Here is a 57,671-nt window from a genome sequence, read left to right as displayed (position 1 = left end):
GCTGTATTACTTAAATTCATAAGGTGTAAAAACACTACTGGTTCATCATCTTTATGTAACCAAATAGGTGAACTAAAAGATGGTCTTTCTTTAGTAGCTTTATATCTTACTTGATGTAAGCCTATAATTAAATCTTTACTTTTATCTATTATATTTGTTTTAAATGCAAACTCAGTATCGAAATGCACGATATTTTGAATTAAAGGATTACACAAAAAGCTATCATTTATGCTATTGAACTGTCTAACTTTCCCGCCATCATCATAGTTATATTCTTTAGATTGGAAGTAATCATTACTATTATCTAAAATATAATCTGGTGAATCAACATACTTTATATACCTTGAATAAGATCTAGCACGGCATTCACCGTACGCATCATCTTCCAAATTATAATAATCTAACTGTGCTTGTGTTAATAAACTATGATTCTCTTCCTCTTGTAAAAAGATTTCATTTGAGATTTCAAGAAACCCTTTAGATTCAAATTCATGTACCTTTTCTTCTATGCTAAAGCCACTCATTTTACTAAGAACAAACGTCATTATAAAAACCTCCACACTATTGTATTTTTCTTTCTCACCCTATGTTAGAAATGCAATAAGTAACCGAGATTCTTGCTTAATAAAATTAAAAATTATGATATTCAATTAATACACCAAATGAAATATATGTAATCCATTAAAACTATTTCTTAAGCAATATTATATATCCTTTTGGACATTATTTCTAATTATCTGAAGATTTATCAACATTAGTCTTAATATTCGGAACTAAAGAAATAACTTTTTCAGGAAGATAAAACTGCGAGTATTGCAATTATTTATGTATATAACTTTTTTTAAAATTATATTTTAAATATAGCTAGTTTTTTATAATTTTTTTGATATAATTACATACGGGAAACGGGAAGAATTTTGTCTTCCCATGTGTTTTTATTTGCATCTAGTTCTTTTGCTAGATGCTTTTTTTATGCTAAAAAAGGTATCCTCAAATACTTTGAGGATACCTTTTCACTTTTATTATCTCTGCTGTTTTCTACCTAATACGAATAATCCAAAACTCATCATTACAAGAAGTGCTCCCATATATGGTTCCACAGGCATTTTCTGCCCTGTCTTCGGTAATTCTTTTTCCGATTTTTCTGGATTCGGTGTTCCAGGTTTCTCTGGATTCGGTGTTCCAGGTTTTTCTGGATCTGGTGTTCCAGGTTTTTCTGGATTCGGTGTTCCAGGTTTTTCTGGATCTGGTGTTCCAGGTTTTTCTGGATTCGGTGTTCCAGGTTTTTCTGGATCTGGTGTTCCAGGTTTTTCTGGATTCGGTGTTCCAGGTTTTTCTGGATCTGGTGTTCCAGGCTTTTCTGGATCTGGTGTTCCAGGTTTTTCTGGATCTGGTGTTTCTGGACCTGGTGGTGCTAAATGATTCAATTTGTTTAATACTTCTAATTGAACTGCATTTATCATTCCATTTGTAATTTCAAATGGAATTGGATTAGTTAATTTTTCATATCCTTTTGGTGCTTCTACTTCTACTAGTGTGTAGTTACCTACAGATAGATCTGCGATTTTTGCCTTCCCACCTTTATCTGTTGTTACTTTCACTACTACTTTTCCCTTTTCATCATGAACTTCAAACACAGCTCCTGATAAGACTTCCTTGCTTTCAGCAGCCATTTTTGTAATCTCCACTGAACCTTTGTCTAACTGTTCATTCTCTACTTTCAATGATAAGACTTTCGTCATACCTTTTTTAATTTCGAATGATACTGGTTCCGTTAACTTCTTATAACCTGGTAAGCTCTTCGTCTCTACTAATTTGTATTTTCCTACTGATAGATCTGAAACGTTTGCTTTTCCTTCTTTATCTGTCGTTACTTCTGTTACTACTTTGCCTTGCTCATCTTGTACTTCGAAGACTACGCCTTCTAATACTTTTTGACTATCTTTATCTACTTTTGTTACTTCCACATTTCCCTTGTCTAACATTTCGTTTTCTACTGTTAAAGCAAGAGATTTTGTCATGCCTTTTTCAATTTGGAAAGTAATCGGATCTACTAATTGTTTATACCCTTTTGGTGCCTTTACTTCTACTAACTTGTATGTGCTGACGGATAAATTAGTAACTTGTGCTTGTCCTTTTTTATCTGTCGTTATTTTAGCGACTACTTGTCCTGCTTCATCTTGAATCTCAAATACTGCATCAGCTAAAGCATCTTTATTTTCTTTATCTACTTTTGTAATTTCTACATTTCCTGTATCCACTAATTCATTTTCTACTGTTAGCTTTAGCGCTGTTACTCTACCCTTTTCAATTTCGAATGAAATTGGCTTTTCTAGCGGTTTGTATCCTGCCGGTGTTTCTACTTCCACCAACTCATACTTCCCAATAGGTAAATCTGAAACGTTTGCTTTTCCTTCTTTATCCGTCGTTACTTTCGCAACTACTTTTCCTTTTAAATCACGTACTTCAAATACAACATTTTCTAATGGAGCTTTACTATCTTTATCTATTTTTGTTATCTCTACATTCCCTGTATCCACCATTTCATTTTCTACTTTTAATGATAGAACCTCGGTCATGCCTTTTTTGATTTCAAATGATACTGGTTTTTCTAGTTTTTTATAACCAGGCAAACTTTCTACCTCTACTAATTCATACTTTCCTACAGGTAAATCTGAAACATTTGCTTTTCCATCTTTATCTGTCGTTACTTTTGTAACTTCATTACCCTTTTCATCTTGGACGATGAATGTTACTCCCGCTAACGGTGCTTTATTATCTTTATCTATCTTTGTTATCTCTACATTTCCCGTATCTACCATTTCATTTTCTATTTTTAATGATAGAACTTTAGTCATGCCTTTTTTGATTTCAAATAATACTGGATCTGTTAGTTTCTTATAGCCTGGTAAACTTTCTTTCTCTACTAATTTGTACTTTCCTACTAATAGATCTGAGATTTTTGCTTTACCATCTTTATCTGTTTTTACTTCTTTTACTACTGTTCCAGCTTCATCTTGCACTTCAAAGACTACGCCTTTTAATGCTTTTTTGCTGTCTTTATCTACTTTTGTAATTTCTACTGAACCTTTATCTAACTGTTCATTTTCTACTTTCAATGATAGGACTGTTGTCATACCTTTTGTAATTTCGAATGATACTGGTTCTGTTAGCTTTTTGTAGCCAGGTAAGCTTTTCGTCTCTACTAATTTGTACTTTCCTACTGATAAATCTGAGATTTTTGCTTTACCATCTTTATCTGTTTTTACTTCTGTTACTACTTTTCCTTGCTCATCTTGCACTTCGAAGACTACGCCTTCTAATACTTTTTGACTATCTTTATCTATTTTTGTAATTTCTACTGAGCCTTTGTCTAACTGCTCATTTTCTACTTTTATTACTAAAGCTTTTGTCATACCTTTTGTAATTTCAAATAGTACTGGTTCTGCTAGATTTTTGTAACCTGGTAAGCTTTTCGTCTCTACTAATTTGTACTTTCCTACTGATAGATCTGAAACGTTTGCTTTTCCTTCTTTATCTGTTACTACTTTTCTTACTACGCCATCTTTCTCATCTTGGACTTCAAATTCGACACCGGCTAATACTGCCCCGTTTTCTTTGTCCACTTTTGTAATTTCTATATTACCTTTGTCTACCATTGCATTTTCCACTTGTATTGGGAATATGCCGTCCCCTGTTACATTTACTTCGAACTCTGTTTCTTTTAATTGGTAGCCTTCAGGTGCTTTTGTTTCTTTTAAAATATATTTTCCTGGTGCTAACGGTTTAGAGATTGCCTTACCATCTTTATCTGTAACAATATGTTCGACTACTACACCGTCTTTTACTATATCAAACTCTGCATTTGCTAATGGTTTCTCACCATTTTCCGAATCAATTTTCTTTACTTCAATTTGACCCTTTTGCATAGTATTTTTAATTTCAATTGTTTTTGTTTCTCCAGCTTGAAGTGTAACCTCTACTGGACTTGTTAATTTTTGATATCCTTCTGGTGCTACTGTTTCATATACTTTATACGTCCCAGGAGCTAAAGTTTGAGGTACTGAAAAACCTTTTTCGTCCGTTTTCAGTTTTGCAACAACTTCATTTGCACTATTTCGGACTTCAAATTCGGCAGCTTTTAACCCTTTGTTCGGATTCTCAGAATCTATTTTATGAAGCGATACTGTACCATCTTTTGGAGCTTCAGGCGGCGTAATAGTTACTTCTTTTGATGTTAAAGTTTTATCATCAAAATGTAATTCCGCTTTATTAGGAATCTTCTTATCTACGTAAGAAGATAAGTCTGCATTATTTTTGATTTTCGCCTTAATACTAAGGTTAATTATCTGGTCTTCATATGACTTATAGTCAAAACTCTCACCAAACGTAAATGTTACTTCACTTCTTTGTTTATCTATATTTAACGTTCCTTTAGAAGTAATATCTTGGCCATTTTGATCATACACTTTTGCCTCTAATACTTCTAAAACATCTTCTAAATCATCACTAATTACCATAGAAGTGTATTTAGGAGGATCGTTCGGTATATGTGTACCAACTTGGTATTGAATAACTTGATCCATTTGTGTTAACTGCTCATTCTCTACAAGCTTGCCATTCTCATCAACTATATTTTTTTCAATGCTAGGTGGATTATTGTCACCTGAACCGGATCCTCCCCCACCACTTACAAATACTTGTCCTACTTTTTCTTCAGTTTTAATATTTTTACCTTCTAATTTCACAGTATTTTTATGAGGCTTCGCAGCAGGATTTGTAACCTTTGTTTTATATCTTAAAATATAGCCTTTTGAACTGTCTGGAAACTCAATTGTAAATCCAGTCTTCGTTGCATTTATTTTAATGTTAGATAAATCTGCTGGCTTAATATTTGTTGGTGCATAACCATCTTCAAATACAGCCTCTTCTAATACTACGCTGTCTGTAATTAACTCATGCCCAGGTCCTAATGTATCTGTTAATTTAAGATCTTGCATTTCTGTTCCAGTTGCATTTACATATACAAGCCAATCAGCAATCGAAGGATCTTCTTGATTATAAGAACCCCATTTCAATAGATTATCTGTATTGGGCTGTGGCTTCGGTCTCTCTGTCGTATTACTTACATTTACTTCTTTATTAACGATTTGACCATCAACGTTAAATTCTAATGGAATTTCTTTAACACCATCATATGCTTCTAAACCAAAGTAGAATTCTACGAATAAAGAACCTTTAATGTTATTCTTTCCTTCTACGTAATTACCCATAGTACACGTTAATAGACCCTTTTTCATCTCACATGTACCAACTGTTTTTCCTTCAGCATCTTTTAAAGGAAAACTCATATTCATAAGGTCTTTTCGAAACTCTTTTGGCATATCAATTGTGAATTGATCTCCACTTTTTATTTTTTCTTTAGCTGACCACTTCACTTCTACTTTCATACCATCTGAGGCTTGATACGGTTCAGATGTCGTGCCATCAGTACGGGAAATATTAATTTCGTCCACTGGACTTTTCATCACAGCAGCTTGAATAACTGGAGCCCACACATTCAGCACTGAAAATAATACTAGAAAAACTAATGAAACCATTGAAATATGTCTTTTAGTACTTTTCATTTGCATAGTTCCCTCCTATTTTTTATATTTATATAACAAAAAAAGACCGTCCGGTTGCATCAAAAATGTGCAACCAGACGATCTTAGTAACCAATATGTATTACCGTAGACTCTAAGCTTTGCGGCCTATCCTTTCGAATAGTGTGCTAAAAATATCTTTTATTCTTTTTTTTGTTTCATTTTCCTCTTAAACCAAATATTACTATACCGTCTGGACGGTTATAATTCAATACTCTATAAAATTGTTCTATTTTTCTAATAAAAAAAATAATTCACGACTGCATTAAAGAAGCAATGGTGAATTATTTTCGCATTATATAGTTCGTATATTCTATTTATATGAATTACCAATAAGAGCTTGAATCACTTTTTCTCTTAACTCGGGGCTTAGTCTTCCAACCCCTAAATATTCCGAATACCATAATCCATCTGCTGCTAATCTAATAATTGTTGCACAAACTGAATCTATCTCATCATTTTCTATATTCTTTTGCAGTTGCTGAAATGATTGTTGTAATGGCTCAAGTAATTCAGGTTTTAACATGAATGCTGCCATCATACTACTAGATAACTCTTCTGTTCTTCTCTCATTATTTAATCTTTCCTCTACAAAAGAGCGAACCCATCTCCCTTTCTTCTCTGCGTCTTCCACTACTTTATTGTAAATGGCTCCCTCATAATCCTCTACCCCTCTGACTATCATACCTTCTATTAAAGCTTCTTTATTTGAAAAGTGATACAATAATCCACCTTTACTTACACCCGCCTCTTTTGCCACTGCTTCTAAGGTTAATTTAGCAACCCCTTTACATTGCACAATTTGAGAAGCGGCCGCCAAAATCTTTTGCCGCGTTATGCTTATACTCATTCCTTTTTAAAACCCCATTTCTACTAAATTTATATAAATACGAATCTTATTTTTAATATTGTTGATTACTACTAAGTATTTTCTTTATACAACAAAAGCTTCATTACCTTTGAATTTTTAGTTACTTATTCTATTAAAAATTTCCATATCATTCAATATGATAACATTAAACACACAAAGCTGACTATACATCTATACTTTTGTATTTATTGAAAATATATCCATAAACACGAAATGTATAAAAATTGATTATCCTTATACATCTAATCTATAATTTAAAGAGGTTTATATTTTCATAAAAATAAAGTGAAATTTTATAAGGATGATTCCATTGAAAAAATTTTCTATTAGTTATTTAATATGCTTACTGTTTTTTTCTATCATTGTGAATGTTTTACAGTATACAAGCGTTCCAAATTATGCGGATTCATGGGGGCCGATTTGGGTATCTATTATTATGCTTTCAATTCTTGGAAGTATTCCTGTTCTTATCGGTTGTTTAATAGGCGAATTTTGTTATAGAAAAATAAAAGGAAGTCACGAATTAAAAATCGGTATTCCTTTATTTATAGTGTTAGGTATTTCCTACAATCATTTCTTCTTTATGTTGTTTAACGACCGATATTTTCTATCCTTTAATTTAGAAGCCTTTTTGGAAACAGGCCTACCTATTACGTTATCATCTTTATTATTTTACCTTATAAGACGCCGTTAATTCTTTCATCATTACATAAAAAAATGTTATTACTCTTGTTACATCGAGTAATAACATTTTTATTTAAATCTATTTAACTAATTTGCTTCCAACTAGTATCCTTCACATCTTCGCTAGTCGGCTTTCTAACTGATTTCACAAAACATTCCTCGCAAGCACCAAATGCAATGAAGTTTTTCTGTGCTTGTCTTAACGAGACTTCATTTGCCCCGCCTTCAAAGTCAGGATCGTTAAACTGTACCTCATCATCTTCCCAGTAACATATATTACAAATTTCATATGTACCTGGTGGTTCTTCTTCTATTGTTCTATACCCGCAGCACGGACATGTATATTTCATTCTGTTACTCCATTATTCATTTCTTTTTTCTCCCATATATTCCGGCCCATAAAGAATGTAACAGCGCAAATCATAGTTATTATCATGAAAGTAGTATTAGAATCCTCATATGTAGTTGGAATTCCAACCGTTACAGAAACAATACTAAAAGCTAAAAGTAAATATAATAATAAAGATAGAATATAGCTTCGTTTAAATCGTAAAATGATACCTCTAAACAATAGCTCACCAAGTAGACAACCACCTAAAATGATAGGTACTCCGAAATATAATGTAAGGACTCCCATTTGCGCAGTAGATTGAATTATCTTACCGATTATGTTCGGCGAAACCAGCTCACTATTGTTTCCCATCCTATCATATAAATCAAGTGCCGTTGCTGAAATAAAGAAACTTAATATAGAAAACGAATACGGTATTAAAAATTTGCTCACTCTCATTCACCTCACTTTTTTTGTTTCACATATATTATTCATTACTTTCACAAAAAAAAAATAGCCCTCTATGCTAAAACATAGAGGGCATAATTTTTATATAAAAACCTATACCTTATCCTGAATCCCCCCTAAACAGAACATCTAAACTATCTGTGCCCTATATTCTTTAGGGGATAGGTGGTTATTAGAAAGTAGTGCCTTCTTTTTTATAATATTCTTTTGAAATCTCTTCATAAAATGCGGCTGATGTCGCGTAGAAATAAGGTGCTAACCATAAGAAACCGATTCCTACAGTAAGAATACTTAAAATGAACCAACCTAAGAAACTTAAGCATAGTAAAAAGTAATCCATTTTATGTCCATTCATCATATGACGACTCTCAGTAATCGCTTGATTCGCTGTATATTCTGGATGATCATTCAAAATAAAATATGTCATAGAATAAGAAAATGATTTAATAATACCTGGAATAATAAGAAGTAATGTCCATAGAGTCAAGTATACATACATTAGTAAATATGTTAAAAACGACTTCATCAACTTACTTCCATCGCTAAACCATCTAAATATATGACCAATGCGAGCATCAGTCCCACGAATTGCATTTAAAACAAGATAATAGGCACCTATTGTTAATGGACCAATAACAAGCATTACTATAATACTTACTGTAAGTGAATCACTTGCCTCTTCCCAACCCCAAAATATCGAGAAAATACCTGTTGTTAGCATTTCAACAGCTCCAATAAGGATTCCAATTAATAAAGTTGCCCCTACCGCTAATCCCCATCTTCCTTTTAATGCATCAAGTGCTTCTCTTTTCAATTGACTTATCATATATAACCTCCTAATACTATTTATATTTTAGTATACCATTTATATCAAAAATTCCACAGATTTCCCTGAAATAGAAGCATACTCCTTTTTGCATACGTATTGATACATGTGTTCTGTAGTTGTACTAATATATGGATTAAACGACTCTTTTCCCTATAACAAAAAAGCTTGCCCTTCAGAATAGGCAAGCTTTCTCAAATTATTCCTCACTCATTCTCTTCTTATACCAATCCTGCATTCTCTCCGCATCTTCTACTCTCGTATGCTCTAATTTGTAACTAGATGATGCACTAGAAAACTTATACGTACATAAATCCGCTCGGCGCTGGAAATATGATTGTGTCTTCTCCATTGATTGGACATGTCTTCTTCTAATAAGTCCTGTATATTTTCCGACGCTACGATAGACAAGTGTAATTTGTTCTCCGTTAACACTGTAACCATTTGTTTTAAAAGTTGCGTATCCAAGTGTAAAGATGAGGATCGCGAGCGGAATTAATGCCCACATGATGAAGTGCTTTTCAGAGTATATACTTATTCCAGTAAGCGGGATTGCTAGCATTGCGAAGAAAATGAAACTATCAATGAGATAGCGGCGTAATGCTGCTTTTGGTAATGCAATAATGTTTGCATTCAGTTCATATGGTAATTGTAAATGGGCGAGTAACTGTTGTACTCGATCTTTTTGAATGATTGGGTGCAGTGTAACCTTTTCTTTTTCGTCACCCATTCCTTTACTTTGAATGACTTCTACTTGCACAGCACAATAACCGAATGGTTGGCGTAAAATACTTTCCTTTATCGTAATACCTTGAATACGATGCAATTTTAGTACGAGCTCTTTTTTCTCAAGTAATCCTTGCGAAATGCGGACTTCGTCATTTCTTCGATTCACTGTGAAATCGCCATGTTTTAACGCGTAACCGATTGTAGATATAATCCAAGAAAGAACGAGTAACATGGCTACCATGAAAATCCAGCCATATATATCATGTTCCATTACATACGACTTTACGCCATTCTCTATCCATTTCGGAATGTACTCATCTACTTGGTGAAAGACGAAAAAGATTAAAGAGAATAATAGTCCAAATTGACCAGATGTAACAGATGCTAATAAAATCTCTTTCCAAGTTAATTTATATTCTGTCGTTTGTTTTTCCTCTGTAACAATTGCTTTTTCTACTGTATTTTCTGCTGCTTCGTCTAACGTTTTTTCTGCTTTCACTTCTGGAGTTGGCTCATTTAGCAAAGCAATAAGCTCCGCCGCTTCTTCTGCCGTAATACCAGCTAAGCTAACTTCTGCTTCATCGCCCCCACCAGCTGTTTCAATCTGAATTTTTTTCAAACCGAGCATTTGATATAGTACGTTAGAACTTGTATTAATCGTTTGAACACGTTCTTTATTTAAGTAGCTCTCCTTTTTCACGAAGAGACCTTTTTTCACATGTAATACGTTATTTTCAACCCAATATGTTGTGTAATACCATTTTTCAAATGCTGAAAAAACGGTGAGTAAACCAAATGCTGCGGGAATTAAATACCAAAACGGGAATTTTCCGTTTAAGCTAAACATGAAAATAATGAGTGGTATAAAATCTGTTATTTTTAATTCTAATAACATCGTGATTGGATGCTGCCTCTTATACATCCTCATCACTCACTTTCGCTAATTCTGCGATTTTCGTTTTCAACATTTCTGCTTCATACATCGTTAAGCCTGGGATGCTATGAGAAGTTGCTGCTGTTGAAATGTGTAATTCTGCTAAGCCATATTTTCTCATAATTGGTCCTTGTTCAATCGTTACGTGCTGTACACGAATCATCGGTACTAATACGCGCTTTACGACAAAAAGGCCATGCTGAATTTCAAGCTCTTCTTCATTTAGTTGGTAGCTGTAATAACGTTGACGTAGTTTCGGGAATAAGAAGTACGAAAATGGTGCGAACACAACTGTCAGCCCAATCATTACATACAAAATCCACGCCCACCAATCAAACTTTATCATGAGGAAAAGGTAAGCTAAAATGACGAGTATACCGATCCCTTCTTCAATTACAGCACGAACTTTCCACACCTTGACCATGTCAGGGTGAATTTCATTTTTCAATGGATCCATGTAACCACTCCAAATCTAGTAATCTAATATATGAATACTCTTAATCTACATTTTACATAACTTTACAGAAAATTGAAATTTAATCTTCTTTCTTCTCAGGAATAAAATATCCGAACCAAAGTAACCAAATGAAACCGATTAACTTCATCCAACTTCCATCCGCTTGAAAAGCTTCAATCATACCTGGTATTTTATAAATCCCAATAAATCCAAGAAAACCGAGCCACCAGTTTTTTTGCATTTTCATCTTTACTCCTCCTTCATGACGTTTTTCACATTTCGAATCCAAATTTCTTTATACTTTAAATGGAATCCCATGAGCATATAGTTGCTCATATTATCGATCACGAGTGCTAGCGTATGAGCATTTTCTTCCGTTTCATGCTGTGACACGACGCCCAGTCTCGCGCCTTTCTTCAATAAATCGTGGAAACCATGTAAGAAATCCTCTTGTATTTCAAATAAACGTTTCTGGTACTTTTCATTTCGCGATGCAGTTACGATAAATTCATTGATAACGCGTAGTATTCCTTCTTGCCCTTCATACTCAGAGAGCATATGTAAACCATCTGCGATTAACTTTCCTGCAAAGTTTTCTTTCGTATACTGCTCTTTATCGAAGTAATTTGCAAAATGATAATCAGAAAAAACCTCTTCAAATAAAAAATCAACTAACGCTTCTTTAGAAGAAAAATGATAGTAAATAGCCGGTTTTGAAATACCTACCTCTTTCGCAATCATGGAAAGACTCATCTTCTCAATGCCGTGTTCTGCCATAAGTTTAAATGATGCCTCTACAATGTTCTGCGATGTTTGTAAATTCTTCGTCATATTGTACCTCACTTATTTTTACTTACCGGTCGGTAAGTAAATTGTAAAATAAAAAATTATCGTTTGCAAGTTTGATTCAAAACTATATATTACTTTTTCAATCTATATTATGAATCTGGATCATATTCCTTAATAATTACTACAATAATCTTTAATCCAGTTAAATCACAAAAAGCACCGTTGTGAGTGCTTCTTGTAATCTAATATTTAGGCCCCATGTAATCATAACTTTGATCTAGCGCTTTTAATAAATCAATCGCACCCTTTAACTCTCTTTTATCAGACTCTAATTCTTCCATCCTTCTTTCGATATCTTTTTTAAAAGATTCTAAATCGCTAATGGCTTTTTTCCCTACTCCAAGTTGCGACCAGCTTGATAAGAGTAAATTATGTACATTACTTACAACTCTTTTATTATGATTTAAGTCTTGAATCATATGGTCAAATTGTTGTAAAGCTTGGTTCAATGCTTCTTCATTTAAGTAAATTCTCGGCATCTTAATCTTCTCCCTTAATATTGTTGATCAGTCTTCTTATAATCATCGGCTTTCTTCTCAATAAAATCTGAAATTTCCGTTGCTGTTCGTATGTACCAAAAACTTAAATGCTCTACATGTGCACGTATATTATTTACTTTAGCTTCTACCCGTCTACTTTCAGCCGTTTCTAATAATGTCATCATATTAGAAATTAACCTCGGTACTCTATCTTGAAATTCTTGCGCGTTTCGCTTCATATCTCTTACAGCTTGTTCTAAATTCTCTACCACTACACGAATCTCTCCCCCGCCTAATAACGCGCCTGGTGAATCATAAACTCTTTCATTCGTGTCTACATTTAACAAGTATTTATTTGATAAAGACCCATTCTCTCCAAATTGGAAGTTTTGATCTGTTTGATAATGATAACCAGGGCCACTTATCGAATTTAAAAATCGAGTAACATCCATCCCAAGCTTTTGCTGTAATGATAGCTTTGACATTTCTTCTTTCGAAATTGGTGGGGTTACCGCATAAGTAGATCCTATATGACTTTCATATGCACCAAATGGTCCATAGCCAATTGAATCATTTCCGTGAACAACACTTACAATTCTATTATTAAACTCACCATTATTTGCTCTTTCTTGTAAATCAGGCGGTAACAAATGTTTTGCACTCGGCGCATTCCATGACATACATCTTACATTGTCATTAGATGCCGCTGCATATTCCGCTAAAGCTCCCCCTAACGAATGACCCGTCGTATATATCTCCACATCATCCCTGCCCTTATATGTATCCGTTACTTGTTTCATGACCCTTTCAGCTTGTTCAAATTGATTATGTGTTTCCCAGCGCTCATTCTCTTCATTCCAATATTTCTTTGAACCTGCATTCTCAGTTCCTGCTACAGGAGGTGCTGCTGGTTCATGAACACCTTCTCGTAATACAAAATGATTAGTATCTGTTTTTAAATCCTTCATACCTTCCCCTGGCTTCATCGGAATGCCTAAAGAGTTTTTCTCTATAATTTTATCCCCTTCTGTTCCTCGGAAAGCTACCATAACTTGCTTTTTCCCATCGACATCTCGTTCAAAGGCTACTGCATCCATTCCGGTTTGTTTGTCGTGGAATGTTTCACGGACCTTCCATGTTTGTAAAGTATCATCATTCGCATTATTCACTGTAATTTCATTTCTTAACTCTTTATCTGATTTATACGCATCTTTAGCCATTCGATAAAAGCTTAAATCTAACACTTCTTGTGTATTTTTGCTATCCAAAGTATTCCCTCCTCGGGATATTTAGTATATTCTAAATTATAGAACAACATTAACGGAGGGTAAACATGAGAATTAAAATCCGAAAATTTACCTTTTTTGTCTTTTTTATCTTTGTAAGTACAATAATTGGGGGATGTAATATGCAGGAAAATAATAAAGAAAAACAAATAGTAGATAAAGCAACAGAAAAAACAATTAATTACTTTAAAGAGAAACAAAATTTAGATGTAACTATTACTGATTACAGGTTCCCTTCTAATGATCTAGAATCAGTCTTCATAACTGGGCATATCAAAGATGATGAAAGCAAGGAATTCACTGCTACAATAGATTACAATAATAATTATAATGTTGGTTCTGTTTCAACGAATTTTTCTCTAAAAAAATAATACAATATGGATAAAAAAATGAGGAAATAGCATTAAAAGAAAAAGCAAAAAAAATCGCAATCCAACATTTTAAAGAAGATAAAAAGCTAGGTGTCACAGTGACAAGAGTGGAATTCGTCCCCTCAGATTTTTGGGTGATTTTTGTATCAGGTCATGTAACAAATAATCCAAACCGTAAAATAACTGCAGATATAAATTATAAAAATAAGGTTGAAAGTATTAGTTATGATGACTGAAATTAATATGAAAATAAAGTATATTTTTGTTGGCCCTTTATATTAATTCCAATTATTTCATATGTATATAAAGGATGATATCAATATTCAATAAGCTCAACTTCTAACGTTAAAAATTTAGAAGCAATGTATCAAACTTTTGGGCACCTAACAATAAGGTGTCTATTTTTATTTTCAAAAGGAGCCCCTCAAATAATTCTTAAAAACCTAGATTGATTTGAACCTATTAAAACATTTTAAAGTTTCTCTTCTACAACATTTGATATATCCCTAATTTAGGAACCAATGATTGGAGGAGAATTATGTTACATAAAAGATTGTTTTTTTATTTAGTTTTCATTATTACTACCTTAGGAGGCTGTAATAATGAAAATAATACCGAGGAAGAAATCATTAATAAAGCAAAAGAAGAAACCATTCAATATTTCAAAAAAACAGAGGGCTTAGATGTAACAATTACTGATCATGAATTTGGACCAAAAGACTTTCAAACTATCTCTATATCAGGCTATGTGACTAATGATAAAACGAAAGAATTTACCGCTTCAGTTGAATACGCAAATAATTATCATATCGGCGCTATTTCAACCACCCAAAATTTAGAGCTTAAAAACTAATAATCGGGGCACTTTAGAGTGCCTTTTCTTTATGCTTCACCACACAATGTTCAGTGAATATAAAATTTATTGCAGAGGAATATAACGCACTATTAACGGAGTGATTATTCGTGAAAAAATATAGTATAAGGTTATTCATTATTTTTACACTTATCCTTTTAGGAGGATGTACTATAGATCAAAAGAATGAGGAACAACAAATTGTTAATAAAGCAAAAGAAACAACCATTCAATATTTTAAAGAAAAACATAATTTAGATGTAGTAATTACAGGGCATAGCTTTCCTCCAAATGATTTTCAAACTGTATTTATAGATGGTTATGTTAAAGATGATAAAAGTAAAGAATTCTCAGTAGATGTAGAATTTGGTAATGGGGACTATAGGGTAAGTTCTATATCTCGTTCTGAAAACTTTAAATTAAATTATTAATAATAAATCTAAAAAAATTTAATAATATTTAAGATTAATATAATATATAGGGCTTGGTTACCAAGTCTATCAAAGACACTTTATGGTGTCTTTTTTACGTAAAATATTTTAGCGTATAAATTTTTTTATTAACAAAATGATTTGTATCCGTTTTTAAATCCTTCATACCTTCCTTGGCTTCATTGGGACGCCTAAAGAGATTTTTTCAATAATTTTGTTCTCTTCTGTTCCTCGGAAAGCTACCATAACTTGCTTTTACCCATTTATATCTCGTTCAAAGACCGCTGCGTCCATTACGATTTATCGTGGAATGTTCCTCCTTTTTCCTATACTTGTAAACTTCGACCATCTTTATTGGTAATAACAACTTCTTCAATATATTTATCAGATTCCTACGTAGTTTCTGCTAATTGATAAAAAGTAGAATCTAAAACTTCATTTTTATTACTCAAAACATTTTTCTCCTACAACATTTGATATATTCTTATAATTAAGATAACATCTTCGGAGGATACATATGGATATTATTATTAAAAAATTTAGTTTTTGTTTATTATTTATACTTATTTTAAGTACTTTAGAGGGATGTACCATGGATCAAAAAAACAATGAAGAACAAGTAGTAAAAGAAGCAAAAGCGACAACCATTACATACTTTAAGGAAAAGCAAAATTTGGATGTAGTAATTACTGGGCATGAGTTTGGTCCTAAAGACTTACAATCCATTTATATTTCTGGACATGTCAAAGATGATAAAGACAAAACATTTAATATAACTATTAAATATAGCGGAGAGAAATACACGATAGGTTCAATTTCTAAAAGTAAAAGTTTAAAATTAAAATACTAACACTTCCCATAATTTTTATCTAAGGCATTCCTATATGCTCCCAATGATGTTCAAATAGTTTTTATAAACGGACATGTTAAAGATAACAAAAATAAGGTTTTTTCTATGGACGAAGAATATGATGTAGGAGATTAGCATATAAGCTGTATGTCTCATTCAAAAAATTTAGAGCTTAAAAACTAATAATCCGGGCACTTTAGATTGCCTTTCCTTTATGCTTCACCACACAATGTCCAGTGAATATAAAATTTATTGAAGAGGAATATAACGCACTATTAACGGAGTGATTATTCGTGAAAAAATACGCTATAAGATTATTCTTTATTTTTACACTTATCCTTTTAGGAGGTTGTACTATAGATCAAAAGAATGAGGAACAACAAATTGTTAATAAAGCAACAGAAGAAACCATTCAGTATTTCAAAGAAAAAGAGAATTTAGAAGTGACTATTACGAATCATCGATTTCCTTCTAATGATATCGAAACTATTTTTATAACTGGTCATATCAAAGATGATACAAATAAGAAATTTACTACTTCAATTGATTATAAGGATGATTATAATATCGGTTCTATCTCTACTACTAATTTCAGCCTAAAACACTGAAAAGACAATCTGAATTATACCTTCTTCTTTTGAAGTATTAATCATTAAAACAAAAAAGCATCCTAAATCACAAATTTAGGATGCTTTCTTTTTAATCCCTATTCAGCAACCGCATACGATAACAATTCATCGTTACTTCCCCAAGTCTTTGCAGTAATTGATAATTCGCATATGCGCCGACCGGGGCACCGATTATTGGTACGAGCTGAAGCATTTTTGCTAAATCGATATAGTCTCGGTACTCTGTTTGGAACTTTTCCCAGTCCATATGGTTTTCTTCTTCTGTATCCCACGTTTCGATGGCTTTCCATATTTCTTTTCGGTGGTCGTCACTTGAAAAGGCAAGCTGAAAAACATGAAGGATAAAAAGGCGCTCTTCTTTGTTGCTCGTATCAAATCCGTACAATGTCGCTGCATCGAATAAAAATTTAATTTTAATGCCGAGTAAAAGCGGAAAGTCAGCAAGACCGAGGAGAATACCGCCAGCCCCCGTCCCTGCCCCTTCTGCCGCTGCTATTTTTTTATACTCATCCATTTTTTTGCATACTTCATCGTCACGTCTTTGCAGTGACCATGTCGTCTCTTTTAGCTTCGGCTTTATAAAGTTTGACCCGGCGCTGATCGTTTGCACCATCATACGAATCGTCTCTGTTAATACTTTTTGCACTTTCGCCGGAATGAGCTGTTGCACTTTCGTCTGCACTTTTTTGGAGAACCGTGTCATCATAGAAGAATCTTTCATGAATGTAGCTTTCCACTGCTCCAGCTCTTTTATAACCTTTTCTTCATATGTAATCATAGGTTCATTCCCTTCAATTTAAACGCTCAATACGTTTTGCCCCGTATTGATAAACGAAACCGATACTAAATACTATGCTCACGACTAGTAAAATTCCCGTCATCATGAAATCTTTCGTCGCAAATGCAAATATAATTGTAAATATAACACTGCCGGTAATAAGGATCGCATTTAGTAAAGTAAGAAAATCTTTCTTCTTCTCTTCTCCCCCTATCGGATACAAATCAAGCCAAATCTTCATGCGGTGATGCTTCCATAAAGTTAATAGCTGATAACCGATTAAGTATAAGAAAATAAGGCTTACGATAAATCGTCCATATAAAAATGGAATGAAGTAAAGAATTACTCCGCCAAGAGCGAGCAGACGCACATATAATCCAAAATAGTTACCTGATCTTAAAAATGTTCTCGTATATAAGTATAAATATGTACGCTTTTCGCCGATTATCGACAGAATAAAATCCAGCCATTTTCGGCGAGATACTCTTTCTTTTAATGCTGGTACATCAACGAACATGTTCGCAATTCGATACAGCAGCATCATTTTCTTACCTTCTTCAGAAATTAAATACTCCCAGTTTAGCGACTTTCCTTTTACCATTTGATGCATGATAGCAAGATATAACACCATGAGCAGAACGATTCCGCCAATAACAAGAACCGAAGTACGTTCTACAAGGAAATATACAAATAAACCGTTTAAGATAAAACGAATAAACCAATCAGCCCTTTGTATATTTTGATCTGTTAAAAATGACTTTTCCCACGCGACGAATAAATTCCACGCTTTTACAATGACAAATGCGAGGACAATCCATATGTAGCCAGCACCTGTTTGCTTCATTTGTTGGAAGTATAACGGAGCAAGCGCAGCTGCTACGATTGCGGTTATGTATAACTGAATCATAAATGTAAAAAGAAATGCCTTGGTGAAGTAAGGTTTTAACTTTTCTTCAACTGGCAGTAAGTAAACGAGATCCGCTTCTTTTAATAACGTTTGAATGGATCCAGCTGTTAACACGAGCCCAATTAATACTGCCATTACGAGCGCAGTTGGAAACGAAGATGTTAGCGTTTGTAACCACTGCTGGTAATAATACGCTCCTGCGCCGATGATAAATACAAAAATAAATTTCAAATGATCATTAAATACGTATTTACTATATGTACGAACTTCTTTTAGAAAGTGACGAAATCGTTCTTTCCATAATGCTGTGCTATTCATAATCTTCTTCCTTCGTTAATGCAATATAAATATCATCTAACGTTGCACCCGGCATATTAAACTGTGATTGTAGTTCAGCTAATGTTCCCTTCGCTCTTACTTCACCTTGATGCAGAATAATGAACGAATCACAATAACGCTCTGCTGTCGCTAAAATGTGTGTACTCATTAAGATTCCTGCACCGCTCTTTTTCATGTGATCCATCATTTGAAGAAGTGATTGAATCGCTAACGGATCAAGCCCTACGAAAGGTTCGTCCACAATGTAAAGAGATGGTTCCACTAAAAATGCACTCATAATCATTACTTTTTGTTTCATCCCTTTTGAGAAATGAGACGGAAACCATTTCAAACGATTTTTCATGCGAAATTCATGTAATAGTTGTCCTACACGTTCTTCATATTGTTTTTCATCAACGCCGTACGCCATCGCTGTTAATTTCAAATGCTCTTCTAACGTTAATTCATCATATAATACCGGCGTTTCTGGAATGAATGAAAAGCTAGAACGGTACGCTGTCATATCATCACGAATTGTTTTCCCATTAATTGTGACAGTTCCTTTTTTCGGTTCCATTAAACCGATAATATGTTTAATCGTCGTACTTTTACCAGCTCCATTTAAACCGATTAAGCCGACAAGTTCGCCTTTATTAACAGAGAACGAAACATCTTTTAATACAGGTCGTTTCGTATATCCTCCTGTAACATTTTCTACACGCAATAACTCGCTCATACGACACCACTTTCTTCATTAGTATTCATTCTATATTCATCTTACCAAAAATTATGCTGTACTACATAGTATCCATGTACTCAAAAAAAAAATTTAAATTTATTAGCATATATTTTCCCGAAAGCGGACATCATAATTAGTGAAGAAGGAACACATTGAAAAAGCGACCACCAATTGATGAGTACAACAACATAGTTAAGTCATCATGAAATGGGGTGTCCATGTTGGACAAAGAAATTTACACATAACCAGATCATTTGTTTCATTTTAGAAACGGGGTGTCTCCGAAAGAGCATATACTGTTTTAAAAAATAAACAATTTCCTTTTATGAAAGATTGCAATTCATTTCACTTGAAAATGGGGTGTCTACGGCAGAAACTTTAGCCGATTTACCGTGCATTTCTTAAATAAATGAGGTGTCTGCGAAACGTAAATTACGATAATGCTTTTTCAATCCCTCTTCAGAAAACAGGAAGCTGAGTCAGCTTCCTGTTTTTCGTGTTTGTTCTCTTATGTAATTATGGTAAAATACGGCTAAGGATATTTGAAAGGATGAGATCAATGAATCATACAGCAGACAATTGTATTTTTTGTAAAATCATTGACGGGCAAATCCCTTGCTCAAAAGTATACGAAGATGAACATGTGCTTGCATTTTTAGATATTAGTCAAGTAACAAAAGGACATACTCTTGTTATTCCGAAAGTTCACAAACAAGACATTTTTGCGTTAACGCCAGAAATCGCATCACACATTTTTTCTGTCGTTCCAAAAATCGCAAATGCGATTAAAGCAGAGTTTAATCCAGTTGGCTTTAACCTACTTAACAATAACGGTGAAAAAGCTGGACAAACTGTGTTCCACTTCCACCTTCATTTAATTCCACGCTACGGTGAAAAAGATGGTTTCGGTGCTGTTTGGAAATCACACCAAAATGAATACACTATGGAAAATTTACAAAACATCGCAAGTACAATTGCAAATAGTGTGAAATAATGACACTATAAGAAGGCGTAATACATAACAAGCCACTTCCCTGAAGTCATCAAATTCCGCATGGCTTGTTTCTTCACTTAAAATGCTCAGGGATGATTGTTTGTGCATAGCACACATAAGAAAGATATGCATATTGTTTTACATCATGAATACGAACAAAAAATAAGGAGGTCTCCTTTTATGTCAAAAGCTAAATCCTTTATTACAGGTGTTATTTGCGGGGGAGCAGTTGCTGGACTAGCCGTTCTTTTCTCAACTCCTTCTTCTGGTAAAGACATGCGCGGCAAGTTAAAAGAAAAAGGAAATGATATTAAAAAGACTTTAGCTGATATTACAGCTGATACGAAATTATTAAAGCGTCAAATTGTTGAAACTGCTTCAGAAGGTAAAGAAGTGTTTCAAGAACTAAAAGATGACATGCAAGACACGCTTTCTAACTGGAAACAAGATATTTCTCAAAACAAGCGCCATATTGAGAAAGAAATTTTGGACATCCAAAAGTCAATTGAGAAACTACAAGAAGCTGTTCCAGAAAAAGCGTAAACAAATTCCTGCTTAGTTTTTTGCATATAACAAATATTTTTTATATAAATTGACCTTGACACGGCATATCGTATAGATATGCCGTGTTTTTATGCATTTACAATATATGTTATCAATTAACATGTAAGGACAACGCATGTATTCATGACTCATAAAACGCTTCCATAGTTATGCATGATTTGTATAGAATGTCATTTTGTTAAAAAATTTTCACAATTCTTACAAAAAGACTTTATTAATTTTTATTTTACTGGCATAATAGATAGTAATGAAAAAGAATGTTAAAGTGGGTGAGTAAATGAAAAGTGGAGAAAAAGATTACTCGGTAAAAGAAGCGATGATTTTCAGCCAACGCATTGCTCAATTATCGAAAGCGTTATGGAAATGTGTAGAAAAAGATTGGCAGCAGTGGATTAAACCTTACGATTTAAATATTAATGAACATCATATTTTAACAATCGCTTATCATTTAAAAGGGGCTTCTATTTCTGAGATTGCTAAGTTTGGAGTTATGCACGTATCAACAGCGTTTAACTTCTCGAAAAAGCTGGAAGAACGCGGCTATCTTGTATTCTCAAAAAAGGAAGATGATAAACGAAATACGTACATTGAAATTACAGACAAAGGGGAAGAATTACTACTTCGCTTAATGGAGGAGTATGATCCTGAAAATAATTCAGTGTTTAATGGGGCTCTTGCACTTCGTAATTTTTATGGGAAGTTCCCAGAAAATATCGAACTGATTGCAATCCTGCGTAATATTTACGGACAAGACTTTATCGATATTTTTGAGAAATCATTAGAAGATATTGAAGAGAACTTTACAGAATCCGATCAAAAGTTAGTTAAGAAATAATCTATTTATTTTTTCGCAATCATGCTTAAGAATTCATTCATAAGCGGCTTAAATAAACCTTGTTTTGCTAGCGCTTCCGCAGTTTCGTGTACTTCGAGCTGATGTGGAAGCGCTTTTTCAAATTGATCTAACAGCGCATCGAACAAAAGAAGCCCTTCTGCTTTCTCCACTACATATTGCTCGTTCAGTTTTTCACAAAGATTTAGTATACGTTCAATATCTTTTTTACGAGCTTTTTTCTTTATGATCAAAGAATAAAATGGACACTTCTCTTCATCAATCATTTTAAATAGTAGGTCTACGTAGTATTCAGCTTGTTCTAATCTTCTAACAACGTCCATTTTCTCCCTCACTTTCTAACACAAAGTCTTCTATTTCTGAATTTTGTAACACGAACAAAATATCGTGTGATACAATATATGTATATGTATTTTAGCCAAAAGGAGGTCTCGCCTCATGACACTTATAACAGTTGTTTTTGTCGCATTCGCACTTCTTGTTATATTTTACACGAATTTCATGACACATACACTGTGTGAACGAAAACAAATAGCTGCGAGCCGCCAGCCCGGTGTCTTTCGGGTTATTAATGTATGTATAACCATTTTATTAATTTCTAGTTATATAGAAATTATATTTCATGGAAAGTGAGGAAGGAAAGCCCCTTCCTCACTTTTTTCCTCTATAAGCAAATTATACCTACAATAACCAATAAAATAAACAGTACAAGTAATAAAATAAGTTGAGAATTCATCCCCATCCCCTCCTCTATTCTGTATATGCGGCATACGCCCAATATGGCACACTTTCAAAATCTGACACGTACTGGTTAATTTTTCTTTATCAATATGAAAACGCGTCGAAATATGATATATTAAATTTTGTACATATTGCTTATACTATAGAACAAAACATTCATCAAAACTTTATCCTCAGCCACGGTAAGCCCTGTTAAGCGCGCTTTACCAATACAAAAAAGCAAAAGTATCAGTGAGACTTAATCGGGCTCTTATGAATTTAAAATTCATCGGTGTAGGATAAATTAAAAATACATAATAGTAGGAGTGTTTATCGAATGAAGAAAGCTATGCTTGCCTTAGCCGCAACAAGTGTAATCGCATTATCAGCATGTGGAACATCATCATCAGACAAAATCGTTACATCTAAAGCTGGTGACATTACAAAAGAAGAATTCTACGATCAAATGAAGACACAAGCTGGTAAACAAGTACTAAACAACATGGTTATGGAAAAAGTACTTATTAAAAACTACAAAGTTGAAGACAAAGATGTAGACAAAAAGTTCGATGAAATGAAAAAACAATACGGTGATCAATTCGATACCCTAATGAAACAACAAGGTATTAAAGAAGAAACTATAAAAAATAGTGTACGTGCTCAATTAGCTCAAGAAAAAGCGGTTGAACAATCGATTACTGATAAAGATGTAAAAGCAAAATTCGAGGATTATAAAAAGGAAATTAAAGCAAGTCATATCCTTGTAAAAGATGAAGAAACTGCTAAAAAAGTGAAAGATGAACTTGCTCAAGGTAAATCTTTCGAAGAATTAGCAAAACAATACTCTGAAGATACAGGTTCAAAAGAAAAAGGTGGCGACTTAGGATTCTTCGGACCAGGGAAAATGGTAAAAGAATTTGAAGAAGCAGCTCAAAAGTTGAAAAAAGGTGAAGTAAGCGAACCTGTAAAAACACAATTTGGTTACCATATTATTAAAGTAACTGATAATCACGCAGATGCTACTTTCGATAAAGCAAAAGCTGATATTAAAAAATCACTAGCTCAAGAAAAAACGCAAGATGCTCAATTCATGAACGATCTTATGATGAAAGAAATCAAAAAAGCTGACGTAAAAGTTGACGATAAAGATTTAAAAGATCTTTTCAAAGAGCCAAAAGCTGACGATAAAAAAGACGAAAAGAAATAATGAAAAGCTCGGGCTAAGCCCGAGCTTTTTTATGTCCCCTCTTCCAGGGGGAAATTGTATACAGATTGGGTAAATGAAATTACATGATTGACTCTTCGATTCTATAGAAAGGATAATGTCTTTTTCATTTTATGGATAGTGTAAAATCTTAGTTAGTTTTACACTATCTTCGTTACCGAAAGTTTATTTTGTCATTCGTTTAACTAAAACCATCTTTTATGCATTTCACTTAAAAACATTTCTGTGATTCTAAATCCTGAACTTTCCCCTATAATAGAGTCAATTCCACAATGCGGACAAACTGCTGTGTTATCATCATCCCACCACTCTGTAATTTTTTCTGGATGGAAAATTTCTAAACAATAGAAACAACCACATATAACATCCTTTTCTAAGTGCTTTCTATTACGAGAACAAAAACGATGTGCTTCCTCAAAATATTTTTCCATCAGTATCCCCCTATTCCTGATTGTTTCTATACTTTACTTAGATCATCCTCGATAAAATCGCAACTCTTTCTTACAGAAAAACAAAAAATCCCTTGATTCACAACGCGTGGAACCAAGGGTTTATCTCATCATTATTGATTAAATTAAGAAACTATGTTAAATTAGTACAGAAACACGTTTTCTAAAATGCACAGAACGTATTTATCCGTATCTTAATTGTACAACAAAACCTTTCTTCAGTCAACCTCTATTTTTCACTTTTAAAGGAGTGCTTACGTATGAACAAAAAACTTGATCTAGAGCAAAAACGATTGGATACCGTAATCGAAACGATTACGCAGCAAATTGATAAGCTGGAAAACGAAACTGGCAGACGCCGGGCAGAAGTAATCAACATCCGTAAACACTTCTGGGATGACGTTAAAGTGAATACAGATACTTTTGACGATTACCTTGAAACAGTTATCAACTTAAGACAACAAGCTCAGTCACTAGCTGTTACACAAATCACCCATAAACACACCTTTAATCGACTTGCCGCGCTGCGACGTATGCAAAAAGCACCTTACTTCGGACGCATCGATTTCACTGAAGAAGGCGAACCTGCCGCAGAACAAATCTATATCGGTGTTTCTACCCTTACTGATGCAAGCGGAGAAAACTTTCTTATTTATGACTGGCGCGCCCCAATTTCAAGTGTTTATTACGACTATCCACCAGGACCGGCTGAATACAACACACCAGGCGGCGTAATTCGCGGTAATGTGGAGAAAAAATTACAATACATTATTCAAAATGGCGAGATTGATTCCATGTTCGATACGAGCCTCACAATTGGTGATGAAATTCTGCAACAAGCGCTCGGAAAAGGTACAAACAAACATATGCAGAGCATCGTCGCTACAATTCAGCGTGAGCAAAATGAAATTATCCGTCACGATGAAGGCCGACTCCTTATCGTTCAAGGAGCTGCTGGTAGTGGTAAAACATCAGCTGCCCTGCAGCGAATCGCCTACTTACTATATAAATATCGCGAATGGCTAAAAGCGGATCAAATTATTCTCTTCTCCCCAAACTCTATGTTCAATAGCTACGTATCTAACGTACTACCTGAACTCGGTGAAGAAAATATGCAGCAAGTTACATTCCAAGAGTATTTAAATCATAGACTAAGTAAGTCATTTGATGTTGAAGACCCTTATGAGCAATTGGAATATATGTTAACTGAAACGAATAGCGCAAATTACAAAATTAGAAATATGAGCATCCGATTTAAAGCATCCACTCAATTTTTCGAAATGATTAGAGCGTACAGACAATCTCTTGAAACTTCAGGCATGCTATTTAGAGGAATGAAATTTAGAGGAAAACTGATTGCCTCTGCTAAAGAAATTACAGAGCAATTTTACAATACCGACTCCTCCCTCCGCTTCCATAGTCGAATTGAGAAGTTAACGGATTGGCTAAATAAGCAAATAGATGCACTTGAAAAAGCAGAACTGAAAAAGCCTTGGGTAGAAGAAGAAATTGAATTACTTAGTAAAGATGAATATCAAAAGGCTTATAAATACTTGCAGAAAAAAGGCGAGTTTGACGACAACTCTTTTAATGACTATGAGAAAGAAACGAAAGTCCTGGGACGTATGATTGTCCGCAAAAAATTGAAGCCGCTTCGTAAAGGCGTTCAAACACTGCGCTTCATCAATTTCACAGGAATCTATAAACAACTCTTCACAGACGCATCATGGGTTACTGGAGAAAAACCGAAAGAATGGGATGACATTTGCTCTCTAACGGTAAACATGCTCGATGAAGGAAAGCTATATTACGAGGATGCGACTCCATTTTTACTTTTAAAAGAATTAATTGAAGGCTTCCAAACAAATAGATCGATTAAACATGTACTGGTAGATGAAGCACAAGATTACTCTCCGTTCCAGTTCGAGTTTTTAAAACGTCTCTTCCCTGCCGCAAAAATGACGGTACTCGGGGACTTTAACCAAGCGATATTTGCCCATGCGAGTGAGGCAGTGAATTTCAATACACTTACTAGCTTATACGGACCAGATGAAACGAACGGTATTAACTTAACTCGTAGCTACCGCTCAACAAAACCGATTATTGAATTTACACGTGCTCTCGTACCGGAAGGGAAGAACATTCACGCCTTTGAACGCGACGGCGAGAAACCTACAGTAACGAAAGTAGCTGATTACAGCGAACTGCACGAGCATATTACTACAAAAGTTACCGAACTACAAAAACAAAATCACAATACAATCGCAATTATATGTAAATCCGCAACTGAAAGCGCCGCTGCATACGAAGCACTCCGTCATATCGAGAATATTAAACTCGTGAAGAGTAACTCAGCCGAGTATGAGCAAGGTATTGTCGTGATCCCTGCTTATTTAGCGAAGGGTATTGAATTTGACGCTGTTATTATTTATGATGCTTCTGAAGATGTATACAATGATGAGAGCGTACGTAGATTGTTCTACACTGCTTGTACGCGTGCGATGCATGAGTTGCAACTTTATAGTGTTGGCGAGGTTAGTCCTTTTGTGCTTGGGGCTGATTCGGATAGTTTTGAGCTTATAACAAAAACACCTTGATGATTATCAAGGTGTTTTTCTCATTCTAAAAGGAATATCTTTACGTCGATATACACTTAACACAATTCCCATTAAAAGCGCATGAAATACAGTCGGTGTTAATCCATAACTAATAAAAGGTAATGATATAGAAACACGTGGTAATATCCCGAGGGTCATGCCAACGTTACAAATAAAATGGATTACAAAAAGAGTCACTCCGCCAACGAGAAGCAATTTACCATAACCATCATTTATTTTATAAGCTATGTTCATTATTCTTACTGCAAAAAGAGAAAGAATCACGACAAGAACTAGCGCAAGTACATATCCATAATAGTAAGTCAAACTTGCAAATACAAAATCAGTATGGGCAGCACGGATAGACTTTATATTTCCATATGTACCAAACCAACCTGCTGAAGACATTGCCTCTTGTAAACGTAAATCCCATTGATCATGCGCTGGATTTATAAATCCTAAAATTCTAGCTATCCGGTATTCTTTTACCGCAGACCAGGAAAATAGATCCCTAACAATAAAGGGTAAAATTGGTAAAATTGTAATGAGCCATGCCGTGTTCTTTCCTAACTTACTCCACCAAAGCATAACGAATACCATCGTAATATAGATGAAAATTGGTAAAAGAATTGATGTAGTTGAAAATAGATATAAAGAAAATACGTACAACATGAGAAGATGCATAAACTTTAACCTACTATTATTGAAAAAAGAAGCCCAAGCTAGAAAGAAGAATGGCATCGTCATTAAACAGTCAATTTTGATGGGGCCAATTTTTATTATTGCTTCCCCAATCACGTAACCAGTCGGAAAATATTTTATCATTAACAAGATAAGTACACCGATTGTATAAAACAGCCACCCGAGCCTCTCTAACTTCCGATAATCAAGTAGCATGATCCCAACAGCTGTTGCAATGCCGAGAATAACAAAAATCACCTTATTCATTAGTAAATCATTTGTATGTCCAAAAGCTATAACCGGCAAGAATCCTAATCCCATAGCAGCCACTAATAAACCAATTAAGAACCAATCAACCTTTGGCTTATGCAGTTTGTTAAGTTCTTGCCCTAGTTTAATCGGACTTCCCATTTGTTCCACAGCTTTATTTTCAGCAACTTCCTCACTTAACCCTTTTTCTATCCACGTGTTTTTCGCCTGTTTTAAGTGAAACTCTAGTTCAGTTGCTACAAAGCTCTTTGCTTCTTTTGATTTAATATGATTCGTAACTTCGCTTACAAAACGCTCCCCTTTTTTATTCAATTTTTCCTCACTCCTGTACTAAGCCTTTTAATATAAATTGTACCTTCGTATTATGTTTTTCTGCCTTTCGTAGCATCTTGTTTCCTTTATCAGTTAATTGATAATATTTAGCTCCTGCGTGATCCCAGCTAGATTGGATAAAGCGATTCTGTTCTAGACGATGTAATAAAGTGTATAGAGACCCTTCATCACCTTCGAATTTTTGAATTCCCCTCCCCCGCAGTAACTGCATCAATTCATAACCTGTTTTTTCATTCATAAGAAGTTGCAACACTGCTAAAAGGATGTCTTCTTCCTTTTCGGACGATTGATTGATTTTTTCGCGCACCCGCTTTTGGTGCTGATCAGAAAAACTCAAATGTTTAAACGTTGTGTTCTCCATTGATTTTCGCAAACCTTTTAATCGATCTTCCATTTGATTATTCCTCCAATCCTTTCTTCAAAAGCTCCTTCGCTTTTTTCAGTCTCGTTTTTATCGTGTTTTCCTTCACTTCTATTACCGTAGCAACCTCTTTAATTGATAATTCCTCATAATAAAATAGATAAATCACTTCTCGATATTTTATCGGTAAATTCATTACTGCAGAAGCCAGTTCACGATCCTCCGCATTTTGAATGACAGTTTGTTCCACACTTTCTTTTTGACTCCCCATATACGTAAAGTCATCCTCTGTCACAATAACTTTTTTGTTATACCAACTTTTTAAATAGTCCTTACAATGATTGATTGCAATTCTCCATAACCATGTTTTTAAGTTCGAATTCCCTTTATATGTATGAAGAGATTTATAGCATTTTACAAATATATCTTGCGTTAAATCCTCCGCAACCTCTTTATTATTCACATATGAATACACAAGCTGCAGGACTTCTTGTCCATACTTGTTCATGATTTCGTCGATAAGGTCCTCCTTATCTTCTATTTCAAACGCTTCTATCGTTAATTCATCCACATCATTTCCTCCTTCCCATATATTAGACGACGCACTGTATGGAAAAGTTTTATAAATTCATAAAAAAATACGGATGGTAATGTCCATACCGTTTTTTTATGAATATTTATTTACTTCTTGTCCCCTGACACTAATGCTCTGCTTAAAAACAGGAATTTTCATCCATATATCTTGTTCCCTATTTTAAAACATAATACAATTAATATGTAACTTAATAAGCTATAACTAGTAGGTGTGGTAATCATCTCTTCCATTTTGAAAAAAGGGGGAGGTGATAATATGATCGCGATGTTTGTAATTAAATTAGTGTATGGTATCCTAACCGGAGCTGGCGTTGTCATCGGTAGAAGATACGTCGGTCCATGGCTAATTTCTGTATACAAAAAAGCGAGAACCACCCTGCTTCGTGGAAAAGGTAAGGGCGGTTCTCGGCTAAAACGTTAATGTAATTGTCTTATAACCGCACCTACTACCACCACAATAGCAAGTTAGGTTACAAAGGCAGAAGTTTCTCAGGCTTCTGTCTTTTTTATTTTATGCAAAATTCACACTAAATACTCTATCATCATTGTAACACATTTTATTTATTTTTAGTCAAGAGAAAAAATCACCTAAAAGGCTCCCCTTCAGGTGGTTCTCTATTTTATGCTAACGCAGCTGCCTGCTCTTGTTGATCTAGACTTTTTCTAGTTCAGCTGTGCCGCTCTCATCATTTATAGCACCAATAAAGACGGATTATGGACCCGCTTCATAACAGTAGGATTAAACAAGGAACAACACCTATTACGAATATAAAAAATCCTCTCACTACATAGTACCTATGTTTTCAGCGATACTCTATTACCATCAAATTAAATTTGTATAATTTAAACTACAGAATAGCGAGCTAAATTTCAAATATCTTCTTTCGCATAACCCTAAATTTATTATCCAGTTGCATTATGCTTATAAATAAAAGATATCCTACCGACGCACCGAGCATATTTATAGTAATCCGCCACACATCAAAAACATCAGACAAAGTTAGTAAATGTAATATCTCCCAAACAAGAAAGGTCATAACATACCACTTACGAGCTTTCTTATAGTTAGTCACTTTATTAATCAGCACTGGAACGAAAAATCCGAATGGAACTACTAATATTATATGTTGTAAAACGCTTAACCAATAAGTTGAGTTTCCCCAAGGACCTGGATGTGCAATAAAATCTTTAACTTGCCAAAGTGTTATTCCAAAAAGTTGTAATAACGTTTCTAAATCAGATATATGTAAAAATTGCTGCCAAAATTCAATGGGATGATAGACAGTCCCACCACCTGTCAAACTGCGAACAGAGTCAAATGTAGAAGTCGAAATAAACGTTCCTAAAAAGACAATAAAACAAATGATTATATAAGGAATACATAAAATTTTTGATAATACCTTTAATGGCCTAGGAACTTCGTATACCGATTTATTAATCTCTACGCCAATAACTTTTGATTCTCCAAAACTTTGAATCGCTTTATAAATCGCTTCTTTTTCATTCATACCTTGCTCCATATATTCTTCTTTCAAGCTGTTCAAGTGATCATACATTTCTAGAAATAACTCATCCTGTTCAATATCACTAAGTTCTGAATAGGCTAAAATAGACTTAATATACTCATCAAATTCACTCATAAATAACTCCTTTCTGACAAGCTTGAATTAATGCTGTTACACTCTCCCAAGAGTTCACTTTCTTCTGCAATTCTTTTTTCCCTTTATCTGTAATAGTATAGAATTTCCTTTTCATCCCATTCTCAGATTCATTCCAATAAGATTCAAGAAACTCCTTTTTCTCTAATCGCTTTAAAGCAGGATACAAAGTTCCCTGTCCCATACTATACAAATCTTCACTTGCATCCTTTAAACTTTGAGCTATTTCGTAGCCGTATGTATCACGTTTTGCAATGATAGAAAGTAATAAAATATCTATACTTCCCTTCAAGATTTCTTTGTCCAACAATACCACCACCTTATATACATAGTATAACAACATATGTCGTTATACAACATAGTTAGAAAAATAACCCATAAAAAAACCACCTAAAGGCTCCCCTTCAGGTGGTTCTCTATTTTATGCTAACGCAGCTGCCTGTTCTTGTTGATCTACAGGAATTACAGCGTCTGTTAGTGCTTTTTCTAGTTCAGCTGTATATTTCATTTGTTCTTCTTTGCTCCAGCCTAGTTTCGCAGCCATGTAGTTGATTACTGCTTCTTTCCACTCGTATACCCAGTGGATGTTGAAGAATACAGCGCCTCTGCGGCGTACGAAGAAGTCAACTGGTTTTGCTGTCATTTCGTAATCCATTGCGTATACAAGTGGGATTAGAACTTCAAGCGGCATGTTGTATTCTTTCGCTTCTTCTTTATGTTTTTTCGCTAAGTCGAACAGTACATCAACGTTAGAGCCGTAGAATTTCGCGAACTCTTCTGCTTGTACTTTCGTTAAACCAGATTTTGTACCTTCGTCTGCTTTTTTCGCAACAAATGCTGGGAATCCGTGTGAACCATCTACATGTCCACCAGAGATTGGCATATGTTTCGTATCGCTCTTCGGATATGCGCTATGACCTTCTTTTTGTAATAAGTTCGTTACGTAATCTACTACCATTTCAGCCATTTTACGGTATCCTGTTAATTTACCACCTGCGATTGTAATTAAACCAGATTCAGAAGTCCAAATTTCATCTTTACGAGAAATTTCAGATGCATTCTTACCTTCTTCATAAATTAACGGACGTACACCAGCCCAGCTTGATTCAATGTCTTTCTCTGTAATTTTCACGCTTGGGAACATGTAGTTAATCGCATTAATGATGTATGTGCGATCTTCTGTTGTCATTTGTGGTACAGCTGCGTCTTTATCATAGAACGTATCTGTTGTACCTACGTATGTTTTTCCTCCGCGAGGAATCGCGAACACCATACGTTTATCTGGTGTATCGAAGTAAATTGCTTGCCCGAGTGGGAAACGTTTTTGATCAATTACTAAGTGAACACCTTTTGATAACTGAAGTACTTTTCCTTTTTTCGAGTTATCTTTTTCACGAAGTGTATCTACCCAAGGACCAGCTGCGTTTACAATTTTCTTACCGTAAACTTCATATACTTCACCGTCTAGTAAATCGATTACACGTACACCGCATACTTTTCCATCTTTATATAAGAAACTGTCTACTTTTGCGTAGTTAACAGCTTTCGCACCATGCTCAATTGCTTCTTTCATTACTTCAATTGTAAGACGCGCATCGTCTGTACGATATTCTACGTAGTAACCGCCGCCTTTTAATCCTTCTTTTTTTACAAGAGGCTCTTTGTTTAGCGTTTCTTCACGGTTAAACATCTTTCTGCGCTCGCTTCGTTTTACACCTGCTAAGAAGTCGTATACACGAAGACCAATTGATGTACTAAATGATCCGAACGTACCGCCTGTATGGAACGGAAGTAACATCCACTCTGGTGTTGTTACATGGGGACCGTTCTCATATACGATCGCACGCTCTTTACCCACCTCTGCTACCATTTTCACTTCAAGTTGTTTTAAATAACGTAGACCACCGTGTACAAGCTTCGTTGAACGACTTGATGTACCTGCTGCAAAGTCCTGCATTTCAAACACAATTGTTGATAACCCGCGTGTTGCTCCATCTAATGCAATACCAGAACCAGTAATACCTCCACCAATTACGATCACATCTAACTCTTGTTTATTTACTCCGTTTAATACGTCTTTACGTTGTTTACTTGAAAATTTCATGGTAATTCCTCCCTTTGATAACGAAAAAAGAGACCACAAACTCCGCTATAGATTTCGCCTCTATAGCGCGTTGTGGTCTCTCCAAATCTCCTACCGAATTATTAACTTGTCACCATTATAACACTGTTTATGATTATTTGAAAGCTTTTGTTGCTTCAATTGCTTTTTTCCATCCAGCATATAGCTCTTCGCTTGTTTCCGCTTCCATCGTTGGTTCAAAGCGTTTGTCCATATGCCACTGTGATTTAATTTCATCTTGGTTTTTCCAATATCCAACCGCAAGACCAGCTAAGTATGCTGCACCTAAAGCTGTCGTTTCGTTGATCACTGGACGCTCTACAGGAACATCTAAAATATCACTTTGGAACTTCATTAAGAAGTTATTTTTAACCGCTCCGCCATCAACGCGTAATGTTTTCAGTTCAATACCTGAATCTGCTTCCATTGCGCATAATACATCTTTCGTTTGGTAAGCTAAAGATTCTAGCGTTGCACGAATGAAATGCTCTTTCGTCGTACCGCGTGTTACACCAAACATAGCGCCGCGTACTTCACTATCCCAATAAGGTGTTCCTAGTCCAACGAATGCTGGTACAACGTATACACCGTCAGTTGATTCAACGCGAGAGGCATATACTTCACTCTCACTTGCATCTTTAAACATGCGCATTCCGTCACGTAACCACTGAATCGCAGAACCTGCTACGAAAATACTTCCTTCTAATGCATAGTTCACTTTACCATCTATTCCCCATGCAATTGTTGTTAATAGACCGTGCTCAGAAGCTACTGCTTTTTCACCTGTGTTCATTAACATGAAGCAACCAGTTCCGTAAGTATTTTTCGCCATACCTTCACCGAAACAAGCTTGTCCAAATAATGCCGCTTGTTGGTCACCAGCTACACCTGCAATTGGTACATTTTGACCGAAGAAGTGATAGTCAATTGTTTCTCCATATATTTCAGATGATGGACGTACTTCTGGAAGCATGCTCTTTGGTACTGTTAACATATCTAGAAGCTCATCATCCCATTGTAAGTCGTGAATGTTAAACATTAACGTACGTGATGCATTTGAGTAATCCGTTACGTGCGCTTTACCACCAGATAGTTTCCATACAAGCCACGAATCAATTGTTCCGAATAATAGATCGCCGTTTTCTGCTTTCTCTCTTGCACCTTCAACGTTATCTAAAATCCATTTTACTTTCGTACCAGAGAAGTATGCGTCAATTAAAAGACCTGTTTTTTCGCGAACCATTTCGCCATAACCTTTTTCTTTTAACTCATCACAAATTTCAGCTGTTTGGCGAGATTGCCATACGATTGCGTTGTAAATTGGTTTACTAGTTGTTTTATCCCATACAACCGTTGTTTCACGTTGGTTCGTAATACCGATACCAGCGATTTGTTCTGGTTTTACATCTGCTTCGCTTAAGCAAGTTGCGATAACTGCTAAAATAGATCCCCAAATTTCTTGCGCATTATGCTCTACCCAGCCCGGCTTTGGAAAATGTTGTGTAAACTCTTTTTGAGCTGAATGAACAATTTCACCTTTTTTATTGAATAAAATTGCACGTGAGCTTGTTGTTCCTTGGTCTAATGAAAGAATATATTTTTTCATATCGGTTTCCCCCTTATGCTACTTTTCTACTATTTGTATTGCTTCCGCTTTTTTTACTTGTCATATAAGAGATTGCTAGTACAATCACAGTTGCGATAATCACATAAATAAGTGCTGAATTTTGTTTTCCTTCAAATACAACTTGATGGAATAAACCTGCAAGTGATCCACCTAAAATTGGACCTACTACTGGAATCCATGCATACTTCCAGTTTGAACCGCCTTTTCCTGCAATCGGAAGGAAGAAGTGTGCGATACGCGGACCTAAATCACGTGCTGGGTTAATTGCGTATCCTGTTGTCCCACCTAATGATAAACCAATACTTACAATTAAGAAACCTACGATAAATGGATTTAATCCATCTGCAAATTTATTTGCACCAATTGCTAATATACCAAATACTAAAACGAATGTTCCAATCATTTCACTTAAAAGGTTTGCAAATGTGTTCGGAATTGCTGGACCTGTTGCAAATACACCTAACTTTGTTCCTGGATCTTCTGTTTCTTTCCAGTGTGGTAAGTAATGTAAATATACGATAACTGCCCCGATAATTGCCCCAATCATTTGTGCTACGATATAACCTGGTACGTCACTCCATGGGAACGCTCCCTTAAATGCTAGTCCTATCGTTAAAGCTGGATTCAAATGTGCCCCACTAATTGATCCAACCGCATACGCTGCAACCGCTACTGCTAAGCCCCAGCCCATTGTAATAACAATCCAACCTGAATCTTTCGCAAACGATTTCTTTAAACTTACACCAGCACAAACGCCGCCACCAAGTACGATTAACAACGCAGTCCCTATTAACTCTCCTAAAAATGCTGACATAGTATCCCTCCACAATCAATTTAAACGCTTCCAAATGTGATAGAGGTAAAATGAATGGCCATTCGTTTTTGTCAAAAGAAAAAGACCCACAGCTTTGCACGCTTCTATATAAATTTATATAGAAACAATGAAATGTGGATCTCTTCTTTTCTCCGTCACGTTTATTAACTTGTCTATAATGTTAACCTCTTATGAAAGCGGTGTCAACAGAATTTTTTCACATTTTCGTCACTTTTTTTGGTAATGTTTCCATAGTTCGCGTTTTGACGTCGTAATCGCTGTCGCACCAGCGTTTAAAGCTCTTTCCACATCTTCTACAGTACGAATAAAACCACCTGCTAAAATCGGTACACCAGTACGCTCTTTCACTTCAGCGATAATATCCGTCATTGCTCCCGGAAGCACCTCAATATAATCCGGTTTTGTCTTATCTAAAAGATTGCAGCTCTTCTCCATCGCACTCGAATCGATTAAAAAGATGCGTTGTATTGCCACAACACCTTTTTGCTTCGCCTTCATAATAACGCTCGCCTTTGTCGAAAGTAACCCGTACGGTCTAAACTCCTGACATAAATATTCCGTCGCATGCCCATCACTCTGCAAGCCATGAATTAAATCCACATGTAAAAACACCTTTTTACAATATTGCTTCGCAAGTGATATAACACTCTTCAATTGGCCGACATGAATATCTAAAATAACGATATATTCATACGAACTATGTAATAGCTTTTCCAAATCTTTAATTTGCCTCACTGCCGGCAAAATTTTCTGTTCATGAAATTCCATTCTAAATGTCCCCTTCTTTATGTCATCCTATCCTTTATAGTACACAATTTAAGTGAAAAGAACAGCTAGTGTAGGGGATTTCTTTCAAATCTTTCCTCTATTTATATATTTTCTTCAACTTATCCGATCCCATACCACCTATAATCATGAATGCAAGGGGCAAAAGATTCATTACATATGGCGCATCTGCTACAATTGTAATACTTGCTCCTGCAAATTTATTTAGCATCCATACAACGATTTTTGTAATAAATAAAAATACGCCCATCATAAATAAACTATCAAAAAACACCTTCCATTTTGGATACGCCAATTGCTTACTATCTTCAATTACTTTCTGCGTCAATTCTTTATCACTCCTTAGCAGTTCATCAATTGTAATACCGAACAGATCACTTAAATGAATAATAATTTCAATGCTCGGATAGTTCTTCCCCGTCTCCCATTTCGAAACAGATTGCCTACTCACATGAAGTTTTTCAGCCAAATCATTTTGCGACCAATTTCTTTTTTCCCTTTCTTCTTTTAAACGCTCACTAAAAATCATACTGTGTTTATCACCTCTCTATGCCCATTATGTTCAAATAAATGATGAAGAGTAAAGCTAGTTATCGTTGCATTTCCTGCGCAACTTATGCGTTACAGCTTATAATGGCGCTATTTTATATGTATCTTCCCTATACTATGCTCCAATAATAATTTCCCGAACAATAATACAAAGAATGGATACTAATAAAGTGAAACTTTAATCAGCCCTCACTAATCGGGCTTTTACGGACAGCCCGCGCCCCACCTAACTTCTTTGATTCCGCTGAATTTTGAGGTGGGTCTTACTGCCCGGCAAATAGCGGGATAAAGACTAGATTAGGCATAAAAAATACGCCATCCCTTCTTATCAGTCTCCAGAAAGAATAACGCAAATTTTCATTTTTACTCATCATTTTTCGGACTATATGAAAACCCCGGATATTTCACAACAGGCCACTTCTCCTTACGCAGAGAATCCATTACTTGCGGGCCAACATGTATATTACTCTCCACTATTTCTTTAGGAGTCAGTGCCATCCATTGATTTAACGATACATCTTCAAAACGATTGCTTCTGAACATCTCTAAAAACCATAATGTTTCGGTACCTGTATTTTGAATATAATGCCCCGTCGCAAACGGTACATATCCGACATCGCCAGCTCTATAATCAAATGTACGAGCGGTACCATTTCCAAGAAACACAGTCATTCTCGCTTCCCCTGTCAAATAATATTGCCATTCATCATTATTCGGATGCCAATGAAGTTCTCTCATTCCACCAGGCTCAACCTCAACGAGCGCTGCTGCGATTGTTTTGGAAATAGGGAAATTTGTGGAATCTACAATTCGAACGCTACCACCAGGCGTCTTAATCGGCTTTTGTTTTAACAATTCATGTTTAAATGTTAAAGGAACTTCTCCTTTCGGTGATTGAACTTCCTGACTTTCAAGGGAACCTGGCACCTCTCCTTGATAAATATAAACTTGATCTGAAGGGATAGAACGAAAAGCACTCTCAGGTACTCCAAAATTAGCCGACAACACCTCTTTTGGCGTATGCGCAAACCAATCAGAAATAGCTAAAGTAGATAAATCAGAAAAATGTCCATCATCGAAAACGAGTAGAAATTCACAATGTTCCAATCCTTGAATGGAATGCGGAATACCAGGCGGAAAATACCAAAGATCACCTGGTCCAACATCAGCAATAAAATTCCGTCCATTTTGATCAACAGCCGTTATGCGTGCCCGTCCTAAAAGCATATACGCCCATTCCGCTTCTTTATGCCAATGTAGTTCTCGTACTCCACCGGCCGTTAAACTCATATTTACTCCTGCAATCGTCGTCGAAACCGGTAGTTCTCGAACAGTAATCTCCCGAGACCACCCGCCTTGTTTCAAAATCATAGAAGTGTCCGAGAATGAAAACTTCAAGTTAGGAACTAACCCTGCATCCGTTATAGGCGGAACAAGCATATTCGGATTTTGAATATCCCGCATAACATTACGAGGTCCAGAATCAATCGCACCTGCTCCGTCGCTGCGGATTGGTTGTGGCACATTCCTTCCTGCTTCATTAACAGTACGTTTCTTCATGATTACACTCCTTTTTCATCCGGTTATTAGGTGAAAAGCCTCCATCATAGTGTATGAATTGGGCTTTAGATGGTTACAGTTACTATGGAGTTACATCAACTGCCTATCATTATCGTTTTGTTCATTTCTCAACTTATACTAGTATGGACAGCGTCTGGAAAGATAATGAAGAAATTAAATTAAAACTAATAAAAAACCCTGTAAAATTTATTACAGAGTTTTTCACCAATTATTTATTGTTTTACATATCGAATACGAACATTATCGTCCATATGATAAATTTGTAATGTGTTCCCATCATAGTTTTGCAATTTATACATGATACTATCATTTGTTAACTTTACTTCTTGACCGTCTTTAACTGCTTTTGTTACTTTTAAAGATAACTGGAATGATGGGACATCCACCGTATATGTTCCTGTTAAATAGTTATCTTTATTCGGATAAGAACCATTCGCATAAGACTCAAATGTTTTATCACCTTTTAGTACTAGCGTAGTTTTTACGCCACTGCCGTAATCAATACCCCAATTACCAATAATCTCAGTACCATCTTTAATGTTCTTCTGCATGTTGCTATAACTAATTCCTAACTCTTCACTTGTACCAACTGTATCTACAAATACCCCAGTTTTTGCTTGACTTTTATCTGTTTGAGCCTGACTGCCAGTAGTTGGGTTTGCCTGTGTAGAACTACTTGTTGTACTAGTAGATTTTTCCGTGGTTGTATCACCTTTTACTTCAGCCCTTAACTTATCAAATGTAGGTTTCCAAATACGTTTTGCTTCCTCTAATTTTATATTTGCTTTATTTAAGATTTCCTTATCAGTCTCTAAGCTAAAACCTTTATCGTTGAATAACTTCTCTATTTCACCGAATGTTTCTCTTAGTTTACCTGCAGCTCTTTCAATCTCTTTTTGGTCTTCTTTATGTTTTGGCGGTGCAGAAATCTTCTCTATCTTATCAAATACTTTATAGATGTCTTTAACACTATCTAATACCTCAGCTTTTGATTTACTTCCGTTTCTCAAATCCTTTACAGATGCATCATAGTAATCAAATCGTCTTAACATATCCTGTTCAATGTCTAATAAATATTGTGCATAATCTTCATCTAAAACTCGAACCTTTTGAACATCTTTACTTTCTTCTTTCGAATTAGTTGATTTTTCTTTTGTTCCAGAAGACTTAGCTTTACTTGTTTCTTCTGTCTTTGCTTCTTTACTTGCCGAATCTTTTACTGTAACACAACCACTTAATAATAATGTAACTGGAACTACAGCAGCCATTAGTTTCTTCACTTTCATACCTCATACTCCTTAAAGTAATTTACTCTTAGTTTGTTTTGCTACCGATACTCTTCGCTGCTTCTTCAAACAGTTTTGAACCTTCTTGTGCTTTACTTAATGATTGATGCATTTTACTCTCGTCTTCTTGGTCTAATGCATCAAAGAGAAGTTGGAAACAATCCGCATACAGTTCCATCGATTGCTTTATCTTCACTTGTTCTCCCTGTAATTCAGGAGGTGCTTGTAGATTCTTCAGTTTCGTTGTGGTTGCCTTTGCTCCACCTAAACTCAGTTGTACTTCACTTTTCTTTTGTTTGTATGATTTTACGTCTGAATCTGCTATTCCTTCAATTAATTTCATTGTATTTTCAATTTGAGTAGCACTATTTATGATATCTGCCTTGTACCTTTCAACATCTGAACCAGTTACCTTACCAGTTGAAGAAGTTGAATTATTTGAAGAAGAACTTGGTTGACTACTTGATGAGCTACTATTTGTACCTTCACCTTTCGCTACAGATAAGCTATCCTCTTTCTTGCTATCAGTTGACTTACTCTCTTTTTCAGAAGTCTTATTCTCTTTCTCTACCTTTTGCGTCTCTTCTTTCTTTGTTTCAGCTTTCTTACCATCAGTTTCAATTGTAATACAACCACTCAATAACATAACTGGTAACGCTAAACTTACTAATTTCTTTGCTTTCATGATTACTAATACCCCTTTATTTGTAAAATGTAGTGCAAACAAGTTAATATACTTAACTAATAAATTCCCCCCGAATAATTCATTAAAATCTATCGCCCATATATTACCTGTATATTCATAATCTTTCTATATATATATCATTTTACAAAGAATTACATATTTGGTCAAAGGGATTTATGTAGTCCTTAAAAGGAAATTTTAATAGCAAAGAAAAGAAGCTAACAATAAATTGTTAACTTCTCAGCTTAAGGAAAAAATAGTATCTTTCCTTATCTTCTAATATCTAGGTTGTGATTGAATATTTGTAAGATGAACATCATACATATCAATGATTTCAAGAAATCTATCAGCTTCACGGAAAACATGGTCTGCCAATAATGGATGAATGATGCTCTTTATTTTACATTGCTCAATTAAATCACGTGCTGTTTTCTTAAAATCCCGAAGAGATGCAACCGACACACGATTTTGATCTAAAAATTGATCTAAAAGAGGGGCTGTTTGGGATTGTGGTTTCATAGATTCTAAGTCAATTGCTTGATACATCAATTCATCAAAATCATTGCTAAAATTCCGTGCTGTATCTACAAGCTTTCTTTCCGATGGATCAAGAAGATGACCAATAAATTTAGCATGGTCTGCCATAATCCGTAAAAAGAAAACATTTTCTTTAATAATAGCATCAGGAAGAGCATCTAATTTACCTTCATTTAATTGTATTAAACGTTTTCTAAAATAATCAGCTTCCCTACTTGTATGGTCAACTAAAAGTGGAAAGTTATTTTGTCCTGGCAATTTACATGTGAGAATTAACCCTAAAATTTTCCGTTTAAATCCCCAAATATTAGTTGCGGCTTGTTGTACTTCTGCATTAAATCTTTTTATTTGCTCAGGATCTGTTTCATTTGTATAGGAATGCGCTATTTGTTCAATATGTTCAAACAATCGATAAAATTGATTCGCCTCTTCGATTAGTTGAGTATCCTCGCATCTAAATCCCAAGCGAAGAAAAAAAGAATGCTCTTTCATGATTCTAGACCAAAAACGAATTTCATTTAATGAACGCTCAACAAACATTACAGACGTAACCCCTGTATCAGGATGTAATGAAGTTTCATCCCTATGCATTGTTAATCCCCCCCAGTAAAATCCCCGCTAGTTCCATTCTTATGAGGAAAAATATATATAAATGCCATCAATAAAAGTTTATGATGACTCTCTTATACATGTAAAATTAAACTAATATAACCTTAGCTTGATGAACATATACTGCTCCCCCAGAAGAAAAAAGGCTACCACCTAGATGTAAAATCCTACTAGGTGGTAGCCTTTCAAAATTTCTATTAAAGCAATACCGAATCTTTATCACTATCCTGATTACGTTTCTCACGCTCTTCTTCTAAGCGCTTCATATATACTTCGCCTTCTTTTTCAATAAACTCATTATCCATATCTTGCTCTTTTTTCGAAGTATATAAAACCATGTAGCCACTTAGTACAATCCCGACAATTACAAGATAAACCCACCATGGTAAAGTTTCCAAATCACTTCATTCCTTTCCTTAGACAAGCCTTATTAGTTTCACTTTATGAGGAAAGAAGTGGATTTATGCTTAAAATTTTTATTGTGGATGCTTCGCGAAAAATGCTTGTACATATTCCATAAACTCAATTGGTTCCTGACGAAACGGTGCGTGGTATCCTTTTTCAATAATATGAAACGTACTATTTGCAAATAGCCCATGATACAGTTCACCATTTTTCCAAGAAACACTTTTATCATGTCGTCCCCATATAATTAAAGTCGGTACCTTAATTTTATCAGCTTCCATCGCAATGCGGCGCTCTCTCATTTTCGTAAGCTGATCATAATGCTCTTTATCATCACGACTATTTTTTACTTCATTTTTATTATACTTCGTAATCTCAGTTACAGTTTGTAAGTCCGTCGATAGCGGTGGTACTTCATAACTTTCTTTTTGTTGGAAAGACTCTATCCCTGTAGCATCCGCCAAGATGAGATGCGTCACTGCATCCGGATATAAATACGCTAAATTAAGGGACATCTCTCCGCCCATCGAATGGCCGAGCACCGCAAACTGATCGTATCCGAGCTTCTTCATTAACTTATAATATAAATTCACTTGCGCAGGAAACGAATACTGAAAATCAACCGGCTTAGAAGAACGCCCAAACCCTAAAATATCAACCGCAATAATCGTATGATCTCGCACTAGTTCCGGATAAATATCACTAAACCCATCAGAAGAACCACCAAACCCATGCAACATAAGTAAAGGAGGTTTTCCCTCACCAATTTGTTTAAAATAAATCGTCTGTCCATCAATTTGCGCCATACTCTCTTTCGTATTCAGCTTCATCATAACAGTATCTTTCACTTCTCCAACCTTCGCAATCGGCTTCTCAACGAAGTTACAAACAATTAACAAAACGAGCACAATACCGCTAATCATATAAAACTTAAACCTTTTCAAAGTTCCCGTCTCCTTTCTCTTGTTGCTATTTAAAGTTTTTACATTTTTTGGTTATTTTATGTTCTCTTTTTAATTGTAACTAAAACAGTTACAATTATACTAAAAAAATATAACTCATTTCTGTTACTAATGGTTATTCTGTAACCATTATAGTTACACATTTAAAGTAAGTCAATTCTTTTCTCTACATGACCTGAAAATAGAAAAAGGGACTTCATGTTGAAGTCCCTTTCTTTGTTATTATAGTTGGCTTACTCCGCCGTCGCCTTTATTATCTGCTGGTGCTCCGCCTGTGTCACCAATGTTAACGTAGTCTGGTCTTGCTGGTGCTCCTCCTGTGTCTCCTATATTAACGTAGTCTGGTCTTGCTGGTGCTCCTCCTGTGTCTCCTATATTAACGTAGTCTGGTCTTGCTGGTGCTCCTCCTGTGTCTCCTATATTAACGTAGTCTGGTCTTGCTGGTGCTCCTCCTGTGTCTCCTATATTAACGTAGTCTGGTCTTGCTGGTGCTCCTCCTGTGTCTCCTATATTTACAGCTTGATTTGTAAAAGAACTATTGAACCCAATTGATAATACCCCTACTAATGCAGTCCCAACAATAGCCAAACGAAATTTCTTCATTATTTTAACGCTCCCTTTTCCAATATATTTTTTTGAGCCTTATTATTCATATAAAAATATTTACTTGCCTTAACATGATCATCAAATTCATAAAATTTCAGTGCTAAAATTTCAGTGTATTCTTGAATACAATCCCATAATCTTTCTCTCTCAAAATAAGAAAGTCCTTCTAAAATTACATCTTCAATAATTGATACTGAAGATTTTCCATTGAGTTCTTTCAAAATTTTAAACCGATGTTGAAATTCTTTTTCTCCTAAATCAACACAAATATTTAAACCTTTTTCAACAATTGGATTCGCTAAATTATATTGTCCTAATTTGTAATGTTCATGTGCTTCTACAAACAAGGCTTTAAAGTGTTCTGGGTAATTTTTGGTCACCTCAGATATATGACGAATCGCTAATTCTGAAAGATTTTGACTAGCATAAAGCCAAGCTAAATTATGCCGAACCATTAGCATATATTTTTTTTGATCTGCTTTTTGCAATACTTCCATAGCAGAATTAAAGTTTTCTTCCGCTAATTCATAGTGATCTATGTCTACACAACATAGTCCAAAAGCATTTTCACATAATCCTACTTTTATTTCATAGCCTGGATATTGTAAAAATGCTGCTTTTGCCCTATTCAAGTAATCTATTGCATGAACTTGGTCATATTTTTGATAATAGAAATTCCCCATCCGATAATTAAACTCCGCATGTTCTATCGGATCGGCAATATATTTCAATAACTTCTCAGCTTGCTCATACTGTTCTTTCGCTTCATTATAATTTGAAATTAATGTGCAATGAAACCCTTTAAAAAAGTGATAGTAATAAGCTAGAACACCTTCTGCTGGGATTTCAAAAGATTCCACTTTATCAAAACTATCTTCTCTAACCCCAATCCAATCAACTAATGCATCATATCTAAAATTCAACAACGCATGATAAAGCAATACATCCTGATCTACGTCCAACCCACTAATCTTACTTTCAATCTCCTCTTTCATTTCCGTAGCTTTCTCTATATTTTGCTGTAACATTACACGATACCAATCATCTAAAGAATGTTTCATTTGCTCCCGCGTTACTACATCTGCTCCCATACACTCGCATCTCCTTTTCTCAAACTTACAAAATTAGTATTTTTATACAATTATCAAAATTGTATATTACCACTCCTTTTCTATGCATTGAAAAATAATTATCAGAAAATTTAATATTTTGATTAATTATACCAAAGTTTTCCTTTTTAATAACTTGAGAAACAATTGTCAGAAAACTTACTAGGATAAATAAAAAAGCAAGCAGTTCCAGCACTCCGCTAAAACTACTTGCTCTCCTACTTACTATCTCTATTTTTACTCTTTAATAAATTCCTTCGTACTTCTCACTGTATCAATTGGACGAACTAATTTTTCAATTTCTTCACGTTTTGGCTCTAGGAATGGAGGTAAAGATAATTTTTCACCAAGTGTTTCGTATGGCTCATCTCCCATAAATCCTGGGCCGTCTGTTGCAAATTCAAATAAGATTTGTGGTGCAACTCTTGCGTATAATGACTCGAAGAAGTGACGATCTACATAACCCGATGAAGGAAGCCCTACGCTACTGATTCTCTCAATCCATTCTTCTAATACAGCGCGATCTTCTACGCGGAATGCCGCATGGTGCACTGTACCAAAACCTTGTTGTGCTTCAGGAAGAACTGTATTATGTTCTACGATGACAGATGCACCGTTTCCACCTTTATTCACTTCAAATAAATAGAATTCTCCTTCTTGCGCAACCTCTTTAAATAATAAAACTTTTTCTAACACTTCTTTGAAGAAACTAAAGTTTGCAATACGGATGAATACAGGCCCTAAACCAGTAATTGCATATTCTAATGGAACTGGTCCGTTTTGCCATGGTGTACCTGATTCGATCCCTTTATCAAGTTCATCTGAGATTAATTGATAGCGTTGGTCATCAAAGTCAACGAAAGAAAGAGTTTTCTTACCAAATTGCTCTTTAATTCCTGTATGTTCTACTTCAAGACGGTCAAAACGTTTCACCCAATACTCTAATGCTGCATCAGTCGGAACACGGAATGAAGTTTTTGAAATTTCATTCGTACCGTGTACTCCTTTTGGAATACCTGGGAAGTCAAAGAATGTCATATCTGTTCCTGCACTACCTTTATCATCTGCAAAGAATAAATGATACGTTTGAATGTCATCTTGGTTTACTGTTTTCTTAACTAAACGCATTCCTAAAACGTGAGTGAAAAACTCATAGTTTTTTTCTGCACTACTTGTAATCGCTGTAACGTGGTGAATTCCTTTTAATTGGTTCATTTTATATTCCTCCAATGGGTTTCATTTATATGTTAAATTTGTATATTTTCTTCTATTACTTCTCTTCAATCGGTGCTAAATTCGCTTCAATCTCTGCACGCTGATCTTCTAAGAACGGTGGTAAATCAAGTTTTTCTCCTAAATGTTCCACATCTCCATCAACTGTAAACCCTGGTCCATCTGTCACAATTTCAAAAAGGATTCCGTTTGATTCACGGAAATATAAGCTTTTAAAGTAGAAACGGTCGATGATTCCTGAAGACTGGAAGCCTCTTTGTTTCACCTGTTCTTCCCAATAAGCAAGCTCTGCATCGTTTTTCACGCGAATTGCTAAATGGTGAATGCTACCGCGGCCCGGCTTTTCAGTAGGACCATCTAAATATTTCACAACGATTTCTCCAAAAGCCTCTCCTTTAATGGATTGAAAAATTGCTTCCTCTTCGCTGCGGCTAACCTCTGTATAACCAAACATCTCTGTAAGTGTACTCGCCATTTTATCAAGTCTACGAACTGTCATTTCCACAGAACCCATTCCTTGAATTTGATGCTCTGCAGGAACTTCTGATTTCTCCCAAGTTTCCCAGTGCTCTACTTTTTCTCCGTTTGAAACGAGTAATACTAAGCGAAGACCTTCAGCATCCTCAAATTGCAAAGCAGGACGATTTGCATATGTTGTCATTTCACTATGTTTCACATCAAATTTTTCAAAGCGTTCTTTCCAGTAATGCAAGCTATCCTCTGAAGGAACGAGTAATCCAATTCGAGTAATCGCATTCGTACCGCGATATGTTCTTCCTACTAATGGAATTTCAAAAAATGATAATTCCGTACCTGGACTTCCTGTTTTATCTCCATAAAATAAGTGGTACATTGACGGATCATCTTGGTTTACTGTCATTTTCACACGACGCAAGCCAAGCACGTTTTTATAAAAGTGATTATTTTCATTTGCATTTTTCGTAACCATTGAAATGTGATGATGCCCTTTAATTTCATACATTGGTTATTCCTCCGTTTCGTTTTACTAGTCAAGTGATAACTAAAAAAATAACATTTCCCACAACTAATATGGTTTTTAGCTTTTCAATTTATTCTTAATTATGTTTTTGTAAATTCATCTTAGTTTTTACTGTATAAGTTACTTTGTTTTTTAATCGAAAACAACTGAGTGTATGTTTTTCATATGACTCAATCGCTTTCGTTACTATCACTTTACACCTCAAGTGATTGAAAAGCAAGTGAAAAATCTCGAATTCAAGATTTTTTTGTTAAATAACATTTAGGGTGTAAAATCATTAATTTCTGGATAGCGTCACATCACTATCAAGCTAAAGACTCAAAGCTCTCCATGCCCATCAAGCTACCAAGAATACACTACCCCAAAACGATAAAAATGAACTTCGTTGCTATAAAAGACAACTTTTTTGCTCCGAGGGAATTATAGAATTTTATATCTTTACAATTATTTATGGGGAGTTAATTCGTTTTTTTCAAGAATAAGTAATTTCTTAAATAGAAGTTCACGTACCTCTTCCTTATGATAATTAATTTTTGTTGATTGATAAGAAATTTAATGAATGATTATTCGAATATGCTTTCGTAAATGTTAAATGTAGTTTTTAGATAATGTTTGGTCAAGTTGATACTAATACCCTCGATAAACGAAAGAAAATTAAGAGTGTTCCGAGAAAAAGTAATTAAAAAACGCTCATTTACAGAAGAACATTATTCAAGTGAAGCCCTCTATAATTCAATTACAACTCCTTGAAAGTTTATGATACTATCCTGATCACACTTTTTATATTTAATGTTTTAAGGAAAAAAGCTATACTATAAGCGAAACTAAAAATCAGAAAGGAAATACCATAACATGGAAAATTATATGCTATTTATCCTTACAGCACTCCTTATTATAATGATGCCTGGTCCCGGTTTTGCTTTAGTTACAAAAAACACTATCTCTCATGGTAGAAATGGTGGGATAAAGACCGTCTTAGGAACGGTATCTGGAATGATGATTCATACAATAATGGCTACACTAGGACTCTCTGCTATCTTAATGAAATTTGCTATGCTATTTACATTAATAAAATATGCTGGGGCATTTTATTTAATTTATTTAGCTGTAAAGTCAATTAAAAGTGCCTTTTCTAAACAAGAAAAGGTGTCAGGTTCAGTGGAGATAAACTCTAAGGATATTGGAACGGTTAAAAGTTTTAGACAAGGATTTACCACGGCAATCTTAAACCCAAAAACGGCTGTATTTTTCCTTAGTTTTCTACCCCAATTTATTGTGAGTAATCAAAGTCATTTCTTCCAATTTCTTTTGTTGGGATTCACATTTACGACTTTGACAGCAATATGGTATTTACTTTATATCTCTCTAATACGTCAATTAAGAACTTTTTTAAGAAAAGAAAAGGTGAACCGTACAATAGAGGGTATTACTGGCACAGTATTATTAGTATTTGGAGTTAGGCTATTTTTCCAAAAATAAATATGTAATAGAGAGAGTTTAAAACTTTCGGTTTTTCCAATAAATGAATCAATATAAAAAGTATGGCTTTCAAACAGTAAAAAAGTGAACAAACGGGTGTGTTTGTGGAATAAGCTTCAATAAAATAACCAAACTTTTTATAAAGAAGTGAATCGATTATATTAAAATTGATATAAAGGCGTTATCCTTTCCTATGATTTCTCAGAAAGAATAACGCCTTGCTCTTTTTAGAGGGTATTTTGTCTAGTTAGCTTGATAGCGATGTGGTTCTATCCCTTATAAAGTGAAACTTTAATCAGTGGGGGTTTTGTTCATCCCCCACTGATTATTAGTTGAACCAATCGGGCTTTTACGGACAGTTGATCCCCCACCTAACTTCTTTGCTTCCGCTGAATTTTGAGGTCGGGGTCTTACTGCCCGTTAATGCGGGATAAATGTTACAAAAACATTTATAATAGCTCTAACTTGCACATTGCTTCCCGTTAATATAATACGCTGATTCTGTGAAAACCGTAAATACAACCTCTACTTCTGGAAGTCCAAAATCCATTACATATGTAGTAATGGCCTTGGCAAATCGATCACGAATTTCCTGTCCACGCTCGAACCATTTCACTTCAATAAGAGGAAACGCTTCTATTTCTTCTCCATTGAATATAAACGTAGAACTTGGTAGTTCCAACGTAAAATTATCCGTACCACACTCACAAATCTCTGCGAGCTCTTCTACTAATGGCTTGCTTATGTGTTTTAATTGTTCAGTAGTAATTCCACGAAACACAATATGCGGCATGTAAATCCCTCCTTTAGATAGTTTTATATTTGCCCACATCATAGCACAATTCTCCCACCTTTTAACAAAAATAGATGCTAAACAAGTTTCAACTCTTATTTTTAGGCCTGTTATACAGGCTGAAGCGATTCTAAGTATCTGCCATATTAAAGTTGATATGCTCCCATTCTAGTGGTGAGATATGTTTTAATCGTTCTTCGTTAATCCCATGCGTACTTCTTAACTATTTCATTTAATTTTTAATAAAGAAAACAGCCTCACTAAGCTTTTAAAACTTAATGAGGCCACTTTATTCACACTTTTAATTATGGAACGTCGGTTTATAGAACGAACGATTATCAAGTGCAAAGACACGCTCTGTGTATTCACCTGGTTTTGTGCGTCCTAATGCGCGGTCCATCATGTTCATTTTTGCATCTAAGTTATCGATGTAGTGCAGAATTTCTGCTTCTTTTACTAATGGTGGTTTTGGGCTACCCCATTCTGCTTTTCCGTGGTGCGAAAGGACGATGTGTTGAAGAATTAATACTTCTTCTGCATCGATTCGCAATTCGTCTGCTGCTTTACCAATTTCGTTCACCATGATAGAAATGTGGCCTAGTAAGTTTCCTTCTAACGTATACGTTGTAGAAATTGGGCCAGATAGTTCAATTACTTTACCAAGGTCATGTAAAATAACGCCTGCATATAGTAAGTCTTTATCTAATGATGGGTATAGATTTGAAATAGCTTTCGCTAAATCTAGCATCGATACGACGTGATAAGCTAGTCCAGATACGAACTCGTGATGGTTCTTTGTCGCTGCTGGATATTCTAAAAATTCGTTTTGATGCTTATTTAACAAATGTCTTGTTAGACGTTGAATGTTCGGGTTTCTCATTTCAAATATGTATTGTGTAATTTTCTCAACCATATCTTCTTTTTTCACTGGTGCTTTTTCTACGAAATCCGAGATGTCTGTTACTTCATTTTCATTCGCAACACGGATTTGTTTCACACGTAATTGAATACGTCCTTTGTAGTTTAAAATATCACCAGCTACTTTAACGATTGTTTCTGCTACATATTGTTTCTCAACTTCTGGTGATACGTCCCATAGCTTCGCTTCAATATCTCCACTTGGATCTTGTAAGATTACTGTTAAAAATGGCTTTCCATTACTTGCTAGACCTTTTGTCGCTGTTTTAATTAACAAGAAAACATCGACTTGTTCACCAACTTCATATTCTGCAATTTTCTTTTTCATTCGAATTCCTCCACCAAATCAGTTACTTTTAGTATAGCATATCACAACTCATTTTCTTTACGCTTATGTGTTAATTTTACAATCTGTTTTTCTGTAAAATACGCGAGTAAATGCGCATGACATGTAAAGAAGATGACTTGTCTATCTTTTGCGATTTCCTTTATTAGTTCAATCGTTCGATCCGTCCTTACCGCATCAAAGTGCACGAAACTATCATCAATAATAAATGGGTAATCATGTTCAAATGTTTTCGCAAGTGCAAATCTCAGCGATAAATATAACTGCTCCGCTGTCGCTTGGCTTAGTTCATGACTGTAAAAACGTATACCGTCGTTACGTTCAACAACGAACGGCTCCGCCTCTGACGGTGAAAAGATTTTACTATAGCGTCCGCCCGTTAAATAGACGAAATACTCTTCTGATTTTTGTAAAATACGAGGCAGATGCACTTCATGATAATATTGCTTCGTTTTCGTTAACACCGTTTTTGCGGCCGCATAAGCAGCCCATTTCTTCACTTGTTCACGCAATTGCGCTTTTTTCATTTCCCATTCATGCATTAAATCTCCGTACGTACTACCTTCTTCTAAATTCGCAATTTCCATACGATGTTTCGCGATGCGCTCTGTCAGTTCTTTCTCTTGCACCAGACAGTTTTGTACGACTGTAATTTCTCTCTTTAATTTCTCTTCATAACCGTCAGCTTCGTAATGTTCAGCTAATGATAAACTCTTTAAACGCTGTTCTAACAGATCAATTTGCGGTAATAAACGCACTACTTGTTTCTCAGCATCTTCACGTTTTTCCGCTAGTTTACCTGCTTCTAAAAACATCTCTTCATCTGTAGCCTCTGCAATATGCCATAAACTGTCTCGTTCTACTAGCAATTGCTTTAATTGTTCTTGCATAAACTCATATTCTTCTTGCCATTCCGCCAGTTTTTCTTTTAACTGCTTACAAGTTTGGCGCTTCTCTTTCTCATTTTGCATACGACTTTGTGCCCCGTGTAGCTTACTATACTCCGCACTACCGATAACAGCTTCTAGTTTCTGTTCAAAATGCGAAATCATTTCATATAATGAAGATTTTCGCGTGCCTTGTTTTTCTAACTCCCGATATAATTGCTGCATTTTTTCAATACGCTCAAACGCTGGCAATATGTGTGCATACGTATAAAATTCTGGGAACATATAGCGCGTTTTATATGCATCTACTTGTTCTCCCGCCTGGAACGTTTCTCTCTCCCATTCCTCATACGATGAAACGACTTTATCATAAGCTCGCTCCATTTGCTGCAATTTATAAGACTCACGCTCAAATAGCTTACGAATTTCTTCATCTTTTTCTAACTGATAGCGAACAGACATCGCTTCTTCACTTTGTCTCCCGCCAGCACTTTGCCGAAGAGTAAGAAGCTCTTCTTGTAATCCACTTGACGGATCTTTATATAAAACAAGAGCAAGGACAATCCCTACAAAAACAATAACACTAATAAATAAGAGCGGGCGGTTATCAATAAATAAACTCGTGAATAAAACAAGCGTGTTAATAAGAAGTAACAGAAGACAAATTCTTTGCCACTGCTTTTTCTTTTGCATAGCCGCTCCTGCTTTTTCTTCATACTTACGTTTCATTCTCTCTGCACCCATATCGATAAACGCCGCGTCTTGGAACGATTTCTCTTTCTCAACTAACGTATTTCGCTCTTCATCAACTAACATTTGTTTCTGAATCTGTCTTATATTTTCTTCTTGTTCTTCTAATTGCTCTTGCGCTACTTTAAAACGATCATCAAGCTGTGCTTTTTGTGTTTCTAATTCACGTGCCTTTTGCACGGTTTGCGTAATTAATTCTTTCGTTGCCAAACTCATGTCAAACGCAAGAACCGCTTCCTTTTCAAAAGTAGCACCAATTTGTTGTTCTAGTTCTGCAATTTCTTCTTTTATATTCGTAATACTTCCTGTCATATCACGCATTTCTTGGCACGCATTTTCATAAGACAAATGCTGCATACGAAGTTCTTCTACATAACTTTCTTTTTGTAAAAACTCTTCATCTATTTGAATCGAGGCAATTTCCGATTGCACTGTCTCGATTTTCTTATGGAGCGAATCAACTTGTAACTGAAGCGGCTCCATCTTCGCCTTAATCGCTTCATAGCGCGCCATTCCGTTTACAGGAAACTGCCCGCTCTCATTTTCTAACACTTTCTCATGCGCACGCTTTTCAATAACGAGTGGCTCTAGCGCTGCTAATATTTCATAATCTTGCTTTCGCCTTTCTGCACTCTCTTTCTCTCCGCGAACAGAAGCAAGTTTCTCTTCACTTTCTTTTAATTGCTCGACTTGTTTTTCATACGTGCCAATTTTCCCTTGCCACTCTTTCATCTTCTCTTCAAGTTTCTTCATTTCTTGCAGTGACACGTTAATTTCCGGTTTACGCCCACTCGGTTTAAAGCGTTGATCCATTTCTTTTTCTAGCTTTTTATCTAACTGTAATAGCGCATCGCTTCCGACTGCACTTGCCGAAAATAAATAATTGCCAATATCCGCTTCGCCGAGCTGATGAATATTTTGAAGACCATGCATATCAAATGAAAAGACCGATTCAAATAAACTTTCATTCATCCCGCTTAATATGTCGTTTAAAATCTCCTCGCCGCCCGTTTTCCCGTCTTCAAAATAAACGGTCACCTCGCCAGCTGCCGTCTTTGGCAATCGTTCAATTTTCAAACGACCGTATTGCTCTGTTTGCACAGTCAGCGCACCGCCATACTTCCCGCCTTCTTTCGGCTCATAACGGCGCTGTCCTCTCGTCGGAAAACCGAACAGAATACTTTTCATAAACGAGCGAATTGTCGATTTCCCCGCTTCATTTTCACCGTATAGCACCGTCAGCAAGGAAAGATCCATTTCCACATTTTCTAATTTTCCATACCCATAAATATGGAGTTTTTCAATTTTCATTTTTTATCCCTCTCTTGCTGGAATAATTGTTCTAAAATAATATTTTCTGCTTCCTTCTGAATCTCTTTCTTCTCTTCTTCTGTAAAAGATTCAATACTATTACGCGCTACAGGGGATGTCCAAATGGTGCGCAACACGCCGTCCATATTTGTGAAAGCTTCTAACTCTTTTAGCACACTACCGACGAAATGATTTTCCGCTTTCAAACGTTCGATTTCTGCAAAAGAAACCGTCTCATTTTTCCACTTCATTGCATATAAGAAATCTTTTCGCTCTTCGCCAGATGCTAAAATGTGAAAAATCTCTTCCACACGCTTTTCGTCACGCAAATAAGGAGAAAGTGGGCCCTGCCCTGTGAATACGACAGTTAAAAGCGTCCCTTCCTCTTCTCTTCGGCAATCATTCATCGCAGTTGACATGCTCGTCATAAGTTCATCAACAGTTTCAAGTCCATCAATACAAACCTCGATCTCATCCCATACAACATCTGCCGTATGGAAAAATGAACACTGCGTTCCTTGTTTCGTAAGTTCAATAAGGTACGCACCCTTCTCGCCTGTTTCCTTACGATGACGACCTTGTATGTTTCCTGGATAAATAATGTATGGCTCTTCTGATAAAATTTCACGTTTATGTATATGGCCAAGAGCCCAATAATCAAACTGTTTTTCTTTCAATTCACGAATTTGAAACGGTGCATAGCGATTATGCTCTGCATCTCCTTCCACACTTCCGTGAAGCATGCCAATATGAAAAGGCGCATCACTCATTTTCGTATACTGCGCTGTCATATTATCCGTTACCGCTTGCTGCAAATAACTAAACCCATAAATAGAAGCTAATAGCTCACCATTTTTATAAAATGATTTCTCTTCTACATAAGGATCGGTAAACACATGAACATTTTCCGGAAACTCAATCGCTGCCCAGCTTCCTCCTAAATGATCATGGTTACCGTGAATAATAAAAACAGGGATATCGTACTGCGAAAGTCTCTTCATTTGCTCACGCACAAACACTTGCGCCCTCAAACTTCTCGTCTCCGCATCATACAAATCCCCAGCTAGTAATACGAAATCAACGCGCTCTTGAATCGCTTTATCAACAATACGCTCAAATGATTCAAACGTACTTTGCTTCATTCTCTCCCAAACAGACTGCGCAACATTCATCTCCATTCCTTTAAACGGACTATCCAAATGCAAATCAGCCGCATGTATAAACTTTACTTGTTTCACAAATAACGATCCTTTCTATCTTTCAAAAGTTTCATTTTATTAAAATTAACATCGCTGAAAACTAATAATCATCGAGAATGAAAATATTCTCGATGATTAAAGTTTCATTCTATTTTACCACGCAATGTCATATATTTCTTTGCATATTGTAGCGTTTTATGTCAAAATAATTATAAGATTCTGATTTTAATTATTGGAGGGAATTTTCATGGGAGTATACGTTCTAACAGTCTTTGAAAAAGATGGTTCAAAAGCATTAGACGAATCATTCGAGGCGGCAACTGAAAAAGAAGCAAAAGCAAAAGGTGAATCTATTTTACAAGAAAAAGGATTGCATGAAAAAACACATCGTTGTACATCTTCTGCAGGTAAGCTCGTTTTATTCCAGCGCTAAAAAAAAGAAGCGTCATCCGCTTCTTTTTCACTCTACTATATCTTCGTCACACCACGTAAACACCACATCTAGAATGCGATTACCAATACGTACGCGTTTATTCCATTTACCTGTTTGGATCTGATGTTGCAATTCAGCTTTCATCTTTTCCGTCCAGTCGTGAATCGTTTCACTACCGTCGTACGGATATACGCTCGGAAACTCTTTCTGCAGTAGATGCAAGCTCTCTGCATCAAAATGAAAATGGAAGAAGTAGTTTGCTGTAAGCGATGGTTCTTGCAATCGTAAAAAATGATCATCAATTTGCTTTCTATTTCTATAGAAAGTAAAGATATTCACTTTACCGCTAGTAATTTGGTCAATTTGAATTTCGTGCTTCTCTATAATCACGTCTTGCCCACCTCGTTGTATACTACCTTTAGTATATATGTCTTTTGCAACAAAGTTAACCATTTTCGCGCGAAATTCATTTCCTTCATTATAATTCCTGTACCTCCAAGTATAATCAGGACAAATAAAAACAAAGTTGAAGGGGAGCGATCACATGTATTTCGGAAGCAAAGGTTGGTATGTAAAAGAACTTAAAAAATTAGGTATCCGTACTTATGAAGGTAAAAAACTAGAATCTTATCGTACGCATGTGTTATCTAGTTTACTTGAGAGAATGAAGAAAGCTTCGGCTTAATAGAAAAACACCTCCCGAATTCGCATACTAAGTATGCAAATTCAATGGAGGTGTTTTTATCAGTTTTCATAAAAGATTTTTTGCTTCCGCTGGAACGGATACGTTTTAATCTCAGCTGTATCTAAATCTTCATTGAATAAATGAATGGCTATAATTTGTCTACAATCGTAAGTATGGTAATAATATGTTCCAGACTCCATACACATTGCACTTGTATAGATCGTATTATCTAATATACCGTCTTCTGTTATTACTGCCCCCTTAGGAACCTCACAATTTGATAAGATATGAAAAATAGCCGATATCCCCTCTTCTTCGTTCTCTATACTTTGAATGTTTTGTTTGCCATATGCTGCCCGTACAAATCTTGATGGCGGGGTGAAATCTCCAGGAAGTCCCATCGTTCCTGAACCTTGGCCAAAAGCACTTAATGGTACATCTCCCCACTCAGTTGGCGCAAATGGCTGCGATTTAAGTCCAATATATTGTCTTAAATTTTGTAAATGCCAATTAAACTCCGGACTATTAGTCATTACTCCTATTGGATTGTCATACACTTTTATTCCATCAGCTGTCGGCTCAAGTACAATACACGCTCCCGATTTGTCTGCTAAAATCCAATGTAGTGGTGGCGTAATTCCTAAAACTGGTAATGGCACATCTATAAAGGCAATGTTATCAATAGATTTTCTTAATTCTTCAACAGAATTGAACTGCGTGAGGCTCCAAGTCACAAAATCAAATGGCGCTACATTCGTTTTATTGCTATCTATATGATTACTATAAGTAGCGAATCCTGGGAAATAGAGAGTTGCACATGTCATACCAGCTTCATTTACTCCGTCCGCCATCATGACCCTTCCTCCAAAATTAATTCCCATTCCGACAACAGCCTTTTTCGCTCGGATCGTTTCACCAGTTATATTATTCCACTGATAACGCCGAGGGATGATTATTACTTCCTGATTCATATCTAATGTGAAATCCATTGTTCTTGCAAAAAGATGTTGGAAATTTTTAGTTTGTAACGTCAAACTAGTACACATGAAGAAATCCCCCCATTTTATAGTTATATACACATTTTATAAAATTCTGATAAATACGTAAATTAAAAACCCTATTTATCACTAACAAAATAACCACCCAAACTAAAAATGCTATAATAAATCCAATGAAACTAAGGGGGCAAATTATTTTGCTTGGAACATGCATTCAATTTCATAAGTTTGGCAATCCAAAAGACGTATTACAAGTTGAATATAAAAATATAGAACCACTAAAAGATAATGAAGTTTTCGTCCGTATGCTAGTTAGACCGATTAATCCATCTGACTTAATTCCAATAACCGGAGCGTACGCACATAGAATCCCTTTACCTAACATACCTGGTTATGAAGGTGTTGGTATTGTAGAAGATGTAGGAGCTTTTGTTTCTAGAGACCTTATCGATAAACGTGTGTTACCGTTACGCGGGGAAGGTACTTGGCAAGAATATGTGAAGACATCAGCTGACTTTGTAGTCCCTATTCCTGATTCGATTGATGATTTTACAGCGGCACAAATGTATATTAATCCTCTTACGGCGTGGGTTACATGTACAGAAACGCTAAACTTAAAACGAAATGACATTTTATTAGTAAATGCTTGCGGATCCGCTATTGGCCATCTTTTTGCGCAGTTATCACAAATTTTAAACTTCCGACTCATTGCCGTGACAAGAAGTAATAAGCATACAGAGGAGTTACTACGCCTAGGTGCTGAATATGTAATCGATACTTCCACTGCCCCGCTTTATGAAACAGTTATGACATTAACAAACGGCAGAGGTGCAGACGCTGCGATTGATTCTATTGGGGGACCGGATGGAAATGAATTAGCTTTCTCCTTACGTCCCAATGGGCACTTTTTAACTATAGGACTTCTGTCAGGAATACAAGTAAACTGGGCAGAGATTGTCACGAAAGCAAAAGTGCACGCGAACATATTTCATTTACGACATTGGAATAAAGATGTGTCCGCATATAAATGGCAAGAGACGTTTCGTCACTTAATTCGTTTAGTAGAAAATAAGCAATTACGTTTTATGACAGTACATTCTACATATGACTTAGCGGATGTGAAAGCGGCAGTTGATGTTGTGCAATCTGCGGGCGCGACACGTTTCTCTATAAGCGTTTAGACGTGAAGTGAGAGTGTTGCTGAAA

60 protein-coding genes, 2 pseudogenes and 1 riboswitch (1 of these 63 running past the window's edge) are annotated in these 57,671 nt (G+C 35.4%); of the genes and pseudogenes, 17 read left to right on the top strand and 45 right to left on the bottom strand.

Features of this window, described 5'->3' with window-relative positions:
* The 4 genes and pseudogenes from CQ064_RS25845 to CQ064_RS25835 form a co-directional block, all read right to left on the bottom strand.
* Positions 1 to 545, bottom strand: the 5' portion of a protein-coding gene (locus tag CQ064_RS25845; RefSeq protein WP_000144824.1) for a 2OG-Fe dioxygenase family protein. 193 nt of this gene lie to the left of the window's left edge; only the first 545 of its 738 coding nucleotides appear in the window; it begins with the start codon at positions 543 to 545; its stop codon lies off the left edge, out of view.
* 477 nt (positions 546 to 1,022) lie between these two features.
* Positions 1,023 to 1,427 (bottom strand): LPXTG cell wall anchor domain-containing protein, encoded by a 405-nt coding sequence (locus CQ064_RS34530; RefSeq protein WP_483861203.1) that lies wholly within the window; start codon positions 1,425 to 1,427, stop codon positions 1,023 to 1,025.
* Positions 1,425 to 5,633 (bottom strand): annotated as a pseudogene (locus CQ064_RS25840) (SpaA isopeptide-forming pilin-related protein); the annotation flags it as partial. The gene CQ064_RS34530 and the pseudogene CQ064_RS25840, both read right to left, overlap by 3 nt.
* A gap of 59 nt (positions 5,634 to 5,692) precedes the next feature.
* A riboswitch (cyclic di-GMP riboswitch) is annotated at positions 5,693 to 5,785 on the bottom strand.
* Between the two features lie 173 nt (positions 5,786 to 5,958).
* Complete coding sequence (locus tag CQ064_RS25835; protein WP_000028023.1) at positions 5,959 to 6,495, bottom strand: TetR/AcrR family transcriptional regulator; 537 nt, start codon at positions 6,493 to 6,495, stop codon at positions 5,959 to 5,961.
* A gap of 331 nt (positions 6,496 to 6,826) precedes the next feature.
* Between CQ064_RS25835 and CQ064_RS25830 the strand changes: the two genes are divergently transcribed.
* Positions 6,827 to 7,210: a hypothetical protein gene (locus tag CQ064_RS25830; protein ID WP_000714567.1), complete on the top strand. Its 384-nt coding sequence runs from the start codon at positions 6,827 to 6,829 to the stop codon at positions 7,208 to 7,210.
* 73 nt (positions 7,211 to 7,283) lie between these two features.
* On the opposite strand, the gene CQ064_RS25825 is transcribed toward CQ064_RS25830, so the two are convergent.
* The 9 genes from CQ064_RS25825 to CQ064_RS25785 form a co-directional block, all read right to left on the bottom strand.
* On the bottom strand, positions 7,284 to 7,550 hold the full coding sequence (locus tag CQ064_RS25825) for a CPCC family cysteine-rich protein (RefSeq protein ID WP_000877837.1): 267 nt from the start codon (positions 7,548 to 7,550) through the stop codon (positions 7,284 to 7,286).
* On the bottom strand, positions 7,547 to 7,990 hold the full coding sequence (locus tag CQ064_RS25820; RefSeq protein ID WP_003269752.1) for a hypothetical protein: 444 nt from the start codon (positions 7,988 to 7,990) through the stop codon (positions 7,547 to 7,549). The genes CQ064_RS25825 and CQ064_RS25820 overlap by 4 nt, the downstream gene beginning before the upstream one ends.
* A gap of 181 nt (positions 7,991 to 8,171) precedes the next feature.
* Positions 8,172 to 8,825 carry a DUF975 family protein gene (locus CQ064_RS25815; protein ID WP_000625400.1) on the bottom strand — a complete coding sequence of 218 codons (654 nt, stop codon included), beginning with the start codon at positions 8,823 to 8,825 and terminating at the stop codon, positions 8,172 to 8,174.
* A gap of 199 nt (positions 8,826 to 9,024) precedes the next feature.
* Positions 9,025 to 10,476, bottom strand: coding sequence for a PH domain-containing protein (locus tag CQ064_RS25810; RefSeq protein ID WP_000278214.1), 1,452 nt, complete (start codon positions 10,474 to 10,476; stop codon positions 9,025 to 9,027).
* Positions 10,469 to 10,945 carry a PH domain-containing protein gene (locus tag CQ064_RS25805; protein ID WP_000371358.1) on the bottom strand — a complete coding sequence of 159 codons (477 nt, stop codon included), beginning with the start codon at positions 10,943 to 10,945 and terminating at the stop codon, positions 10,469 to 10,471. The genes CQ064_RS25810 and CQ064_RS25805 overlap by 8 nt, the downstream gene beginning before the upstream one ends.
* A 79-nt stretch (positions 10,946 to 11,024) precedes the next feature.
* Positions 11,025 to 11,192 (bottom strand): hypothetical protein, encoded by a 168-nt coding sequence (locus CQ064_RS33760; protein ID WP_000783808.1) that lies wholly within the window; start codon positions 11,190 to 11,192, stop codon positions 11,025 to 11,027.
* 2 nt (positions 11,193 to 11,194) lie between these two features.
* A complete protein-coding gene (locus tag CQ064_RS25795; protein WP_000164865.1) occupies positions 11,195 to 11,776 on the bottom strand; it encodes a TetR/AcrR family transcriptional regulator in 582 nt (193 codons plus the stop codon).
* A 200-nt stretch (positions 11,777 to 11,976) separates the two neighbouring features.
* Positions 11,977 to 12,273, bottom strand: coding sequence for a hypothetical protein (locus tag CQ064_RS25790; RefSeq protein ID WP_001137435.1), 297 nt, complete (start codon positions 12,271 to 12,273; stop codon positions 11,977 to 11,979).
* 14 nt (positions 12,274 to 12,287) lie between these two features.
* A complete protein-coding gene (locus CQ064_RS25785; RefSeq protein ID WP_370541917.1) occupies positions 12,288 to 13,493 on the bottom strand; it encodes a lipase family protein in 1,206 nt (401 codons plus the stop codon).
* Positions 13,494 to 13,606: 113 nt separating this feature from the next.
* Here CQ064_RS25785 and CQ064_RS25780 point away from each other — a divergent pair, with 113 nt between their 5' ends.
* The 3 genes from CQ064_RS25780 (at position 13,607) to CQ064_RS25770 (ending at position 15,214) form a co-directional block, all read left to right on the top strand.
* Positions 13,607 to 13,930 carry a hypothetical protein gene (locus CQ064_RS25780; RefSeq protein ID WP_001220548.1) on the top strand — a complete coding sequence of 108 codons (324 nt, stop codon included), beginning with the start codon at positions 13,607 to 13,609 and terminating at the stop codon, positions 13,928 to 13,930.
* Positions 13,931 to 14,468: 538 nt separating this feature from the next.
* A complete protein-coding gene (locus CQ064_RS25775) occupies positions 14,469 to 14,783 on the top strand; it encodes a DUF1433 domain-containing protein (protein WP_000902681.1) in 315 nt (104 codons plus the stop codon).
* A gap of 110 nt (positions 14,784 to 14,893) precedes the next feature.
* Complete coding sequence (locus CQ064_RS25770) at positions 14,894 to 15,214, top strand: hypothetical protein (protein ID WP_000760901.1); 321 nt, start codon at positions 14,894 to 14,896, stop codon at positions 15,212 to 15,214.
* A 130-nt stretch (positions 15,215 to 15,344) separates the two neighbouring features.
* Here CQ064_RS25770 and CQ064_RS34450 read toward each other — a convergent pair.
* A pseudogene (locus CQ064_RS34450) lies at positions 15,345 to 15,531 on the bottom strand (lipase family protein); the annotation flags it as partial.
* Between the two features lie 275 nt (positions 15,532 to 15,806).
* On the opposite strand from CQ064_RS34450, the gene CQ064_RS25765 reads away from it, so the two are divergent.
* A complete protein-coding gene (locus tag CQ064_RS25765; protein WP_003269744.1) occupies positions 15,807 to 16,064 on the top strand; it encodes a hypothetical protein in 258 nt (85 codons plus the stop codon).
* A 293-nt stretch (positions 16,065 to 16,357) separates the two neighbouring features.
* Positions 16,358 to 16,672: a hypothetical protein gene (locus CQ064_RS25760; RefSeq protein ID WP_000759576.1), complete on the top strand. Its 315-nt coding sequence runs from the start codon at positions 16,358 to 16,360 to the stop codon at positions 16,670 to 16,672.
* Between the two features lie 91 nt (positions 16,673 to 16,763).
* Here CQ064_RS25760 and ecsC read toward each other — a convergent pair whose 3' ends face one another.
* The 3 genes from ecsC to ecsA are packed head-to-tail and all read right to left on the bottom strand — an operon-like array spanning position 16,764 to position 19,432.
* Positions 16,764 to 17,471, bottom strand: a complete 708-nt coding sequence (gene ecsC / locus CQ064_RS25755; RefSeq protein WP_000634136.1) for an ecs operon protein EcsC — start codon at positions 17,469 to 17,471, stop codon at positions 16,764 to 16,766.
* A gap of 13 nt (positions 17,472 to 17,484) precedes the next feature.
* Positions 17,485 to 18,696 (bottom strand): ABC transporter permease EcsB, encoded by a 1,212-nt coding sequence (gene ecsB, locus CQ064_RS25750; protein WP_001089125.1) that lies wholly within the window; start codon positions 18,694 to 18,696, stop codon positions 17,485 to 17,487.
* On the bottom strand, positions 18,689 to 19,432 hold the full coding sequence (gene ecsA, locus CQ064_RS25745) for an ABC transporter ATP-binding protein EcsA (protein ID WP_001292596.1): 744 nt from the start codon (positions 19,430 to 19,432) through the stop codon (positions 18,689 to 18,691). The genes ecsB and ecsA overlap by 8 nt, the downstream gene beginning before the upstream one ends.
* A 562-nt stretch (positions 19,433 to 19,994) precedes the next feature.
* Between ecsA and CQ064_RS25735 the strand changes: the two genes are divergently transcribed.
* The 3 genes from CQ064_RS25735 to CQ064_RS25725 all read left to right on the top strand — a co-directional run bounded on the left by CQ064_RS25735 (position 19,995) and on the right by CQ064_RS25725 (position 21,828).
* Positions 19,995 to 20,429, top strand: a complete 435-nt coding sequence (locus CQ064_RS25735) for an HIT family protein (RefSeq protein WP_001016835.1) — start codon at positions 19,995 to 19,997, stop codon at positions 20,427 to 20,429.
* 180 nt (positions 20,430 to 20,609) lie between these two features.
* Complete coding sequence (locus tag CQ064_RS25730; RefSeq protein WP_000030302.1) at positions 20,610 to 20,972, top strand: YtxH domain-containing protein; 363 nt, start codon at positions 20,610 to 20,612, stop codon at positions 20,970 to 20,972.
* Positions 20,973 to 21,270: 298 nt separating this feature from the next.
* Entirely contained in the window at positions 21,271 to 21,828 is a 558-nt protein-coding gene (locus tag CQ064_RS25725; protein WP_000834924.1) for an HTH-type transcriptional regulator Hpr, read from the top strand.
* A 5-nt stretch (positions 21,829 to 21,833) separates the two neighbouring features.
* Here CQ064_RS25725 and CQ064_RS25720 read toward each other — a convergent pair whose 3' ends face one another.
* The gene (locus CQ064_RS25720) at positions 21,834 to 22,169 is read right to left on the bottom strand and encodes a DUF1878 family protein (RefSeq protein ID WP_000383655.1); all 336 of its coding nucleotides are present in this window, start codon (positions 22,167 to 22,169) and stop codon (positions 21,834 to 21,836) included.
* A gap of 115 nt (positions 22,170 to 22,284) precedes the next feature.
* Between CQ064_RS25720 and CQ064_RS25715 the strand changes: the two genes are divergently transcribed.
* A complete protein-coding gene (locus CQ064_RS25715) occupies positions 22,285 to 22,479 on the top strand; it encodes a hypothetical protein (protein WP_000172690.1) in 195 nt (64 codons plus the stop codon).
* A gap of 424 nt (positions 22,480 to 22,903) precedes the next feature.
* A complete protein-coding gene (gene prsA, locus CQ064_RS25705) occupies positions 22,904 to 23,773 on the top strand; it encodes a peptidylprolyl isomerase PrsA (protein ID WP_000710064.1) in 870 nt (289 codons plus the stop codon).
* 203 nt (positions 23,774 to 23,976) lie between these two features.
* Here prsA and CQ064_RS25700 read toward each other — a convergent pair whose 3' ends face one another.
* A complete protein-coding gene (locus CQ064_RS25700; RefSeq protein ID WP_000417115.1) occupies positions 23,977 to 24,222 on the bottom strand; it encodes a hypothetical protein in 246 nt (81 codons plus the stop codon).
* Positions 24,223 to 24,500: 278 nt separating this feature from the next.
* On the opposite strand from CQ064_RS25700, the gene helD reads away from it, so the two are divergent.
* Positions 24,501 to 26,837, top strand: a complete 2,337-nt coding sequence (gene helD, locus CQ064_RS25695; RefSeq protein WP_001035457.1) for an RNA polymerase recycling motor HelD — start codon at positions 24,501 to 24,503, stop codon at positions 26,835 to 26,837.
* Between the two features lie 6 nt (positions 26,838 to 26,843).
* On the opposite strand, the gene CQ064_RS25690 is transcribed toward helD, so the two are convergent.
* From CQ064_RS25690 to CQ064_RS25680, 3 genes are read right to left on the bottom strand one after another with little or no spacing between them, the layout of a single operon-like run.
* The gene (locus CQ064_RS25690) at positions 26,844 to 28,100 is read right to left on the bottom strand and encodes an FtsW/RodA/SpoVE family cell cycle protein (RefSeq protein WP_001034648.1); all 1,257 of its coding nucleotides are present in this window, start codon (positions 28,098 to 28,100) and stop codon (positions 26,844 to 26,846) included.
* Between the two features lie 7 nt (positions 28,101 to 28,107).
* Positions 28,108 to 28,515 carry a PadR family transcriptional regulator gene (locus CQ064_RS25685; RefSeq protein ID WP_000390161.1) on the bottom strand — a complete coding sequence of 136 codons (408 nt, stop codon included), beginning with the start codon at positions 28,513 to 28,515 and terminating at the stop codon, positions 28,108 to 28,110.
* A gap of 4 nt (positions 28,516 to 28,519) precedes the next feature.
* Positions 28,520 to 29,053 (bottom strand): sigma-70 family RNA polymerase sigma factor, encoded by a 534-nt coding sequence (locus tag CQ064_RS25680; protein WP_000343998.1) that lies wholly within the window; start codon positions 29,051 to 29,053, stop codon positions 28,520 to 28,522.
* A gap of 279 nt (positions 29,054 to 29,332) precedes the next feature.
* On the opposite strand from CQ064_RS25680, the gene CQ064_RS33755 reads away from it, so the two are divergent.
* The gene (locus CQ064_RS33755; protein ID WP_000561154.1) at positions 29,333 to 29,497 is read left to right on the top strand and encodes a hypothetical protein; all 165 of its coding nucleotides are present in this window, start codon (positions 29,333 to 29,335) and stop codon (positions 29,495 to 29,497) included.
* A gap of 442 nt (positions 29,498 to 29,939) precedes the next feature.
* Here the strand turns inward: CQ064_RS33755 and CQ064_RS25670 are convergent, their stop codons facing one another.
* The 17 genes from CQ064_RS25670 to CQ064_RS25585 all read right to left on the bottom strand — a co-directional run bounded on the left by CQ064_RS25670 (position 29,940) and on the right by CQ064_RS25585 (position 46,648).
* On the bottom strand, positions 29,940 to 30,716 hold the full coding sequence (locus CQ064_RS25670; protein WP_001288379.1) for a VanZ family protein: 777 nt from the start codon (positions 30,714 to 30,716) through the stop codon (positions 29,940 to 29,942).
* A complete protein-coding gene (locus tag CQ064_RS25665) occupies positions 30,709 to 31,041 on the bottom strand; it encodes a PadR family transcriptional regulator (protein WP_000356630.1) in 333 nt (110 codons plus the stop codon). Before CQ064_RS25665 ends, CQ064_RS25670 begins: the two co-directional genes overlap by 8 nt.
* 114 nt (positions 31,042 to 31,155) lie before the next feature.
* The gene (gene glpD, locus CQ064_RS25660; RefSeq protein WP_000672829.1) at positions 31,156 to 32,838 is read right to left on the bottom strand and encodes an aerobic glycerol-3-phosphate dehydrogenase; all 1,683 of its coding nucleotides are present in this window, start codon (positions 32,836 to 32,838) and stop codon (positions 31,156 to 31,158) included.
* Positions 32,839 to 32,971: 133 nt separating this feature from the next.
* Positions 32,972 to 34,462, bottom strand: coding sequence for a glycerol kinase GlpK (gene glpK / locus CQ064_RS25655; protein WP_000760001.1), 1,491 nt, complete (start codon positions 34,460 to 34,462; stop codon positions 32,972 to 32,974).
* A 13-nt stretch (positions 34,463 to 34,475) separates the two neighbouring features.
* Positions 34,476 to 35,297: a glycerol uptake facilitator protein GlpF gene (glpF, locus tag CQ064_RS25650; RefSeq protein WP_001272200.1), complete on the bottom strand. Its 822-nt coding sequence runs from the start codon at positions 35,295 to 35,297 to the stop codon at positions 34,476 to 34,478.
* A 228-nt stretch (positions 35,298 to 35,525) separates the two neighbouring features.
* The gene (gene glpP / locus CQ064_RS25645; protein WP_000394286.1) at positions 35,526 to 36,086 is read right to left on the bottom strand and encodes a glycerol uptake operon antiterminator GlpP; all 561 of its coding nucleotides are present in this window, start codon (positions 36,084 to 36,086) and stop codon (positions 35,526 to 35,528) included.
* 97 nt (positions 36,087 to 36,183) lie between these two features.
* Positions 36,184 to 36,633 carry a helix-turn-helix domain-containing protein gene (locus CQ064_RS25640; protein ID WP_000577664.1) on the bottom strand — a complete coding sequence of 150 codons (450 nt, stop codon included), beginning with the start codon at positions 36,631 to 36,633 and terminating at the stop codon, positions 36,184 to 36,186.
* Positions 36,634 to 37,016: 383 nt separating this feature from the next.
* Positions 37,017 to 38,213, bottom strand: coding sequence for an oxalate decarboxylase family bicupin (locus CQ064_RS25635; RefSeq protein WP_000747528.1), 1,197 nt, complete (start codon positions 38,211 to 38,213; stop codon positions 37,017 to 37,019).
* Positions 38,214 to 38,446: 233 nt separating this feature from the next.
* Positions 38,447 to 39,520 (bottom strand): DUF3994 domain-containing protein, encoded by a 1,074-nt coding sequence (locus CQ064_RS25630; RefSeq protein ID WP_000865195.1) that lies wholly within the window; start codon positions 39,518 to 39,520, stop codon positions 38,447 to 38,449.
* Between the two features lie 28 nt (positions 39,521 to 39,548).
* Positions 39,549 to 40,205, bottom strand: a complete 657-nt coding sequence (locus CQ064_RS25625; protein WP_000644844.1) for a DUF7018 domain-containing (lipo)protein — start codon at positions 40,203 to 40,205, stop codon at positions 39,549 to 39,551.
* 276 nt (positions 40,206 to 40,481) lie between these two features.
* Positions 40,482 to 41,333, bottom strand: coding sequence for a DUF2935 domain-containing protein (locus CQ064_RS25620; RefSeq protein ID WP_000554479.1), 852 nt, complete (start codon positions 41,331 to 41,333; stop codon positions 40,482 to 40,484).
* Between the two features lie 215 nt (positions 41,334 to 41,548).
* Positions 41,549 to 41,749: a sporulation YhaL family protein gene (locus CQ064_RS25615; RefSeq protein WP_000449223.1), complete on the bottom strand. Its 201-nt coding sequence runs from the start codon at positions 41,747 to 41,749 to the stop codon at positions 41,549 to 41,551.
* A 78-nt stretch (positions 41,750 to 41,827) separates the two neighbouring features.
* Entirely contained in the window at positions 41,828 to 42,700 is an 873-nt protein-coding gene (locus CQ064_RS25610; RefSeq protein ID WP_000819487.1) for an alpha/beta fold hydrolase, read from the bottom strand.
* 240 nt (positions 42,701 to 42,940) lie between these two features.
* Positions 42,941 to 43,321 carry a Phr family secreted Rap phosphatase inhibitor gene (locus CQ064_RS25605; RefSeq protein WP_105559706.1) on the bottom strand — a complete coding sequence of 127 codons (381 nt, stop codon included), beginning with the start codon at positions 43,319 to 43,321 and terminating at the stop codon, positions 42,941 to 42,943.
* Entirely contained in the window at positions 43,321 to 44,415 is a 1,095-nt protein-coding gene (locus CQ064_RS25600) for a response regulator aspartate phosphatase (RefSeq protein WP_000500588.1), read from the bottom strand. The genes CQ064_RS25605 and CQ064_RS25600 overlap by 1 nt, the downstream gene beginning before the upstream one ends.
* Before the next feature lie 255 nt (positions 44,416 to 44,670).
* The gene (locus CQ064_RS25590) at positions 44,671 to 45,648 is read right to left on the bottom strand and encodes a ring-cleaving dioxygenase (RefSeq protein WP_001072559.1); all 978 of its coding nucleotides are present in this window, start codon (positions 45,646 to 45,648) and stop codon (positions 44,671 to 44,673) included.
* 55 nt (positions 45,649 to 45,703) lie between these two features.
* Entirely contained in the window at positions 45,704 to 46,648 is a 945-nt protein-coding gene (locus CQ064_RS25585; protein WP_000272975.1) for a ring-cleaving dioxygenase, read from the bottom strand.
* A gap of 870 nt (positions 46,649 to 47,518) precedes the next feature.
* On the opposite strand from CQ064_RS25585, the gene CQ064_RS25580 reads away from it, so the two are divergent.
* A complete protein-coding gene (locus CQ064_RS25580; RefSeq protein WP_000433011.1) occupies positions 47,519 to 48,145 on the top strand; it encodes a LysE family translocator in 627 nt (208 codons plus the stop codon).
* Between the two features lie 460 nt (positions 48,146 to 48,605).
* Here CQ064_RS25580 and CQ064_RS25575 read toward each other — a convergent pair whose 3' ends face one another.
* The 4 genes from CQ064_RS25575 to CQ064_RS25560 form a co-directional block, all read right to left on the bottom strand.
* Positions 48,606 to 48,938 (bottom strand): DUF1904 family protein, encoded by a 333-nt coding sequence (locus tag CQ064_RS25575; RefSeq protein WP_001120257.1) that lies wholly within the window; start codon positions 48,936 to 48,938, stop codon positions 48,606 to 48,608.
* 301 nt (positions 48,939 to 49,239) lie between these two features.
* A complete protein-coding gene (gene yhaM / locus CQ064_RS25570; protein WP_000726653.1) occupies positions 49,240 to 50,184 on the bottom strand; it encodes a 3'-5' exoribonuclease YhaM in 945 nt (314 codons plus the stop codon).
* A 41-nt stretch (positions 50,185 to 50,225) separates the two neighbouring features.
* Complete coding sequence (locus CQ064_RS25565) at positions 50,226 to 53,150, bottom strand: ATP-binding protein (RefSeq protein WP_000687647.1); 2,925 nt, start codon at positions 53,148 to 53,150, stop codon at positions 50,226 to 50,228.
* The gene (locus CQ064_RS25560; RefSeq protein WP_000815691.1) at positions 53,147 to 54,388 is read right to left on the bottom strand and encodes a metallophosphoesterase family protein; all 1,242 of its coding nucleotides are present in this window, start codon (positions 54,386 to 54,388) and stop codon (positions 53,147 to 53,149) included. The genes CQ064_RS25565 and CQ064_RS25560 overlap by 4 nt, the downstream gene beginning before the upstream one ends.
* Positions 54,389 to 54,596: 208 nt before the next feature.
* Here CQ064_RS25560 and CQ064_RS25555 point away from each other — a divergent pair, with 208 nt between their 5' ends.
* The gene (locus tag CQ064_RS25555; protein ID WP_000539550.1) at positions 54,597 to 54,782 is read left to right on the top strand and encodes a YhzD family protein; all 186 of its coding nucleotides are present in this window, start codon (positions 54,597 to 54,599) and stop codon (positions 54,780 to 54,782) included.
* Between the two features lie 27 nt (positions 54,783 to 54,809).
* Here CQ064_RS25555 and CQ064_RS25550 read toward each other — a convergent pair whose 3' ends face one another.
* Positions 54,810 to 55,172, bottom strand: coding sequence for a hypothetical protein (locus tag CQ064_RS25550; protein WP_000582785.1), 363 nt, complete (start codon positions 55,170 to 55,172; stop codon positions 54,810 to 54,812).
* 154 nt (positions 55,173 to 55,326) lie between these two features.
* On the opposite strand from CQ064_RS25550, the gene CQ064_RS25545 reads away from it, so the two are divergent.
* Positions 55,327 to 55,467, top strand: a complete 141-nt coding sequence (locus tag CQ064_RS25545; protein WP_000273536.1) for a YflJ family protein — start codon at positions 55,327 to 55,329, stop codon at positions 55,465 to 55,467.
* Between the two features lie 59 nt (positions 55,468 to 55,526).
* On the opposite strand, the gene bsh is transcribed toward CQ064_RS25545, so the two are convergent.
* Entirely contained in the window at positions 55,527 to 56,513 is a 987-nt protein-coding gene (gene bsh, locus CQ064_RS25540) for a choloylglycine hydrolase (protein ID WP_000337588.1), read from the bottom strand.
* A gap of 149 nt (positions 56,514 to 56,662) precedes the next feature.
* Here bsh and CQ064_RS25535 point away from each other — a divergent pair, with 149 nt between their 5' ends.
* A complete protein-coding gene (locus CQ064_RS25535) occupies positions 56,663 to 57,646 on the top strand; it encodes a zinc-dependent alcohol dehydrogenase family protein (protein ID WP_000901733.1) in 984 nt (327 codons plus the stop codon).
* Positions 57,647 to 57,671 lie beyond the last annotated feature (25 nt).

This window comes from Bacillus sp. MYb78 (assembly GCF_002975115.1).
GTDB lineage: Bacteria > Bacillota > Bacilli > Bacillales > Bacillaceae_G > Bacillus_A > Bacillus_A cereus.
Note: the sequence above shows the minus strand (reverse complement) of the source record. Positions and strands in the feature narration are given on the sequence as shown.

What these genes read in the sequence shown, in the direction of transcription:
- glpP (WP_000394286.1), bottom strand. Translation starts at nt 36,086, where the DNA reads ATGGAATTTCATGAACAGAAAATTTTGCCGGCAGTGAGGCAAATTAAA.
- CQ064_RS25765 (WP_003269744.1), top strand. Translation starts at nt 15,807, where the DNA reads ATGGATCAAAAAAACAATGAAGAACAAGTAGTAAAAGAAGCAAAAGCG.
- glpF (WP_001272200.1), bottom strand. Translation starts at nt 35,297, where the DNA reads ATGTCAGCATTTTTAGGAGAGTTAATAGGGACTGCGTTGTTAATCGTA.
- CQ064_RS25835 (WP_000028023.1), bottom strand. Translation starts at nt 6,495, where the DNA reads ATGAGTATAAGCATAACGCGGCAAAAGATTTTGGCGGCCGCTTCTCAA.
- CQ064_RS25640 (WP_000577664.1), bottom strand. Translation starts at nt 36,633, where the DNA reads ATGATTTTTAGTGAGCGTTTAAAAGAAGAAAGGGAAAAAAGAAATTGG.
- helD (WP_001035457.1), top strand. Translation starts at nt 24,501, where the DNA reads ATGAACAAAAAACTTGATCTAGAGCAAAAACGATTGGATACCGTAATC.
- CQ064_RS25635 (WP_000747528.1), bottom strand. Translation starts at nt 38,213, where the DNA reads ATGAAGAAACGTACTGTTAATGAAGCAGGAAGGAATGTGCCACAACCA.
- CQ064_RS25785 (WP_370541917.1), bottom strand. Translation starts at nt 13,493, where the DNA reads ATGGCTAAAGATGCGTATAAATCAGATAAAGAGTTAAGAAATGAAATT.
- CQ064_RS25780 (WP_001220548.1), top strand. Translation starts at nt 13,607, where the DNA reads ATGAGAATTAAAATCCGAAAATTTACCTTTTTTGTCTTTTTTATCTTT.
- CQ064_RS25625 (WP_000644844.1), bottom strand. Translation starts at nt 40,205, where the DNA reads ATGAAAGCAAAGAAATTAGTAAGTTTAGCGTTACCAGTTATGTTATTG.
- CQ064_RS25735 (WP_001016835.1), top strand. Translation starts at nt 19,995, where the DNA reads ATGAATCATACAGCAGACAATTGTATTTTTTGTAAAATCATTGACGGG.
- CQ064_RS25565 (WP_000687647.1), bottom strand. Translation starts at nt 53,150, where the DNA reads ATGAAAATTGAAAAACTCCATATTTATGGGTATGGAAAATTAGAAAAT.
- CQ064_RS25630 (WP_000865195.1), bottom strand. Translation starts at nt 39,520, where the DNA reads ATGAAAGTGAAGAAACTAATGGCTGCTGTAGTTCCAGTTACATTATTA.
- CQ064_RS25670 (WP_001288379.1), bottom strand. Translation starts at nt 30,716, where the DNA reads ATGAGTGAATTTGATGAGTATATTAAGTCTATTTTAGCCTATTCAGAA.
- prsA (WP_000710064.1), top strand. Translation starts at nt 22,904, where the DNA reads ATGAAGAAAGCTATGCTTGCCTTAGCCGCAACAAGTGTAATCGCATTA.
- ecsC (WP_000634136.1), bottom strand. Translation starts at nt 17,471, where the DNA reads ATGATTACATATGAAGAAAAGGTTATAAAAGAGCTGGAGCAGTGGAAA.
- CQ064_RS25730 (WP_000030302.1), top strand. Translation starts at nt 20,610, where the DNA reads ATGTCAAAAGCTAAATCCTTTATTACAGGTGTTATTTGCGGGGGAGCA.
- CQ064_RS25575 (WP_001120257.1), bottom strand. Translation starts at nt 48,938, where the DNA reads ATGCCGCATATTGTGTTTCGTGGAATTACTACTGAACAATTAAAACAC.
- ecsB (WP_001089125.1), bottom strand. Translation starts at nt 18,696, where the DNA reads ATGAATAGCACAGCATTATGGAAAGAACGATTTCGTCACTTTCTAAAA.
- CQ064_RS25810 (WP_000278214.1), bottom strand. Translation starts at nt 10,476, where the DNA reads ATGTATAAGAGGCAGCATCCAATCACGATGTTATTAGAATTAAAAATA.
- CQ064_RS25555 (WP_000539550.1), top strand. Translation starts at nt 54,597, where the DNA reads ATGGGAGTATACGTTCTAACAGTCTTTGAAAAAGATGGTTCAAAAGCA.
- CQ064_RS25580 (WP_000433011.1), top strand. Translation starts at nt 47,519, where the DNA reads ATGGAAAATTATATGCTATTTATCCTTACAGCACTCCTTATTATAATG.
- CQ064_RS25600 (WP_000500588.1), bottom strand. Translation starts at nt 44,415, where the DNA reads ATGGGAGCAGATGTAGTAACGCGGGAGCAAATGAAACATTCTTTAGAT.
- CQ064_RS25820 (WP_003269752.1), bottom strand. Translation starts at nt 7,990, where the DNA reads ATGAGAGTGAGCAAATTTTTAATACCGTATTCGTTTTCTATATTAAGT.
- CQ064_RS25725 (WP_000834924.1), top strand. Translation starts at nt 21,271, where the DNA reads ATGAAAAGTGGAGAAAAAGATTACTCGGTAAAAGAAGCGATGATTTTC.
- CQ064_RS25585 (WP_000272975.1), bottom strand. Translation starts at nt 46,648, where the DNA reads ATGTATGAAATTAAAGGGCATCATCACATTTCAATGGTTACGAAAAAT.
- CQ064_RS25805 (WP_000371358.1), bottom strand. Translation starts at nt 10,945, where the DNA reads ATGGATCCATTGAAAAATGAAATTCACCCTGACATGGTCAAGGTGTGG.
- CQ064_RS25715 (WP_000172690.1), top strand. Translation starts at nt 22,285, where the DNA reads ATGACACTTATAACAGTTGTTTTTGTCGCATTCGCACTTCTTGTTATA.
- CQ064_RS25720 (WP_000383655.1), bottom strand. Translation starts at nt 22,169, where the DNA reads ATGGACGTTGTTAGAAGATTAGAACAAGCTGAATACTACGTAGACCTA.
- bsh (WP_000337588.1), bottom strand. Translation starts at nt 56,513, where the DNA reads ATGTGTACTAGTTTGACGTTACAAACTAAAAATTTCCAACATCTTTTT.
- CQ064_RS33760 (WP_000783808.1), bottom strand. Translation starts at nt 11,192, where the DNA reads ATGAAAATGCAAAAAAACTGGTGGCTCGGTTTTCTTGGATTTATTGGG.
- CQ064_RS25775 (WP_000902681.1), top strand. Translation starts at nt 14,469, where the DNA reads ATGTTACATAAAAGATTGTTTTTTTATTTAGTTTTCATTATTACTACC.
- CQ064_RS25590 (WP_001072559.1), bottom strand. Translation starts at nt 45,648, where the DNA reads ATGAACCAATTAAAAGGAATTCACCACGTTACAGCGATTACAAGTAGT.
- CQ064_RS25620 (WP_000554479.1), bottom strand. Translation starts at nt 41,333, where the DNA reads ATGCATAGGGATGAAACTTCATTACATCCTGATACAGGGGTTACGTCT.
- yhaM (WP_000726653.1), bottom strand. Translation starts at nt 50,184, where the DNA reads ATGAAAAAGAAAATTGCAGAATATGAAGTTGGTGAACAAGTCGATGTT.
- CQ064_RS25685 (WP_000390161.1), bottom strand. Translation starts at nt 28,515, where the DNA reads ATGGAAGATCGATTAAAAGGTTTGCGAAAATCAATGGAGAACACAACG.
- CQ064_RS25545 (WP_000273536.1), top strand. Translation starts at nt 55,327, where the DNA reads ATGTATTTCGGAAGCAAAGGTTGGTATGTAAAAGAACTTAAAAAATTA.
- glpK (WP_000760001.1), bottom strand. Translation starts at nt 34,462, where the DNA reads ATGAAAAAATATATTCTTTCATTAGACCAAGGAACAACAAGCTCACGT.
- CQ064_RS25605 (WP_105559706.1), bottom strand. Translation starts at nt 43,321, where the DNA reads ATGAAGAAATTTCGTTTGGCTATTGTTGGGACTGCATTAGTAGGGGTA.
- CQ064_RS33755 (WP_000561154.1), top strand. Translation starts at nt 29,333, where the DNA reads ATGATCGCGATGTTTGTAATTAAATTAGTGTATGGTATCCTAACCGGA.
- CQ064_RS25790 (WP_001137435.1), bottom strand. Translation starts at nt 12,273, where the DNA reads ATGCCGAGAATTTACTTAAATGAAGAAGCATTGAACCAAGCTTTACAA.
- CQ064_RS25700 (WP_000417115.1), bottom strand. Translation starts at nt 24,222, where the DNA reads ATGGAAAAATATTTTGAGGAAGCACATCGTTTTTGTTCTCGTAATAGA.
- CQ064_RS25815 (WP_000625400.1), bottom strand. Translation starts at nt 8,825, where the DNA reads ATGATAAGTCAATTGAAAAGAGAAGCACTTGATGCATTAAAAGGAAGA.
- CQ064_RS25825 (WP_000877837.1), bottom strand. Translation starts at nt 7,550, where the DNA reads ATGAAATATACATGTCCGTGCTGCGGGTATAGAACAATAGAAGAAGAA.
- CQ064_RS25795 (WP_000164865.1), bottom strand. Translation starts at nt 11,776, where the DNA reads ATGACGAAGAATTTACAAACATCGCAGAACATTGTAGAGGCATCATTT.
- glpD (WP_000672829.1), bottom strand. Translation starts at nt 32,838, where the DNA reads ATGAAATTTTCAAGTAAACAACGTAAAGACGTATTAAACGGAGTAAAT.
- ecsA (WP_001292596.1), bottom strand. Translation starts at nt 19,432, where the DNA reads ATGAGCGAGTTATTGCGTGTAGAAAATGTTACAGGAGGATATACGAAA.